The following is a 57,671-nucleotide window of genomic DNA, read 5'->3' on the forward strand; positions in this document are numbered from 1 at the left end:
TGCGGCCACGGCCTCGTCCGCCTGAACGGCCACCGCGATCATCATCGTCGTCGTCATCACGGCTGCGACCACGACCTCGTCCGCCTGAGCGACCACCGCGACCGTCATCATCATCGTCATCACGGCTGCGACCTCGGCCTCGTCCGCCTGAACGACCACCGCGATCGTCATCATCATCGTCGTCATCACGGCTGCGACCACGACCTCGTCCGCCTGAGCGGCCACCGCGATCGTCATCATCGTCGTCATCACGGCTGCGACCACGACCTCGACCACCTGAACGGCCACCGCGATCGTCATCATCATCGTCATCATCATCGTCGTCATCACGGCTGCGGCCACGGCCTCGTCCGCCTGAGCGGCCACCGCGATCGTCATCATCATCGTCATCACGGCTGCGACCACGACCTCGTCCGCCTGAACGGCCACCGCGATCGTCATCATCATCGTCGTCATCACGGCTGCGGCCACGGCCTCGTCCGCCTGAGCGGCCACCGCGATCATCATCGTCATCGTCGTCATCACGGCTACGACCTCGGCCTCGGCCACCTGAACGGCCACCGCGATCGTCATCATCGTCATCATCATAACGGCTGCGACCACGGCCACTTGAACGGCTACCGCGATCGTCATCATCATCGTCATCATCACGACTGCGGCCACGACCATTACGGTCATTTTTATGACTTAAAGCACCCGCTTCACGTGCTTCTTCAGACGTAAATTCATGAGCGTTACCACTTGCATGGGCTGCTCGGCCAGCTTCACGAGCTTCTTCAGAAGTAAACTCATGTGCATTACCACTCGCGTGAGCTGCTCGCCCACCTTTGCTGGCTATTTCTCGTACTCTTTCAGGATCCATACTTGCAAATCCACGATTTGAAGTACCTGTTCTATTGTTATCATCATCTTCATATCTAGTATTAGCCATAGTTATATCTTCCTATATTTAATTATAGTCATACCGCTTTTGGTTAACGGATTTAATTAAGATAGAAGATCTGTAATATTTTCCCACCTAGGCTCTGTATCAATCGATTTAAATGTATATAAAATTAAAATTTTAATTTTTTACAACCATATTATTTAAATAAGAATTTATATATTCCAACTTTTATTCAACTTTACCTTTTATATAATTATTCACTCATTATTACTCAAGCGTACATTAAAATATATTCTTACAATCGGTTTTAAAACTATCATGTAAATAACAAAACAGTTTAAATAAAAACAAAAAGTAAAACTATGAAACATCCCCACCTAAAAAAACACAAATGGAAAACAAATAATTTTATTAAAAAACAGAAACATATATCATTACATTTCTTTAAAATCTTTACTTGAGTAATAAAAAATACTATTTAAAAATTAATTTAAGATATTTTGAGTGAGTTAGCCATGAAAGTAGATCAACAATCATCACTTCCACAATATATTCATATTTCTATTCCAGAAATTCTATTAGGTCATATTAAGTCTAAGAATTCATGGCAAAATTATGATCAAGAATGGAGTTATAGATTAGATCCCCCACATGCAAGCCATCCCTTCCAAAGAGACTTATACATTATTAAATCAAAAGATATGAAACAAGAAGATATAAAATTATTACACGATAATATAGTACATCAAGATAATAAAGCTCCACACAATATAGAGGGAGCAAAAAAAGTTATTCAGGAAATATTAGACTTATCTAACAATATACCGATAGAAAATTGGTTAGAAGACACAGGAAACCGTTCTATTATTGAGAGCATGATTGATAAAAATAAAATTAAATTAATGGATATTATGTAATTCTCAAATCTAAAATATTTTTTTACATCCTTATATATAAAATAACAAAGACAACTTATTAAAAAATTCATTTTACTTATATTTACGCAACAACAGTTCACCCTATGAAAATTAGATATTCATACAGAGGTATTTAAAACATGGAAAATTCAACAAATCAGTATCCGACGTCTGCTCCAGCACAAGTTCAATCTCATCAACCAGGCGATCAGGAAAAAATGCATCCTGAACCAGAGATTATAAAAAGCTCCCATAAAGGTAGCGAGAAGTTAAAAGGTAAAGTTGCCGTTATTAGTGGTGGTGATAGTGGTATAGGCCGTTCTGTCGCTGTATTGTTTGCCCGTGAAGGAGCCGATATTGCCATCCTTTATCTTGAAGAAGATCAAGATGCCGAAATAACTAAACAGCTCGTGGAAAGAGAAGGACAACATTGTCTTTTATTAAAAGGTGATATTTCTGATCCAGATGTTGCAAAACTAGATATTGATAAAGTTCTACAACAGTACGGCAAAATTAATATTTTAGTGAATAATGCTGGTGTGCAATATCAACAAAAGGAAATTGAGAGTATTAGTAATGAGCAGTTAGAAAAGACATTTAAAACCAATATTTTTCCAATGTTTTATCTTACTAAAGAAGCTATTCCTTATATGGAAGAAGGCGACAGTATTATTAATACGACCAGTATTACCAGCTATCAAGGTCATGATGAGCTAATCGATTACGCAAGTACTAAAGGTGCTATTACTACTTTTACGCGCAGCTTATCGAACAATTTAATGAAACAGAAAAAAGGTATACGAGTAAATGGGGTGGCACCCGGCCCTATCTGGACTCCCCTCATTCCAAGTAGTTTCGATGCAGAAACCGTTGCAGAATTTGGTAAAGATACGCCAATGGGAAGAATGGGACAACCAAGTGAAGTTGCTCCTGCTTATCTTTTCCTTGCCTCAGATGATGCAAGTTATATTACAGGTCAGGTTATTCATGTAAACGGTGGTCAAATCGTTAATGGCTAATCATTAAGATATAAAAAAGCCCTGAAAGTTAAAGCTTTCAGGGCTTTTTTTATTTGTTAAGCCGGTACGTGAGCAGCTATTTGTTCTCGTGACCAAACACGATGAGCCATAATCAAGTTTTTGAATTTTTCAGCAATTTGCTGGAATTCATCTTCAACTAGCGTACCTTCATCGGCAACTAAACCTAGCGGTTCAAGTAAATCAGATTTATTTCCTAAAAATGCAATTGGTTTTAAATGTTTATAAGCTTCGAGTACATAGTGGCGCGCTACGCCATCTTGCATAACAGCATTTAAATTATCGCCATCAGGAATAATCACCGCATCATAAGCAATTGAAGGTTCAGCCATTTGCATACCATCAGCCACAATAATGTTGCTTGATGATCTTTTACTGGAGCCAAGCTCGGCGCTAGTAAATGAACAACCGCACCTTCTTTAATCGCCCAATTTTTAATAGCTTCAAGTGTATCTGATTTCACAAGGTTATGAATAAGCACAGCAACTTTTCGGCCTTGAATATCTTCTGGTGGGAAAGCCAAGAAAGATAATTTAGCCGATTTTTCAACTGCGGTTTTCTTATAATCTAGTGTTAAATCAGGAACTTCGATTCCTAAATTAGCACCTACTTGTCGAGCTAAGTCGAGATCAATATTTGCCAAAATTTGTTGAACTTGGCGCTCACGGATGTGTTTTCTTTGCACTTTACTTAATTCAAAAGTATAGGCATCGACCACATGCTTTTGCTCATGAGGCGCAAGGCTCTTGTAGTAAAGGCGCGGTTGTGAAAAATGATCGGAAAAGGTTTCACTTCTTTGACGAAGTTTATGTCCACTAATATTTTCAGGATAGCTTTCGAAACCACCATTTGAAGCCGCAGGTGGTGTTTCTGCTGGCCAATCATTATCAATTGAGTTTGGTTGGTATGCAGCCTGCCCTTTGGGAATGGTATGTTGGTGAAGACCATCACGTTGATTATTATGGAATGGACATACAGGTTTATTGATCGGAATTTGATGGAAGTTTGGTCCGCCCAAACGACTTAACTGCGTATCGGTGTAAGAGAATAGACGTGCTTGTAAAAGTGGGTCATTTGTAAAATCAATTCCTGGCACGATGTGGCCTGGACAGAAAGCCACCTGCTCTGTTTCTGCAAAGAAGTTATCTACATTGCGGTTCAAAACAAATCGGCCAATTGGTGTTACTGGAACCAACTCTTCAGGAATAATTTTTGTTGGATCTAACAAATCGAAGTCAAAGTTCATTTCATCATCTTCTTCGACAATTTGTACACCCAATTCCCATTCTGGATAAACACCATTCTCAATCGCTTCATAGAGATCTCGACGGTGGAAATCCGGATCTTTACCTGCAAGCTTTTGAGCTTCATCCCATACTAAAGCACTTAAACCTTGTTTAGGCGTCCAGTGGAATTTCACGAAATGAGATTTGCCTTGAGCATTAATAAGACGGAATGTATGTACCCCAAAGCCTTGTATTGAGCGTAGGTTACGTGGAATAGCACGGTCCGACATCGCCCAAATGACTGCATGTGCTGACTCAGGCACTAAAGATACAAAATCCCAGAAAGTATCATGAGCAGTTGCGCCTGTTGGCATTTCTGTATCTGGTTCAGGTTTTACGGCATGTACGAAGTCTGGAAATTTAATACCATCTTGTACAAAAAATACGGGTGCATTATTACCCACTAAATCGAAATTGCCTTCTTGGGTATAAAACTTAATTGCGAAGCCGCGAATATCACGCACAGTATCGGCAGAACCACGTGGTCCTTGCACAGTTGAGAAGCGTACAAAAATTGGCGTTTGAATACTTGGATCGGTTAAAAATCCCGCCTTTGTAAAACGTTCATTTCCTTCATAGGCCTGAAAGTAACCATGTGCACCTACGCCACGCGCATGCACGATACGTTCAGGAATACGTTCATGGTCAAAATGAGTGATCTTCTCTCTTAAAATAAAATCTTCTAGTAGTGTCGAACCACGGATGCCCGCTCTTAAACTATTTTGGTTATCCGCTATTTTAACCCCTTGGTTTGTGGTTAATGCCTCATTGGTTGCATCATCTCTGACTGAGTCTAATTGTTCAGTTTTTTGGGTAGTATTGGCTTTATTTGCAGCGTCCGCACCAGCCATTTCACTTGTTTTATTTGTTGATTTAACATTATCAGTCATGTTCATTACCTATGTTTTAAAGTTAAACGTGGGGTGAATTAAAAAACTCCAAGAGTTAGTTTTTGTTAAAGGAACTTAAATATGGAAAAAGGAGCTCAACATATTTACGTGTGCTCCATAGACCAATGCTTTTATGATGTGAATCTGGGGCCAAAAACGGGATCAGCTTACATATCTTTATGGCAAGATCAGGTGTTTGACGTATACGTTCCGAAGTGCATCGAGTTCGCCATCAGAAATATAGCTAAAGAGATAATCTTGAATACGTTGACTATTTTTTAGTTCTCTGCTGTAAGCCAAAAAGTTAGAAGAATGGTCATTACCAGCAATCCAGTCATGAATAATTTGTCGTTCTACAGGGTTAAATACCCCAAACATTTTTCCATTTTCTTCATTAATCATTCGCCAGAACACGCTCTGTTCGGGGTCAGTATTAAATTTAATCCATTTATGATCAATGAGATGTGTAACCAGGCCTTTAACGTCTTCAGGTTTTGATAACCATTGGTTAATGGTTTTACATCCAAACTGTCTTTTTTCGTTATGAATGAGCTGACCCACAAGCGCTTTTCTTTTTAAAATTTTAAGAACTAAATCTTCAAGATTTAAATTTTTAATAATTTTAGAAGATGATACGCCATGGCTATTAAGAGCAAAACCGCGCTTCAATTTATTAAAGAAGTGTTCTTTGTCTCTATATTTATCGTAAATATTTTCTATAACTTTAATTGCTTTATCTGCATGGCCGTTATCAATGTTATCGATAGTGATATGCAAATTAAAATATTTAGAATCAATACCAAGTTCCGCAAGCTCATAATTACTGATGAGCAGATGAAGTGGCAGTTGCTCATAGCCTAAATTAAAGCCAACAATTTCAGGAATAAACTCAGATGGAGCATAACCAAGCGCCAGCTGAATCACAGCATTATGATAATATTCATCTTCTAAGAGTAGATCAAAACTATCGAGCCCAAGACTACGTAACAAGTCATCATAGATACACACATGATTTGCTTTCGGCTCACCTAGCCCCAGCTCTTCCAAATAGGTAATAATAAGGTCATGAAAAACCGGATCATTCCAGTAATGAACTGAACTATATAACCATGCACCGTCTACTTTTTTAGTGGGTGAAACTTTAATTAAAAACTCAAATGCCTGACCGACATTTTTAAAGTACTCTCTCTCACCTCCACTTTGTCTACGATTCAAATAGGTCTGAAATAGCTCACAATTTTCTTTATTGTCTTTTTCACACCATTCTTTAACCATATTTATAGAGGAAGGAAAATCAATTTCATTTTGATCTATTTTATCTATTTCCTTAATAAGAAATTCTCTTGCTGTCTTTTCTTTTTCAAAACTAGAAATATCAGGATCAAGGAAAAAAACAAATAATTCGTAATAGTTCTGTTGATTATCTTGTAATAAGTCTAATAATCTTTTTTTCACTACAACAGGCATTTCTATTCTCCTTTAGTGAGATATAAATTACCATACTTCAGCTAAACCATAATCCCAGCGTAACTTTGTTAGGTTACGTTATCAAGAAACAACTTATAAATTTAAAAATATTAAAATTCAATAAGATAAAAAATAACACAAACTTACATTCTCACTTTTAGAATAATTTAACTGTCTGTTTTTATAAAAAATAAATAAATTATAAATTTTATTTACATTTAACCTACCTTTAAAATTATAAAGACCTAAAAATTAACAAAAAGAAATTAAAAATAATCTTATAACTAAATTAAAAACAGTTGTAAGGAGAAAATAAATGTTTAACTCATGTTGCAAATTACTCGCACAAGAAAAATTAAAATCGCATTTTTTGAAAGTGCTTCGGCTGGTTATCTGGCTTACCGCTTCTCTTTAAGCCCTTATTCAGGTGACATTCTTATTGGGAGTTTAGTCAGCTATGACTTACGTGTTAAAGAAAATACTCTTCATATTTCACCTGAACTTATTGAAAAATATACGCCTGAGTCTATGCAAGTCACTGTAGAGATGATCAAAAAAGGCAAAGAACTCTTGCGTGCCGACCTGTATGTTGCCTGTACCGGATTGCTAAAAAAGGGGGGCTCAGAAACTGCTGAAAAACCTGTAGGCACTTTCTTTTATTCTATTTATTATCAGAATAATTTTTATAACTTTAGAAGAGTATTTAAAGGTTTACCCTGCCTTAAACTTAGACAACTTCTTTATTACATTACCCAAGATATTGAATATATAATATTAGATAATAAAAAATAGCTTTTCTTTATAAAAGATAACAAATACATATTTGGAAATGATCATAGTGTTTGCTTAATTCCAATGTACCTAAATGTAATTTTATCCATCTTCATATTAATTATGTTTATTGATTAAAATTACATCTTATAGAAATCAAGGTTTTATTTAATAATCATAGTTACAGTTAAATATAGGGTAACACCCCAAGGCTACACAATAAAAATTTTCATGTTTTAATGAACCTATCTGAAGCTCTCAGATAAAACACACATCATAAATGATATGAGGTAATTAAAGATGAGCACTACTAATAATCAAAGCAATCAACGCGATAATCAACAGCAACAACAACAGCAAAATGACAACCGTAACAACCAGCAGCAACAAGGCAACCAACAGCAAAACGATCAACAGCAACAAAACAACCAGCAACAACAGCAAAATGACAACCGCCGCCAACAACAAGGCTCTAATCAAAAAGATTCAGGCCAACAAAACTCAAATAACAATAATCAGCAACGTTAATTCGTTGCTGACTTAAATGTCATTTGATGCGGTCATTCATTTTATTTAGGAAGGTGCCCTCACCTTCCTAAATTTACCATAAGCATAAAATTAAATAATAGATGAGGAAAAAACTGATGACAGATCAAAATAGCGATCACGCACGACTGCCAGCGGGCGACCATAATTATTGGCGCGAAAGTTACGTTACTCGTCCTTATTATCAAGAAGCTCAGCTCACTACCCCAGATCTCGATTATGACCGAGACTTTTCGACTGCCTATGAATTAGGTCAACGTGCACGTGCTGAATCAGAACAAGGCACTCAATTTGAAGATGTCGAAGGCGGTTTAGAACAAAAATGGGAAGAATTAAAAGCTGAATCTCGTTTAAAATGGGAACATGCTAAACAAGCCATTAAAGATGCATGGAATGGAAGATAACTTCTTCTAATCACATTCTCTATTGGTCCAAAGCCATGAGCTTATTTCCTATTGGCCCTCGGAAATAAGCTCTTTTTATTGCTAAAATTTTTTAAAAACTTCAGTTTAGAACCACTCTTTAGAAGAAAGGTGGCATATTAAAATTATTATTTAAATATTGATTGGCTAATTGAGCATTATCAAAAACTTCTTTCTTGAACTGTACACTCGATGCCGATAATGTATGAGTCGGTTTAATGGTTACTTCAACTACATACTTATTTTGCTCATATTTGGCTTTTACCCCATAGATTTCAGACTCATTAATACACGTCCCATCCGTAAAGTATACAAACATGCTTAACCACCTTAAGTATTCATTTGAGCGTCATCGTAATAAAGTTCTAATATTATTTAAGCCTGATTTAGTGTTCACATCAGGCTTGTCTGAAAATTGATTTAATTTTCTTTTTTCTTAAAGTATTCAATAATTTCTTCCCCGTTATTTACGGGGCTTCCCGTAGAGGGATAGGTTTCCTCAAAGCATAGGCAGGCAAAGCAACTTTTGCGCGGATGGGAGGTAATTTTTCTTGACCGCCCGTCGTAATTCGTTCGATAAAACTTGCAAGCCACAGCACAAATTCCTGTGTATTCTTACTTTTAGGAATAATACTTAAATCTAATTTAATTTTAGATTCCTGAAGAGGTTTAATCAGTAATTCAGCGAAATCAATATAATTGTATAAAAGTTTAAGCTTTGTCCCCTTAATCTCGTGTCTGAGCTCAATCATCAAATTGTTAAGGTCTTCCATAGGATCATCTGTAAATCCTTTTTTTTCTTTAACATTTTGATAGATTTTCTCAGCTATCCTTAAGTACTGGGGCATATCCTTACCTTTAAAAAATTGTTTTCACTAAAATAAATTTTGGATGAATATAAGTAATTTATTGTGTTTATTTTATTAATTTTTTGAAACTATAATTTATGTTAGACACAATTCAATAACAACAAATTTATATAAACATAATAACTCACTAATTTATTGATTAATTTTATATTTTCATATAATTGCTTTTTTTATTATGTTACATATTTTATAGAAATAAACGATAAGAAAACCCACTTAACCGTGAGTTTTCTTAAGCAAAATCATTATGAGTTTTTATCCATTTGTTGGGGAGTAGTTGGGTCATTAGCGCCATGGGTCCCATTATCTCGCGGATCCCGATCTTGACACGCACTCATACCAACTGCAATTGTCACTACCATACTCACTGCACAAAATATTCTTAACATTGAGGTCACCCATTTAAATCTTGAGATGTAGGTTTATGAATAACATTTTCTTATGTTTACCTACCGCTATCGTTCTCTTAAGTTTTGTAGGTTATGCAAGCTTTTGTAAAAAGCTAAATAAAATAAATCTAAAAAAATTTACTATTCTTGCAATTGATATTTTAATTATTTTTTGGCAACAGCTAATTATTTAATTACATCATATTTATAAAATTAAAAATTCTTACCCTTTTTAAACTTATGCCTTATTAAGTTAATAGCCCTCTACACTATACAAATACACAATTAATAAATATTTGATATATAAACATTAAAACTTATTTCTTAAATTTGATTGAATGTTTATTCAATACTTCAAATTCTAAATAACTCCTTATTTTATTAATAAAAATTTAAAAATATTAATATTTGTTTATATAAACCAATCTTTTATTTTTGCAATTGACCCGCTTTAAGGCTCAGCTTATGATGCTCCCGCTGACCTATTTTGTCAGTCGGTTTTAGCAGATCGTCTACCTAAGTGCACTAAAAACAAGTTTTTTGGTGTGGAGCCCCTCGTGCCTTTGACGGAGGAACGGGAGTGGGACACCTTCGGGTGTGCTGGTTTCTTAGGTATCAGTCTGCTAACCCTCTTTCGTTTCACCACCATAATTAATAGCAGTGATTGGGCGTAACTTCTTTTATCAAGGAGTCTCTAATGACTATTATTTTATATTATTTTATTTTTCTTACTCTTCACTACCCTTTTATTTGGCTTAAAACAGTTTTAAAAAACTTTTTGTATTTCTTCGCCCATACACACACTCTTCTCTCTCGACAAAAGATTTCAATATTTAACGCATGTTAAAGATTAAGACATCTTCAAACCCAACTGAACGATAACAACAACCAACAAAGAGCAATAATGATGTTTTTTTATATCGTATTGTTTTAACGTGCGCCCTATTAATAAGTTCTATAAGTTTAATAGGTTGCAGATCTATTAGTAAAAAGAATTTAATACACATTGTGTTTGGGCAGGTCGTGCACTTTCACAATGCAACTGTATTTATAACTCTTTAGAAAAACATTATTCGCCACAGTTTGTAGAAAACTTACCAAAAGTAAGCTTACAAAATATTGATGCGGATATGCACTTTGTGGAAACAATGAATGAAACCATGGATCAATGTCAGTTAAGTGCCAGAAAAAAACCAATTAACTAATGTTTGCATGCTCGACCAAGAAATCTAAAAAAGCCCTGACACGTTTAGGAACATATTTATCATGTCCAATCCAGACGGCATGAAATTCTTCAGAAGCATTGGTATTCCAGTCTTCAAGAATTTTGACCAATAGTTTTTGCTCTACAGCTTTTTGGATTTGGAATTCATTAAGCTGTGCAACGCCCACATCTGCAAGTGCTAACTGTAAGATCGCTTCTCCATGATTTACTCTTAACACTTTAGTGGGGACAAGCGTGATTTCTTGATCGTCTTTTTTAAAGAACCATGTTTTATTCTGGCGTTGATAACTTACATCTAAAAGCTGATGTCCATATAAGTCTTCTGGGTGCTGCGGACAGCCATACTTTTCAATATAGGCTGGTGAACATACATAATGTTTCTGCGTGCTCCCGAGTGTACGAGCAATCAAGTTTGAGCTTTTTAAAGGCCCTGTACGAATTGCAACATCTATTCTTTGCTCAACCAAATTAATCACTTCATCGCTTAAATGAGCTTCTAATTCTATTTGTGGGTAGCGTTGATTAAATAGAGAAATACAAGGCAATAAAAAATGCGTCCAATATGAAAGACTGGTATGAATTCTAATTCGCCCTTGCGGTATATGGTTTGCAGTAACAGATTGTTCAAGTTCGTCTAGATCGTTCAGGATTTGAATGCCTTGCTCATAAAACTGGCATCCTTCACTGGTGAGTTGGAACTGACGTGTTGAACGGTTCAGTAGTCTGACGCCAAGTCTTTTTTCCAACCGAGAAATTAACTTACTGACCGCAGACGGCGTCATGCCACACGCTCTTGCAACAGCAGAGAAACTTCCAAGCTCGACCACTCGAATAAAAATTGCCAACTCACCAGACCGATTAATATCAAAATAGGACATAACAAAAGCTATTTGTGAATTTTATTCACAAATCTTATTCCGCTTATGTCGCTATAACAAGCCAGCAATTTGTTTCAAGATAACTTTAATTTATTTTAAAGAGTTCACGAGATGAAACTTTATCAATCCGCCCTATTTTCTCTTGTTTTATCATCTACTGTAGCGCAAGCAGAAGTACAAAATAGCCAATGGATTACCACTTGGGCAGCTAGTCCACAAAAAGTTTGGAATAAAGATTTCGTTTTTCCGACCCTAATTCCAGATCAAATATCTAATCAGACCATCAAGCAAATTAGTCAAATTAGTTTAGGTGGTGAAGCTGTCAGGCTTGTTTTCACAAATCAATATGGGGATCAACCGCTTTATATTGATAAAACTACTGTAGGACTAATCAAAGGACAAAGTCTAAAAGCTAAGAGTGCTTATCCAGTTTATTTTTCTGGAAAGTTTAAAGCACAAATTTTACCTGGCAAACAGCTGATAAGTGATCCAATCCAGCTACCTGTTCCCGATCATGGGCAGTTAATGGTTAATACCTTTATTCAAAAGCCAACTACATTTAAAACTTTTCACTGGGATGCTAAACAAACCAGTTGGATTATTGCTGGTAACCAGACCGCGGACTTAAAAGCACCTAGCAGTGCCAAAACCACCACTGCGCGATTATTATTGTCGGCTGTGGAAGTAAAACCAAAGCGTAAAGCATATGTTGTTGCAGTCATTGGAGATTCAATTACCGATGGTGCAACTGCAACTTTAGATGCAAATACCAGATGGACCGACTTTTTAGCTAAGCGCTTATCACCACATCAAGTAGCGGTCATTAATAGTGGAATTTCAGGAAATCGGTTACTTAACGACGGTATGGGCGACAGTGCTTTAGAACGCTTAAAAAAAGAAGTATTTCAATATTCTGGAGTGAAAACATTAATTGTTCTGGTGGGTATTAATGATATTTCATGGCCGGGTACCGCATTTGCACCTAAACAACCAATACCGACTTTTGAAGCATTAACCCAAGGCTATAAACGTGTGGTAGATGAAGCACATCACCAAGGTATTCAAGTGATTGGGGCAACGTTACTTCCATTTTCAGGTGCCTTACCCAACACTCCTTTAGATAATTACTATCAACCGAATAAAGATGAATTACGTCAGCGCATTAATCACTGGATGAGAACCAGCCATACATTTGACGGCGTACTTGATCTTGATCAAGGCTTAAAAGACCCTAAACATCCTGATCGATTAAATCCAATTTATGATTCGGGAGATCATTTACATCCTAATGACCGTGGTAATCAACAAATGGCAAATCTGGTCGATGTAAACCAGTTACTTCATAAATAAAACGTCCAGATACAGGTAGGAATTTGCTCCCTACCTGTATCAATATTGATTAATTACCTTCTAACTCGACGTTAAGTTTTGGTGTAATGGACTGTTTTTCAGCTACATGTCTTCGGAGTACCATGACAGCAAAAAGTCCTAAAATTGCAGGGATTGCGATCATCACAAAATTCATCTTATGTGGTAGTTCAAAACCTAATAACAGACCCGTTAAGATAGGACCAACAATTGCCCCAATACGACCAACACCAGAAGCACAGCCAATTCCAGTAGAACGCACACTTAATGGATAATATTGCGCCACATAGCTATAAAGCAAAATTGAGGTACCAATCGTTGCCGCTCCTGCCACAGTCACCAAACCATATAAAACATAAGCTGGTGAGTTAAAACCTAAACCAACCAGTGCCAGAACACCCGCTAGCAGCATTCCCATAATTACAGGTTTTAAGTGGAATTTATCAGACAAAATCCCACCACCGATTGAACCGATCATCGCGCCAACATTTAGAGCAAGCAAGAATAAAATACTCTTTCCGAGTGAATACCCTGCTGCCAACATGAGTTTTGGTAACCAGCTACTTAAGGCATATACCATGAGTAAGCACATAAAGAATACGAGCCAGAACATGAGTGTATTAAATGCACGGCCCTGTTGAAATAATCCTTTTACAGAGCTACCTGTTGGCACATTATCTTCATTAAGCATTAAGTGCGTGTTGATGGTTAAGGTTTGTTCAGGTGAAATTTTTTGAATAATTTTATGTGCCTGTTCAGTTTTACCTGTTTTAACTAAAAAGGTTAAAGACTCAGGTAAAAACTTCCAAATGACAGGTAATAAAAGTAATGGAATACCAGCAATTAAAAACATAATTTGCCACCCCTGACTTTCAACCAAATAACTACCAATTAAGGCTGAAAGAATTCCCCCAATCGCATAACCACTAAACATGGTCCCCACCAGCGTACTGCGTATACGTTTAGGTGCGTACTCCGAGGTAAGTGCCACTAAATTTGGCATGACCCCACCAATGCCTAGTCCCGCCAAGAACCGAAGTACCCCAAACTCAAGTGGGCTTGATGCAAAAGCACCTAAGAAGGTAAAACCACTAAAAAGAGTGACACAAATTAAAATTACATTTTTACGGCCTATTTTGTCTGCCAAAGTTCCAAAGAACATTGCTCCAAACATCATTCCGCACAGTGCAGTACTTGCTAACATCCCCGCTTGTACAGCTGTTAACGACCACTCTTGCATCAGCAAAGGCAGTACAACGCCATAAATCACCAGATCATAACCGTCAAAAATAATAATTAATAAACACCAAAGCAAAATACTCCAGTGAAAAGGGGTAAATTTGGCCTGATCAATAACTTCATTTACATTTAATTTAGATGTTGTCATTTACTCACCTCCTCTGTGAGATAAATTCATATTCAATTTTTTAAAACGACATATTGCACCCTAAAGAAAAAACAGATTATTCAAGGTTTTGCTGAATAAATTAAAAGTCATAACTCGCCATCATATTGAATCGGCTATCAATCCCGTTACGACCATCAAAAGTTTCTCGTTCGCCATAAACATATTCGACGCCCAAGGTAATTGGTTTATATGGGTTATAAAGTGCATTCACCCAGCCCTGCCAAAGCTCTTTATTTTGAGTGGTGCTATTACGTTGTAATTCAGCAAAACGGTTATCATCTTTGGCTTTCATATAGCCATAACCCAAGGTTGAACGAATTTGTGGCGTAAATTGATGAGTGATACCCAAAGAAACGGTATCAAATTCATTGCTGTGTATATTGTTTTGATCATCTATTGCATAGCCGCTATTACTCCATAGTAGGAAACGCCCATCTCCTTTGACATGGTAATAATCGGCTTTAAGTAATGTATCGGGCGTAATCTGATATTTACCGCCGAAGCCAACACCCCAAGACATTTCCTCATCATTATTGGTTCTCTTTTCGGCAACAAAGCTACGCCCCGATAGCATCGAACCATTGGCAAATTTATGATTTAAACGTCCAACCAAAGCTGGTAAACGCATTTTGTTATCGGGGTCTGATGCAGCAGTATATTTCGGGTCTTCAACCGATACAGCAAAACTTGTATTGGCAGTTAAGTTATCGCTATAACGAACCAGTGGCGATCTTAATAATGCACTTCCTACAAATGTGCCTGCATCAATCGTTTCCGGATAATATTCGGGAGCAATAAAGGTTGACCACGTTTGACCGACGAGCCATTTGTTAAAGGTTAAATAAGCATGGCGTATCCGAAACTGATCACGAGTGGCTGCCCCAAAGAAGTCCATTTCCAGTTTCCCGCCTACCTCACCCGCAGCAGTTGGGGTTTTAAAATTCAGCCCAAACCGTGTCACATTAACGGTGCTATGCAACTGGTCTTTTTGTGCAGACTCTTCTGGCGTGTTCTCAAGTGGAACACCGCTAATATTGTTATACATCGTAGATGCCCCCTTCATTTGATAAGAAGCATCTGCTCGTATATAACCGTATAAGTTAAATTCTGCACCAGACTTGGTTAAACCTTGCTGTATTGGCAATACGGCTTGAGGAGTTACTGAATTTGCTAATTCCACTCGCCCTTGCGATAAAGATTTTTGCGCTTCCATGTTAGCTTGTAACATAGCCCGTAACTCTTTCACTTCTAGGCGAAGTTGTGCTATTTCAGGATCTGTTTGACCTGCAAAAGCAGAAGACACACACAGGGTGACTGAAACAGCCAACAGGCTTTTTTGAACCGTTGTATTTAAAACTTTCATCATGAAATTTTCCTTTTGATCTTTAATTAGACTTAAAGATCTCGACATCCCTTTTGTTAGGTACCTATCTAAAATAGGTGTTTAAAATTTTGTATTTCTTTTACAAGAAAGACCTTCGATCATATTTTTTAGACAAAACCTCCCTAAAGCGGCCTAAAAACCACTTTTTAATTTGTTTTAAGTAAAGCTAAATCTTTTAATTTTTTTCAGTTTTTATATTCTCTTCCTCATTGAGAATATGTAGGTTTTACATCTGTATTAACACTTTCCCAAACCTATTATTTTTTTGCAATAAATCCCTGATACGTCAAAATTTGCGTATAAGATTGCACCCTTTCAAAACCAGCTTTTTCTAAAAGTTTTATATATCCTTCAGTAGTTAGGCTAAAAAAGTCTTGGTCCATACGCTCTAACATTTTTTGACATTGCTCTTCCGTTAAACCTTGAGCCAAGCATAAATAACGTAGTGCTTGAAGCTGCTGTGGGTTTACACAAGTCATTAAATCGTAGGTCAGCAATACTGCTTTTTCTTTTAAACGATCATAAATATTCTTAAAAAAAACAGGTTTTATCTCATCTGAAATAAAATGAGCCACCAGTATAGAAAGTGCAGCATCAAAGCAATTCTCAAGAGGTAAAGCTGACGTTTCACCATGAACAAAGGTGACTTGAGAAGATTTACCTAAAAGTTCAACCTGTTTTTGGGCTTTTTGCAGCATAGTCAAAGATGGATCAACTGCTGTAAATTTCCAGTCGGGATGTCGTTTAAGTAAATATTCGAGTTCATAACCCGTACCACAGCCCACAATTAAAATATGAGCATTTGGCGGCAACATCGACTGCAAAATGGCATCCACCTGTAGATGGATCACTTCATAGCCCGGAATCAATTTACGAATATGTTGGTCATACCCTTCGACTACCTTTAGGCTATTAAAGTCTTTTGCCATTTTGTTTTCCCTCTATTTAAATTGCTTTTACATTTATAGTTTGCTGCACTTTGACTAGACTCTTGAATTCTTTAGTCAAAGACATTGCCCGTTAAATTAAGTTCAGCTCGCATAATTTCCTGCAATTTAAACTTTTGTGCTTTGCCTGAAGCAGTCATTGGAAACTCATTAAAGAATCGGACATAGCGCGGCACTTTATTATGAGAGATATGCTCTTTACAGAATTGGCGAATACTGTCTTCATCAATTTGATGATGTTCGTGCAAAATAATACAAGCACAGAGTTCTTCACCATATTTCGCATCTGGCAGCCCAATGACCTGTACATCACTCACATCTGGATGAGTATATAAAAAGTCTTCAATTTCTTTTGGAAAGAGATTTTCCCCACCACGAATCACGACATCTTTAATACGGCCTTTAATTTTAATAAAACCGTCTTGATCCATTTCGGCAATATCACCCGTGTGCATCCAACCAGCTGAATCAATCACTTCTCGAGTCTTTTCTTCTTCGCCCCAATAACCCGCCATTACTGAATAACCACGAACACATAACTCACCCAAAGTGCCTTGCGAAACAATTTGCCCTTCTAAATCGACAATTTTAATTTCAACATGCGGATGAACATGTCCAACTGTGCTTACTCGTTTATCAATCGAATCATTTACAGAACTTTGTACACTCACTGGTGAAGTTTCAGTCATGCCATAACAAATCGTGATTTCAGACATGTGCATGCGATCTATGACACGTTGCATAATTTCACGTGGACAAGGACTACCTGCCATGATTCCTGTTCTTAAACTCGATAGATCAAATTCATTAAACTGTTCATGTTCTAAGGTGGCAATAAACATGGTTGGCACGCCATAAGCTGCCGTACAGCGTTCTTGATGAATCGCTTTTAAAGTTTCTAAAGGATTAAATACCGCCGATGGATAGACCATAGTTGCGCCATGCGTAACACATGCCAAATTCCCCATGACCATGCCGAAACAATGAAACAACGGCACAGAAATACAGACTTTATCTTGAGGGGTTAAACGAATGCCTTCCCCCACAAAATAGCCATTATTTAAAATATTATGATGGGTCAACATGGTCCCTTTAGGGTTACCTGTTGTACCTGAAGTAAATTGAATATTAATGGTTTCATCAAACTGATGTTGCTTCGCTAATTGTTTTAATTGTTCTAGCTGTTCAGAAGTTGGTGTAGCAACTAAATCACTAAAGCGATAAATACCCGTATGTTGTTGGTCATCAATTTTAATCACAAATTTCAAATGTGGCAGTCGCGCTGAACTGAGCACTTTATCTGGACTATTAGATAATTCAGGGGCAATTTTTGTGAGTAATTCTTGGTAATCAGTCGTTTTGAATTGAGAAGCAATAATCAATCCTTTGCATGAGACTTTATTCAATACATATTCAAGTTCATGGCTTTTATAAGCTGTATTTAGATTGACTAAAATAATCCCTGCTTTAAAAGCTGCAAATTGGGTTACCGTCCATTCCACACAGTTAGGTGACCAGATCGCTAAGCGATCTCCTTTTTTTAATCCCAATTTTAAAAGGCTACAAGCAAAAGCGTTTACTTCATCCTGTAAAGCTTTATAGGTTAATCGTCTGTTTTGATGGAAACTGACGATTGCTTCCTTTTCTGCATATTGCCGACAGGCCTGATCGAATTGTTCACCAATGGTCATACCCAATAAGGGCTGTGTGCTTGGTCCCGAGGCGTAGCTTAACCGTTCTTGTTGCATTGAATCATTCTCCTTGATTCTTCTAATTCTCTTCTTACCTGATCTAATTGTTGTTACTGCAACTACTTTTCCAAACTACTTATTTTGTGTTGTTTTAACCTTTATATGCCCTATTTCTTCTGCACAGCGTCTACACAAAAGTCAGCAATCTGTTTTGAAAAATAGTCTTTGTGCGCATGATCAAACTTTGTATTTTGAGCTGGGTCTAGGGGTTCAACCACCACATAGGTCATGGCACCGACAACACAAAGTGCGGCTGTGTTTAAATCATCCAAGACAAACTCACCACTTGCATTTCCATCCGCAAGTATTTTTTTAATACTTTGTTTAATCAATTGCTTCACACGAAAACGCTCATGTTCAACCGTTGAATCGACGGGTTCAAACATGAGTGAATATGCAAGCTGAGGACTATTCAGTGCCCGTTTTACAAAGGTTGCCACCGCCTTGTGTAATTTCTGCTTTGCCGATAACTCACTTTCGGTAATCGAATCAATCACCAATAGTTCTGTATTAATAGCCTCTGACAAAACTTCAATTAGCACTTGGCTTTTATTATCAAAGTAGCGATAAACCAGTCCACTAGATACACCCGCTTGCTCTGCAATAGTTTGTATTTGCGCGTCTTTAAATCCTCCCTCTGAAATTATTTTTCTGGCTGAATTCAAAATCGATTTACGATTTTGCTCCATCCGCTCTTGCATTAAAGATGATCGTTTATAGCTCATAATTTATTCTCTAACAAATAAAATGAATTGTAAATCATTTTATGAATCTGTATTCACTTTTTCAAAAAATCATTGTATGTTACTTATCAAATACCCACAAAATATTTTATGGACAACAAATATAACCAATAGGATGAAAATATCATGAACCTACGCAGCTTGAATTTCGGTCTAGATGAAACTTTAATTGCGCTTCAAGATTCGGTAGCCGCTTTTTGTGCAAAGGAAATTGCACCAATTGCCCAACAAGTTGATCAAGACAACAAATTCCCTGCACATCTCTGGAAAAAATTCGGAGATATGGGCCTTTTAGGCATGACGGTTTCTGAAGAATATGGCGGTGCCAATATGGGTTATTTAGCTCATATTATTGCTATGCAAGAAATTTCTCGTGCTTCGGCAGCCATTGGTTTGTCTTACGGTGCTCATTCTAATTTATGTGTAAACCAAATTAACCGTAACGGTAACGAGCAGCAAAAACAGAAATATTTACCAAAATTGATTTCCGGTGAATATGTTGGTGCCCTTGCAATGTCTGAACCAAATGCAGGTTCTGATGTCGTCAGCATGAAATTACGTGCTGAACAAAAAGGTGATCACTTCGTTTTAAATGGTTCAAAAATGTGGATCACTAACGGCGGTGATGCAGATGTACTCGTGGTTTACGCTAAAACTGATCCGCAAGCTGGCGCAAAAGGCATGACTGCTTTTTTAGTTGAAAAAAGCATGAAAGGCTTTAGTCACGGCAACCATTTAGACAAACTCGGTATGCGTGGCTCTAACACTTACCCGCTGTTCTTTGACAATGTAGAAGTACCTGCTGAAAACGTACTCGGCGGTGTTGGTAACGGCACAAAAGTACTGATGAGTGGTTTGGACTATGAACGTGCAGTTTTAAGTGCCGGACCTTTAGGCATTATGGATGCCTGCCTAGATGTGGTAATCCCATACTTGCACCAACGTGAACAGTTTGGCCAAGCTTTAGGTGAATTCCAGCTTATGCAAGGCAAACTTGCCGATATGTATTCAACTTGGTTGGCATGTAAAGCACTCGTCTATGCTGTTGGTGCTGCATGTGACAAAGCTGACCATGACCGCAGCCTACGTAAAGATGCTGCAAGTGCCATTTTATATTCTGCCGAAAAAGCGACATGGATGGCTGGTGAAGCAATTCAAACTTTAGGCGGCAACGGTTATATCAATGAATTCCCTGCTGGACGTTTATGGCGCGATGCAAAACTTTATGAAATTGGTGCAGGGACTTCAGAAATTCGCCGTATGTTGATTGGCCGCGAACTCTTCAATGAAACCAAATAATAATTATAAATAAGGACGCATCTTATGAACCAATTACAAAGCAAGATTAATGTTCGAAGCGAAGACTTCAAAACAAACCAGCAAGCCATGCAAACATTGGTCACAGATCTCAAACAAGTTGCCCAGCGTATTGCTTTAGGCGGTGGTGAAAATGCCCGCCAAAAACATCTGGCTCGAGGTAAACTTTTACCCCGTGAACGTATTGATCAACTGGTTGATGTCGGTACGGCATTTTTAGAAATTGGTCAATTGGCAGCGTACAACGTTTATGAAGATGATGTTCCTGCTGCGGGCGTAATCGCAGGTATTGGTCAGGTCAACGGCATCACTTGCATGATCGTTGCCAACGATGCAACGGTTAAAGGCGGAACGTATTATCCCCTTACAGTTAAAAAGCATTTACGGGCACAAGAAATTGCTGAACAAAATCACTTGCCTTGTATTTATTTGGTGGATTCAGGCGGTGCGTATTTGCCAATGCAAGATGAGGTTTTCCCAGACCGCGATCATTTCGGGCGTATTTTCTATAACCAAGCACGCATGTCGAGCCTAGGTATTGCCCAAATTGCTGTGGTAATGGGTAGCTGTACCGCAGGTGGTGCTTATGTACCTGCCATGTCTGATGAAACCATTATTGTCCGTAACCAAGGTACGATTTTCTTAGGTGGCCCTCCTCTAGTAAAAGCCGCAACAGGCGAAGTGGTGAGTAGTGAAGACTTAGGCGGTGGTGATGTACACACACGTCTTTCGGGTGTAGCTGACCATTTAGCTGAAAATGATGAACATGCAATTGCGATTGCACGCAACATTGTTGCGAACTTAAATAAAAAGCCAAACGACTTAAATAAACAAGTTGATGAACCGTTATTTGATGCATCAGAACTCTATGGTGTAGTGCCAAGCGATGCGCGTAAACCTTTTGATGTTCGTGAAGTGATTGCACGTATTGTAGACGGCTCTCGTTTTGATGAGTTCAAAGCACGTTTTGGTTCAACATTAATTACGGGTTTTGCTTCACTTTACGGTATGCCAGTCGGCATTATTGCCAATAACGGAATTTTATTTTCTGAGTCTGCACAAAAAGGTGCGCACTTTATTGAGCTATGCACTCAGCGCAATATTCCATTGTTATTCCTACAAAACATTACGGGCTTTATGGTTGGTCGCCAGTATGAAAATGAAGGGATCGCAAAAAATGGTGCCAAACTGGTTATGGCAGTTGCAACCGCAAATGTACCAAAACTCACCCTGATTATTGGTGGTTCGTTTGGTGCAGGTAACTACGGTATGTGTGGCCGTGCTTATTCACCACGCTTTTTATGGACATGGCCGAACTCTCGTATTTCAGTGATGGGTGGCGAACAAGCAGCAAGCGTACTCTCGACTTTAAAACGTGATCAGATTGAGCAAAAAGGTGCCGAGTGGTCAGCTCAACAAGAAGATGAATTTAAACAACCAATTCGTGAACAATACGAGCGTCAGGGCCATCCATACTATGCTTCTGCTCGTCTTTGGGATGACGGTGTAATCGACCCAGCTCAAACTCGTCAGGTACTTGGTTTAAGTCTTGCTGCTGCTATGAATGCCCCAACCCAGCCAACCAAATTTGGCGTGTTCCGCATGTAAGAGGTGTATATGAGCTATCAATTTTTACAACTCGAACAACAAGGTCAGTTTGCCTATGTTTGGCTGAATCGCCCTGAATTGCACAATGCATTCAACACCACCGTCATTGAAGAGTTACATGCTTGCTTTAAGCAAATCAATACACGTGATGACATTCGTGTTGTAGTTTTAGCGGGTCGCGGCAAAAGCTTTTCGGCAGGTGCCGACCTGAACTGGATGAAACAGGCAGGTCAGGCATCTTCAGCAGAAAATGAAGCAGATGCATTAAAACTTGCACAAATGCTTGATGCACTTGCAACACTTAAGCAACCGACCATTGCCCGAGTACATGGCATTGCCTTTGGTGGCGGCATGGGCTTGGCGTCGGCATGCGATATTTGCATTGCCAGCACAGATGCTAAGTTTGCAACCTCTGAAGTTCGTTTAGGCCTTGCTCCTTCAACCATTAGCCCCTATGTAATTCGTGCAATTGGCGCAAGACAAGCCTCTCGTTACTTCTTAACTGCCGAGCGAATTTCAGCACGTGAAGCCAAACATATCGGTTTGGCCCACGAAGTTGCAGATGCCGAAGACTTAGATAAAAAAGTTCAAGAAATTATTGATGCTCTATTACTCGGTGGTCCGCATGCTCAAGCGGCATCAAAACAACTCATTCAAATGGTGAGCAACCAGACCATGAGCAATGACTTGCTGCAACAGACAGCACATCATATTGCTCAAGTTCGTCAAGGCAGCGAGGCAAAAGAAGGTCTAAGTGCCTTTTTAAATAAACAGCAGCCTGCTTGGGTTTCTAACTCGAATAACAACAATTAAGGACGATCATCATGTTTGAAAAGATTTTAATTGCGAACCGTGGCGAAATTGCCTGCCGTGTAATTCGCACAGCTAAAAAGTTAGGTATTAGAACAGTTGCCGTCTACTCCGATGCAGATGCAAATGCACAACATGTCAAACTTGCCGATGAAGCGGTTTATATTGGTCAGTCCCCTGCAACACAAAGTTATTTACAAGCCGACCGCATTATTCAAGCAGCAATTGATACGGGTAGCCAAGCGGTTCATCCTGGCTACGGTTTCCTTTCTGAAAATGACCAGTTCGCACTCGCTTGCCAACAGCACAATATTTGCTTTATTGGCCCACCAGTGGATGCCATTTTAGCAATGGGCTTAAAAGCGACCTCGAAAGCTTTAATGGAAAAAGCAGGTGTTCCTTTAACACCGGGTTATCACGGAACCAACCAAGATGCCGACTTTTTAAAGCAACAGGCAGACCGAATTGGTTATCCTGTTTTAATTAAAGCCAGTGCTGGCGGTGGTGGTAAAGGCATGAGTCTGGTTGAACGCAGTGAAGATTTTCTGCATGCCTTAGCCTCTTGTAAACGTGAAGCCAAATCGAGCTTTGGTAATGATGATGTCTTGATTGAGCGTTATGTGATTCAACCGCGCCATATTGAAGTTCAAGTGTTTGGTGACACACATGGCAATTATGTACATTTGTTTGAACGCGACTGCTCTGTACAACGTCGTCACCAAAAAGTGCTAGAAGAAGCCCCTGCCCCACAAATGCCAAGCGAAAAACTCGATGCAATGCGTCAAGCGGCAATTGATGCGGCACGTGCGGTAAATTATGTCGGTGCTGGTACGGTTGAGTTTATTGTGGAACAAGACGGTACAGCGTATTTCATGGAAATGAATACTCGTCTACAAGTCGAACACCCAGTCACTGAAATGATTACAGGTGAAGACTTAGTTGAATGGCAACTTCGTGTAGCTTATGGTGAACCTTTACCTAAACTACAAAACGAATTAAAAATTCACGGACATGCGCTCGAAGCACGTATTTACGCTGAAGAACCTGAAAAAGGCTTTTTACCTGCAATTGGTAAAATTGACTATCTGCATTACCCAACTCAAAACCAATATGTGCGTGTAGACAGCGGTATTGTTGAAGGCGATGAAATCACGACCTATTACGACCCAATGATTGCCAAACTGATCGTATGGGGTAAAAACCGTGAAGCTGCGCTCATTCAAATGCAACATGCCCTAAGCCAATTCCATGTCGATGGTTTAGGCAACAATATTGCCTTTCTGGAAAAGATTGTTCGTAGCGAATCGTTTAAACAAGCCAAGCTTGATACCAACCTGATTCAACGTGAACAAAACTTCTTGTTTAGCCCTGAAGAGATCAAACCGGAACTGGTGGTAGCAGCGGCATTTATTGAGTTTTTAAGCCAACTTAATAACAACAGTTCAAGCCAAAAACAGCTTTGGCAGGCTCAACCACTTTGGCGTTTAAATATTGCTTATCAGCACAATATCAAACTGAACTATTTAAACCAAAATATTCAAATTAAATTTGCTTCAAATGAAGGTGAATTCACCGCAGAATATAACGGTCAAAGCTACCCGATTTCTGGCCAATTGCTTGATGCACATACTGCTTCTGTTCAAATTAATGGAACTCAGCAAAAGCTATCTTTTAACCAAAGTCAGCAAGGCATTACCTTGTTCCAAAATGGGCAAAGCTATAAGTTTGCTTATATTCGCCAAGACTTTAATCAAGCAGATAGCCAAGCCGATGAAGGCCATTTAAAAGCACCAATGCCGGGTGTGGTCACGCAAGTGTTAGTAAGCGCAAATCACAGCGTGAAGAAAGACGATATTTTAATGACGCTTGAAGCCATGAAAATGGAATATACCATCCGCGCCCCTAAAGACGGCGTGATTGTAGACTCCTACTTCCAAGTCGGCGATCAAGTTAAAGCTGGCGATGAGCTTGTGGAATTTCAGCCTGCGCAGGAGGAAGTTGCATGAGTGAATTTGTCAAAATAGTGGAGGTCGGTCCCAGAGACGGCCTCCAAAACGAAAAGCTGGCTTTAACTGTTGAACAACGCTTAAACTTCATTAATGACCTGATTAATGCAGGCCTGAAATCAATTGAAGTGGGTTCATGCGTTTCGGCAAAATGGGTACCGCAAATGGCTCAAAGTGACGAGCTATTTAAGCAATTACCGCAAACAACCGATGTGCAATTTAGCTTGCTTACCCCTAATGTCAAAGGTTTTGAAACTGCTCAAGCGGTAGGATGCAAAGAAGTTGCGGTGTTTACTGCAGCTTCTGAAAGCTTTACACGTAAAAATATTAACTGCTCAATCGACGAGAGCTTTGAGAAGTTTAGCGATGTCATGAGTGCGGCAAAAGCACATAGCATCCGTGTACGCGGTTATGTTTCTTGTATAGTCGATTGTCCTTATGAAGGCGCAATTGCCCCTGAGCAAGTCATAAAAGTGGTTAAACGACTCTATGACATAGGCTGCTATGAAGTGTCTTTAGGTGAAACGATTGGCACAGCTACTCCAGATCGCGTTCAAAAGGTTTGGCAAGCCTGCCTCGCCGAACTCGACAGCAAGGTTTTAGCAGGACATTTCCACAATACCTATGGCATGGCGATTGCCAATATTTATCAGTCTTTACAGCAAGGCATTCGTGTTTTTGACTCGTCTCTTGCAGGACTGGGCGGTTGCCCTTATGCCAAAGGAGCTTCCGGCAATGTATCGACCGAAGATCTGTTTTATTTGCTTTCACACATGGGATTTGAAACTGGCATTGACTTAGAGAAACTGATGCAAGCCAGCCAAAATATTAGCAATGTATTAAACCGAAAAAGCTTGTCGAACTATGCAAATGCTTATTGGCAAACCAAGTGTGCATAGTCATAAATTAAAATAACTCAGCATCTGGTATAAAGCTTAATATTAGGCGAAGTACCAGATCATTCCATCTCATCGTTATCTCATTTCGTTTAGGAATTGGGACTAAATCCCTCATGCAAGTTTTTTAAAATTTAACATTTATCTCTGTATCAAATGCCTCTGTCAAAAGAAGCATTTTCTACCCTATTTTTATTCTAATCTTTATTATTCTTCATCCTTTTCTATCTTAATCCTTAAAAAAAATTTATCTCATTATTTATAAAAATAAGAAGCATCCATTTCGATTCTTGGAGAAATGTATTCTTCAACCCAATCTAACCATGCACGTGTTTTGGCATCAATAAAATGGCGTGAAGGCAATAAGGTATAAACCCCAATATCGGGCGAACGCCACTCAGGCAAGATATGACATAATCTTCCATTTTGAACCGCATCTAAAGCCGAGAACATCGGCAATAACGCGACTCCCATATCCTGTTGCACCACATCTAATAACAACTCTGGATTATCTGCAATGAGTTGCCCGCCAGTATCTATTTGATAAGACTCACCCTTTGCATTTAACAAGTGCCAATCTGGCGTAATAGACGGGTTTACCAAGCGTAAACAAGCATGATTTTTTAAGTCTTCTGGAGAAGACGGTACACCATGTTTCTCGAGATACGCAGGTGAAGCACATAAAACAGAAAAGATAGTGCCAATTCTACGTGCAACAAAACGAGAGTCTGTTAATGATTCAGTGAGATAAAGACTGACATCCACCCCTTTTGCCAACAGGTCTGGGACGTATTGTGAAGTCGTATATTCCACCGTTAATTCGGGGTAATGCTTACAAAACTCGGCCATCACTGGAAAGACATAATGATGCCCAAAGCTTCCCATGCTTAATACACGTAAACGACCTTTGGGTTTAGATGCCGTTCCTGTTACTTCTGACTCCGCTTCATCCACCATTGAAATGACTTGGCGACAGCGCTCAGCGTAAGTCGCACCAATATCGGTCAGTGCCTGCTGGCGCGTTGAGCGTTGTATTAATTTTGTACCTAAGCGTGTTTCTAGCTCGCTGATAAGACGTGAAACCTGTGCTGTGGTCAGATCCATCTGCTCAGCTGCTGCTGTGAAACTCCCGCTATCAATCACTTTCAGGAATGCATGCATTGCATGCAATAGTCCACCATCGAGATTTTTGCGCATAACGTAAATATGTTTTCCTAAATTACGGATTGTTGCACCAGTTTAGTTCAACCACAATGACTAAATGTACATACATTGGCACTAATTCTTTTTTAAGAAGAGGAACCGATCTTTTTTTATTTCGTATGTCACTTGCTCCAAATATTCAACTGGATGTTGAAAAAAGAAAGTAGTCCGAGCTACTAAAAATTCTAAGGAGATATAAATGAATATAGCTACAAAAGTCACTCCAAATATTATTGCAACAAAGGATGTGTCACTTGAAGATAAATATGTAAGTGATAACGGTACAGCATATATGACCGGTATTCAGGCACTTGTTCGGTTGCCTCTTGCCCAAACTCGCCGTGACGCGTTGAATGGTTATCATACTGCTGGTTTTATTTCTGGTTATCGCGGTTCTCCTGTTGGTAACTATGATAGTTTCCTTTGGCAAGTTCAAGGATTACTTAAATCCCATAATGTTGTATTTCAACCTGGTGTAAACGAAGACTTGGCTGCTACCGCAATCTGGGGTACCCAACAAGTTAATCTTTCAGGCCAAGGCAAATATGATGGAGTGTCTTCATGGTGGTATGGTAAAGGCCCGGGTGTTGACCGTTCAGGCGATGTACTCCGCCATGCTAACTTAGCTGGTACCTCTGAACGTGGTGGTGTTGTTGCTTTATTTGGTGATGACCACTCATGTAAATCTTCTACAATTCCTCACCAGTCTGAACATGTCATGATTGGTTGCGGTATTCCAATTTTCTACCCAACATCCGTTCAACAAATTTTAGACTTTGGTGTTCATGCCATTGCTGTTTCACGTTTTTCTGGCCTTTGGTCTTCAATGAAGCTGGTTAGTGAAATTGTTGAAACTTCTGCTTCTGTTCATGTCGACCTAGACCGTATTACTCCGGTTATTCCAGAAGATGTTAATTTCCCAGAGGGCGGCGTTAATATTCGTTGGCCAGATCATGGCATTCAGCAAGAAGAACGTCTTTATAAATATCGCTTACCTGCTGTTTTGGCTTATGCCCGCGCGAATAAAATCAACACCGTTACATGGCCTTGTGAAAATGCCCGTATTGGTATTGCCGCAAGTGGTAAAGGTTATTTAGATACCATTGAAGCTTTACGCATTTTAGGTATTGAAGATGAAACTGCCCAACAGCTTGGGCTACGTGTTTATCAAGTTGGTCTGATTTGGCCTTTAGAACCACAAGGCGTTCGTGAATTTGCCGAAGGTTTACAAGAACTGATCGTTATTGAAGAAAAACGTCCAATTATTGAAACACAAATCAAAGATGAGCTGTACTCACTGCCTGATGGCAAACGTCCACATGTGATTGGTAAAGCAATTGACGGCAAAGGTGAATGGAGTACCTCTATTGAAGAAGCACCGCTCATTGGTCATTATGAGTACCAGCCTGAACCGATTGCAAAAATGCTGGCTGCTCGCTTCTTAAAACTCGATATTCCAGAAAGCTTAAAAACACAAATCCAAAGCAGAATCGATTTACTGCTAAAAGCAGAGCAAGAATCAAAACGTGTTATTGATCTTGCTGAACGTAAACCGTATTTCTGTAGTGGTTGCCCACATAACTCTTCAACCGTAGTTCCTGAAGGTAGTCGTGCATTAGGTGGTATTGGTTGTCACTATATTGCCGTTTCACTTGACCGTGGTACCGAAACATTCTCTCAAATGGGCGGTGAAGGTGTAAGTTGGGTGGGTGCATCACCATTTACCAATGAAAAACATATTTTTGCCAACCTTGGTGATGGAACCTACTTCCACTCAGGTTACTTAGCAATTCGCCAATCTATCGCTGCAAAAACGAATATTACCTACAAAATCCTCTACAACGATGCAGTCGCTATGACAGGTGGTCAGCATGTAGATGGGCATTTGAGTGTTGCACAATTAACTCGTCAGCTTGCTGCTGAAGGTATTAAAAAACAAGTCATTGTGACTGATGAAGTTAAATTATTAAACGAAGAAGACGGTATTGCACCAGGTGTCGAAATTCGCCACCGTAATGAACTTGATGCAGTTCAACGCGAATTACGTGAAGTTTCAGGTGTAACCGCTTTAATTTATGTACAAACTTGTGCCAGTGAAAAACGTCGTCGCCGTAAACGTGATGTCTACCCTGACCCAGCTGAACGTTTATACATTAACAGTGATATTTGTGAAGGTTGTGGCGACTGTTCGAAAAAATCAAACTGTTTATCTATTGAACCAGTAGAGACAGCTTTAGGTACTAAACGTCAAATTAACCAAAGTAGCTGTAATAAAGACTTCACTTGTGCTGAAGGTTTCTGCCCAAGTTTTGTGACTGTTCATACACGTGATATGAAACGTCCAGCTAAATTTGAAGGCATTGGCGCAGGCTGGCCAACATCACCAATTATTCCTCAGTTATATGACGTTCCAAGTCGTATTATGGTCGGCGGTATTGGTGGTACGGGTGTTGTGACGATTGGTGCACTGCTTGGTATGGCAGCTCACCTAGAAGGCAAAGCAACACGTGTTATGGACATGGCTGGACTTGCCCAAAAAGGCGGTACGGTTTATTCATACGTACAACTTGCAGCAAGTGATGAGCAAATTTCTTCTACTAAAATTCCAGCAGGTCAATGTGAATTATTGATTGGTGCCGATGCCGTAGTCGCTGGTGGTAGCGCTGCTCTCTCTCGCTTAAAAGATGATGCATTGGTTATTGTGAATGAGGACAGTACGCCTACTTCTGAGTTTATTAAATCTCGTGACTGGTATGCACCTATTAGCGATTTAATTGACCGCCTTCGTGGTCGTGTTCGTCAAGGTCAACTGGTTTCTCTGCCAGCAGCTCGTATTGCAACACTACTCTTAGGTGATTCAATTTATACCAACCAGTTATTACTCGGTATGGCATGGCAGTCTGGTCGCATTCCATTACTGCGCGAAAGTATTGAAAAAGCAATTCGCTTAAATGGTACGGCTGTTGAAAAGAACCTCGAGGCTTTCCGCGTGGGTTGTCATCTTGCAAGTGACCCAACTTTAGCTGCACGTTTACTTGCGGCAATGCCAAAAACCAAAACTCCGCAAACTTTAGCTGAACTTGTTGAAGACCGTTCTGCTCGTCTAACGGACTATTGGAATGAAGCTTACGCAACTAAATACCGTACACTTGTAGAACTGGCAGCTAAAAAGTTACCTGAAGAATTAACAGGTACGATTGCAACTCAGCTTTATAGAGTTATGGCATATAAAGATGAATATGAAGTTGCACGTCTATTAACAGGTAAAAGCTTCAAAGAATCGATCGAAACCCAATTCGGTAAAGGCTTACGTTTAACCTATCATCTTGCTCCGCCAGCGTTACTCGGTGGTCTGAAAAATGTCCGTAAACGTGCGTTTGGTTACTGGCTGCGTTTCCCAATGATGATGCTCGCTCGCTTACAATGGCTTCGTGAAACTTTCCTCGACCCATTTGCGCGTCAAGAAGAGCGTCAACACGAACAAGCTTGGCGTGACCGTTACATCGCATTTGTTGAAGCACTTGTTGAAGCACCAGACAATCATAACTTGGTAGTTGCTGAGCAAATTGCAAAATTACCAGCAGAAGTTCGTGGTTATGGTCATATTAAAATGAAAGCAATGGACGCTGCAAAACAGCGCTGGGATGAACTTACACCAACACTTCTTAAAGTGCGTAGCTAAGAAATTGCTTAAAAATTAAATCTCAAAATAAAAAAGTCATCCTTCGGGATGACTTTTTATTGGCTCAAAAATTTATTTAGCCATTTTACGTAACGTCAAAATCTGCTCGCTTCGACCAAATGGACCATACACGTCATGTAAAACTGCACTAGTTAAACCAATACCATCCGAACCATATTGCTGAACGGTTTCTAGACCTAACCATTTCCCTTGCGGATAACGATGCATATGAATTTGCAAATCAAGATTTGGAAAGCCCCACGTAAATTCGCCTTCTTGTCTTGGTACAATGCCGTTTGCAGTATCTACCATACCAATTAAATGCGCAAAATCTGTGGTCGATTGCCCTTCAACCACTTCTTTATCATTATTGAGCCAAACAATGCCTTTACCTGCGCGATGCTGATCATCAGTTTTAGTGACGAGTGTCTGGATAAAACCACCCGGCCATCTTTTCATGCCCGTCCATTCTGTAAAGGTATCGGGATGATGAATGGGCTGATCTTCAAGCCCCGCAATAGCGGAACTGTCTTGAGTACACATGCGCCACGCTCGAGCCACAATACAGGTTTTACCTTGCGCTTGCATTTCTGCTTCAATCAATTCGATGGTTTTACCGGCACGAATCACATGGGTCTTAATCGTAAATTCACCAAACGCAATCAATCCAAAAATATCAAAACTAATTCGACCAATTCGCATATCTTGTCGTGGTGAAAATTGCTCTAACTCTGCTGCAATTACGCCACTTGCAGGTGCCATATGCTGTTCATGAGGATTCCATGCCCCTTGTGCATGAACAGTTGAGCAATAATGAGTAATGACTTCACCTTGAGGACCAATTGTTCTATTCAATAATTGATAATAAGCATTCATGATTTTCTTTCCGTAGTCCTTATTCAACATCAATATTTGATGAAAATTCACGTTTTAATGCTTATGTTAACCCTCTATTTGTTTGGCTCAACTGGTTTTTCCTACCAAAAACTGATGAGTCTAAAATTACAAATTTAATCACTAGGTAAAATTCCGCACATAAATTTCACCTAGTGTTTCTAAAAATGACTATTCACTAAAATGCAAAAGCATCTTGATCGAGTTCCATCACAGCGTCAGCGCCAGATTCAATAGAAGCAGCATGGCTCTGTGTACGATGCAAAAGCTTTTGATAGAAAAACTTAGCTGTCGTTAATTTTGCTTTATAAAAAGCTTGCTCTTGTGTACCCGATTCTAATTTTTCATAGGCAACTTGTGCCATTCGCGCCCACAAATAAGCGAACACGACGTAACTGGAAAAATAAAGATAATCCACCGAAGCGGCCCCAATTTCTTCTGGGTTGTGCTTTGCTTTCTCTGCAATCGATTTGGTCAGTGACAGCCACTGTTGCTTAAGCTCAGCTAATTTTTCTAGATAAGGTCTCAAGACTTCATTGGATTGCGCTTGGCCAATAAATTGATCAATTAAATCTGTCATATTTTTTAGAAGTTTGCCTTCTGACTTGAGAACTTTACGTGCCAGCAGATCTAAAGACTGAATTTCGGTTGTTCCTTCATATAATGTGGAGATACGCGCATCACGTACAATTTGCTCCATTCCATGCTCAACAATAAAACCATGACCACCGAATACTTGAACGCCATGCTTGGCAGACTCATTACCTGACTCGGTTAAAAAAGCTTTGGCAATTGGTGTTAAAAAAGCCAGTAATTCATCGGAGTGTTTCTGCTGTTCTTGATCGTTTGAGCTTTCCACAATATCAACATGCTGAGCTAAAAAGTAAGCTAATGCACGGCCGCCTTCAGAAAACGCTTTTTGGGTCATTAACATCGTACGTACAGCGGGATGGACAATAATTGGGTCGGCATTTTTCTCAGGATATTTAGGACCAGATAACGAACGCATAGCGAGACGCTCTTTGGCATAACTTAATGCGCCTTGAAATGAAATTTCAGAAGCAGCGAGCCCTTGTACTGCCGTTCCAATACGTGCGGTATTCATAAAGGTAAACATACAATTAAGCCCGCGATTTTCAGGACCAATTAAGTAACCTTTTGCTCCATCAAAATTTAGTACGCAGGTGGCATTTCCATGAATGCCCATTTTATGTTCAATCGCGCTACAGACGACTTTATTACGGTCTTCTAAATTACCCTCACCATCTACATTAAATTTAGGCACAATAAATAAAGAAATACCTTTCGTACCCGAAGGTGCCTGAGGCAAACGAGCTAAAACAATATGAATAATATTTTCAGAAAGATCGTGTTCACCAGCCGAGATAAAAATCTTTTCGCCTGTAATTAAGTAGCTACCGTCCGGACTTGGTTCTGCTTTAGTTCTAATTAACCCAAGGTCCGAACCCGCATGTGATTCGGTTAAACACATGGTTCCGGTCCAGACTCCGCTAATGAGTTTAGTCAAATACTGCTGTTTTTGTTGCTCAGTACCATGGTGCTCAATGGTTCTCATCGCGCCATGAGACAAACCCGGATACATTGCCCACGCCCAATTAGAACCACATAACATTTCAGAAATAGCGATCCGCAACAATGTCGGTAAGCCTTGCCCACCGTATTCCGGATCGGCCGTTAACGAGGTAAAACCTAAATCAGCATATTTTTGGTAGGCTTCTTTAAAACCTTTCGGCGTTGTGACTACGCCTTGATTTAAATGACACCCTTCCTGATCACCATTTTGGTTAATCGGTGCCAACTCATTTTCACAAAAATCTGCTGCTGCTTCTAAATATTGATCAATTAATTCTCGATTTACGCTTTCCTGATATTTGCTTAAACCTTGATAATTCTGTTCTGTTTGAAGCATTTCATGCAGCACAAATTGCATATCACGTAATGGAGCTTTATATAAAGGCATAGTTTTTCCCTTTCACGTTACTGCCTTTGTTAGGGGGCAGATATCGTTTTTTCCTTAAATGGACTTTTATTGTTTCAATCTCACCAAAATATCAAAAAATTTCTTATAGCAAAATATATTTTCACTAATTTAATAAAATTATTACCCCTAAAATATAGGTATAAAATGTAAGATCATGTTTTAAAGTAAAAATATTAAGAATAAAATAATGAGTAGTGTTTATAAGAATAATTTTAAATTTTGTATAGCAAAATTTTATTCCGTAAAAATTCAATTTATAGTATGGTGATTAGATTGCTTAATCATCCAAGGACGATTTATGGAAAGCCCGAAATACACAGGTCTCGAATTTTTAACCGCTTTAAAAAATGGTGAAGTTTCTCCATCACCTATGGCTCACACCATACCGATGGAACTCGTTGAAGTATCCGAAGGTAAAGCAACTTATAAAGTTACCCCTCGCAAAGAACATAGAAATATACAAGGCGGTGTACACGGCGGTTTTTGCGCCACAGCTTTAGATACAGCAACAGGCAGCGCAGCTCATACATTACTTGAGCATGGCGTCGGCTATGGAACTATTGATTTAAATGTAAAAATGATCCGTCCCATGCAAGTTGATACGTCGTACTATGCGACAGCCGAGTTGATTAACGCAGGCCGTAATATTATTAGTACCGAAGGAAAAATCGTAGATGAAAATGGCAAAGTGTATGCCTTTGCTTCGGCAACCTTAATGATTATTCGAAAATAATAAAATATTGAAGCTCCTGTTTATGGAGCTTTTTCTTGCTTTGCAATCTTGTTCATTTCATAAAAATCTAAGCGATCAATCATAAAACTCACCATTGCCATCGCTAAACCTAAGACAGCACACGCTTCCCATCCCCAGTGTTTCCATGCATAAACCGCAATAAAAGAACCTAAAGCAGCTCCACCAAAATATAAGGTCATATAAATTGAATTAATACGAGAACGCGCCTCGGCCGAAATTCGGTAGACCAGATTTTGGTTAAGCACATGAAATGCCGACAAACCAAAGTACGCCATAATCACGCCAACAGCATAGGCCACCAAAGACTGCTGGGCAAAAAATAGTGGTATCCACGCACTTATTAATAGCCCCATGCAAATCACTGCAATTTTATTTTCAAGCCCTGCTGCAATTTTCTTACCTGCCCATGGGGTCGCAAATACACCAGCTAACCCAACAATTCCAAATAAACCAATCTGGAAATCGTTAAAGTGATAAGGCTCATTCGCCAAAATAAAAGTCATGGTGGTAAAAATCAGAGCCAAAATACCAAAGCCAATTCCCCCTGCCAAACCACGGCGTAGTAAATGAGGCTGATGAACAGCTAATGAAAATAGTGAACCATAGATCTGTAGAATATTAAGTTGATGAGACTTACGCGCAACTGGCAACTTCACCCACATTACCCAAGCAAACACCAAAATGACAATTCCGCTAATTAAATAAACCGCATGCCAAGACCAAACCGTAGAAAGCAAGCCTGCAATAGAACGCGCCAATAATATTCCCAAAAACAAACCACTCATGAGAGTGCCTACAACTTGAGGACTTTTTTTCGGACTAGCTAAACCTGCGGCAAAAGGGACTAAAACTTGAGTCGCAATAGAAAAGAACGTGGCTAAAAAGGTAAAGCCATATAAAGCTGGCAAGGTTTGACTTAAGGATAGCCCTACTTGTGCAAAGCCCGTACAACACATGAGCAAGCAAATATAACTACGCTTTTCAAAGAAGTCGCCTAAGGGAACCAATATAAAAAGGCCAACTGCATAGGACAGTTGGCTAATCACAATAGTTAAAGCGACTTGATCTGCATTAACTCTTAATGCTTCAGCAATTGAATAGATTAAGGGCTGGTTATAATAGTTTGAACCCGCACAAATTCCACATGTCATTGCCATGATAAAAATAAAGCTTTTTGACAGTATATTTTCTGCATTGGGCTCAACTATTTTTTCCATTTTTAATTACGCCCCATTTTAAAATTTATACATCGATACAAAGTTTACGCGTGATACATCAGCGGTTCTGCCATCAAATACTTCTCGTTTGCCTTGGTGATATTCCATACCAATATCCATTTGCTCAATCGGTGAATAAAAGACGTTCGCGGCATAGTCAGTTAAGCGTTTATTGGCATCTGGATTGAGTTTGGCATAAGCCGTGTCATCATCATAATCAAACATTGAAGCCGATAAGTTTGCACGCCATTGCTCATTAAATTTATATGAATAACCAATATTGATGCTATTCAACTTATTCATAACCAAATCTGTTTTGTCTTCGTTTAAAGAAAAATCACCCGCGGCATTTAAACTTGCTGAATTCGCCAAACCACTTTGGGTGGTGTAAGGCATAAATTTTTGATCACCAACAATATATTGATAATTTGCTTGTACCGACTGCTGAGGTGTTAATTGATATTTTAAGCCGCCACCAGCTCCCCAGCTTACTTTTTTAACCGTTGCAGTTGCGACATCCGTAGATTTTTCATTAATAAAGCCTTGAGCAAGCGCCGTTAAAGGACCTTGTTTAAAGCTATAGCGCCCCGTTAAAGTTGGAAATGCTGAGACTCTCGAACCTGTATATTCCAAGGCTACTTTTAAATCATTATTAGCATCGATTTTCCAGTCATAGCGAATTTGAGGAGTACGTGTATAAGAGGTTCCTACAAATTGAGTGTAATCGACAGCTTCGGTACGAGTTTCCATGTTAGACATGAGTGACCATGTTTGACCAAAAGTCCAGTCTTTATAGGTGAAAAAAGCATGACGGATACGGAATTTACCATCGCCAGTTCCCATGTTAGAGCTATCAAAGAAATCGGCTTCAATATTTCCCGTCACAGCTTTATTAGGGCTATTAAAATAAACGCCCAATCGGCTTGCATTAATCATGGCATCCGAACGTGCATGATTTGAACGTTTTTCACTTTCAAAAGGTGTTCGGTACAAACTGCTGGTCGTTCTACCACCCGAGTCTGGTGATGATTTAAAGTCGACCGCTGCATCAACACGGGCAATACCGTAAACCTTTACATTATCCGTCCAAGTCACCCATGAAGGAGCAACGGGCTTTTCTGTTACCGTTGCTTTAGTTTTTTCGATGTTCTCTTCAATCTTTACCTGTTTGACCTGTAAATTATTTTGAGTTTGTTTCTGAGCAGCAAGTTCTGCTTTTAATTTTTGCAGCTCGGTTTCTAGCAAATTAATTCTTTGTTCTGTGGTATCTGAAGAATTTGCAAAAATAGTCCCTGAAGCCGCAGCGCAAGCTGCAGCTAAAATTAATTTTTTCATCTCTTAATCCTTAAAGAAGCGTTTTTCCGTGTGTATTTAGGCTACACGTGCATCGATTAGTTCACAGTCAGTAACTGCCTGTAATTCATCAAAAGTTAAGCCGTCTACTATTTCTGTGACATAAGCTTTTTGATCTTTGAGTTCAATAATGCATAAATCGGTATAAATACGATTTACACACTGCTCACCTGTCATTGGATAGCTGAGTTCTTTTACAATTTTGGACTCACCTTTTTTGGTGACATGTTCCATATAGACATAAATCGTTTTAGCGCCGACTGCCAAATCCATAGCGCCGCCAACTGCGGGTACATCATCTGCTTTACCGGTATGCCAGTTTGCTAAATCTCCATTTACCGCAACTTGGAATGCACCAATCACGCAAATGTCCAAATGACCGCCACGCATAATGTCAAACGAGTCACCATGATGCATAAAGCATCCACCATCTAATAAAGTGACAAGTTCTTTTCCGGCATTCACTAAGTCTTCATCTTCCTCACCCGGTTGTGGTGGTGGACCAAAAGCCAAGACACCATTTTCCGAATGTAAAAAGATTTCTTTGTCTTTTGGCAAAAATTTAGCAACGTTGGTCGGTAAGCCAATGCCTAAATTGACATAAGAACCTTCCGGAATGTCATTAGCAATGAGTTTGGCAATATCTTCACGAGAACGCTTTTGAACTGACATTAGATATCTCCTACTTTTACAACGTGCTGAACAAAAATTCCCGGTGTAATAATGCACTCTGGGTCAAGCGTTCCTAGCTCTACGGTATCATTCACTTGAACAATTGTGGTCTTAGAGGCTTTTGCCATAATTGGCCCAAAATTGCGGGCTGCTTTGCGGTAAGTTAAATTGCCCCAACGGTCGGCTTTATCGGCATAAATCAGTGCAAAATCAGCTTCGAGTGGATATTCAAGTACATAATTTTTACCGTTAATGGTTCGTGTTTCTTTACCCTCGGCGACTTTGGTGCCATAGCCAGTCGGAGTAAAAATAGCACCTAAACCAGCCCCCGCTGCCTGAATCCGACATGCCAAATTACCTTGTGGAACCAGTTCTAACTCGATTTTTCCCGCACGATATAAGTCTTGAAAAACGGTTGACCCAGCAGATTTCGGAAATGAACAAATCATTTTTTTAACACAACCCGCAATAATGAGCTTAGTTAAACCACGATCACCAGAAGCTGCATTGTTATTTACAATAGTGAGTTCTTTTTTTCCTAAATCAATTAAGGCTTCAATTAATTCAGCAGGTTGCCCCGTCACACCGAACCCGCCTGTCATGATGGTTGCTCCATCAGGAATCGCTTTTAAAATTGGTTCAATGTCACTGGTGATTTTATTTATCATCTCACTTGTCCCTTTTCATCCTTAATTTAAGGTGACAGATTGATCTGTCACTCTGCCTTTTGCGGGTTAAATAGTCGGTCTTTAATAAATAACAATGGAATTACCCCGCAGATAAAATAAGCTGCAGCCATTACTAAAAGCCCTAAGCCAATAGAACCATGTTGTGATAGATAACCAATTGTTAATGGAGAGAAAATTGAAAGTACTTTGCCGATGTTATAAGCACCACCCACTGCCGAACCACGAATGGAAGTTGGGAAGCTTTCAGTCATATAAGTGGCATTAATTGCGTATGGAATACCGTAAAGGAAACCGAAGAACAGCATCATCCATAAAATGTTGGTTGGTGTATTTAAATAAACAATAACTGGAATAAATAAGGCAGTCCCAATGGTTCCGAAGGCGAATACAGCACGGCGTCCTAATTTATCGGCAATAATTCCTGCAATCACTTTGGCGAACATCATAATCAGGAAAGTACCGACCATATACATCGCCATTTCTTTAAACTTGATGCCAAGGTCAGACTCTAAATAAGCAGGTAACCAGTTACTTACCCCGTAATAACCAAACTGCAATGCCCCAGTACTAATAATCCAAAGAATAAACATGGTTCCATGTTTTTTATCTCTTAAAATCTCAAGATATGGATTTTGACGTTTTTTAGGTTGGTTACTTTGAGCGACTTCTAGCGCTTTTAGTTGACGGGCTTTTTTCCATGACTCAGGTTCAGGCACACAAAAGTGCATCAAAACTGACAAAACCACAGGTGTAATTGCAATCCAGTATAGGAAACGCCAGCCATGTTCAGGAATAATATGTCCAGCTAGTAATGTCGCTAATAAAGAACCTAGGGTATAACCTGTCATCAGCGTTGCTAAAACGGTAGAACGGTGTTTCGTGGGCACCATTTCAGACATAAGAATGTTACAGGCAATATATAATGCACCTAAGCCCATGGCGCCTATTGTTCTTAAAACTGCAAATTGCATATAAGAATGTGTAAAGCCGAGTGCGCAGGTTAATATCGAAGAAAAAGCAATAAAGAAAACAATAATGCGGACCCGGCCAAAACGGTCGCAAGCCCAACCACCAATAAGACCACCCACGGCCGAACCAAATAGTGTCAAGCTTCCTAATGTTCCGGCTTGCACACCCGTTAAATGAAACTCTGCTTTAAGACTAGTGAGGCTTAATGCCAAAAAACCTAAGTCGGCCCCGTCACATAAAAGTGTAAAAAAAGCGAATATAAAAGCTGTAATCCAAATCTTTTTTGGTGTTTGAATAGCTTCAGTGCTACTCATATTCTCTGTAACAGTCTTTGTTGTCATGTCCATATCCTCAGAAGGAACATGAGGCATCCCATGCCTCATGGCATTTGATTTTTTATTAGGCTGTAGCTTCCCTAATCATGTTTTTGGCAATAATAAGTTGTTGAACTTGCGTGGTTCCTTCATAGAGACGGAACAAACGGACATCGCGATAAAAACGTTCAATGGCATATTCACTGATATAGCCTGCTCCACCGTGAATCTGTACACAGCGGTCGGCAACACGTCCGCACATTTCGGTTGCAAACATTTTTGCGCAAGATGCTTCCGTACTAATGTTTTCGCCATTATCACGGCGACGGGCTGCATCTAAAACCATACATTTAGCGGCATAAATTTCGGCTTTTGAGTCAGCAAGCATGGCTTGAATCAACTGGAAGTTTGCAATAGGCTGACCAAACTGCTTACGTTCAATCGCATAGTGCAATGCGTCGTTTAGCATGCGTTCAGCAATACCCACACTATACGCACCAATGTGCAAGCGACCTTTATCAAGCACTTTCATGGCCGTTTTAAAACCGACACCCTCTACCCCACCAATCAATGCAGAAGCAGGTACACGGCAGTTATCAAAAATTACATCACAGGTGTGTGAGCCTTTTTGTCCCATTTTTTGGTCAATTTTTCCCAATGTAATACCTGGTGTATTGGCCTCAACTAAAAAAGCTGAAATACCGCCTGACCCTTTAATTTCAGGATTGGTGCGCGCCATTACGGTGAAAGTTGCAGCGTGAGGTGCATTGGTAATAAAACGTTTGGTACCGTTTAATACATAAAAATCGCCATCTTTTACAGCACTGGTTTTTAAAGAAGCAGCATCAGAACCAGATTCAGGCTCGGTTAAACAAAATGAACCAATAATTTCGCCACTTGCATAACGAGGTAAATATTTTTGCTTTTGCTCTTCTGTGCCATCAATCAAAATAGCACTTGAGCCAATCCCGTTATTAGTGCCAATTAAAGAACGGAAAGCCGGTGAAGTTTGTCCAAGTTCAAATGCAACTCTGACTTCCTCTTCCATGGTGATGCCTAGGCCACCATATTCTTCGGGAATTGTGAGGCCGAATAAACCAAGCTCACGCATTTGCTGCACAATGTCATCCGGAATTTTGTCTTTCTCTACCACTTCGTTTTCACGAGGGATCAATTCATTTTTTACAAAATCTCGAATTGTTGAAAGTAACTGCTCCAACATCCCTTCATCACGGATCATCTGTGATCTCCCTTTTTATGTATTTCCATCGTACCCATCAGCCATCTCCAGCTTGTCTGGATACCATGTTTTAAATCTTGTTTACTGCGGATGTGTTTCATAGTACGAGAACGAAAATACAAATTTCAAGCTTTTTTGAAAATTAATTTCGTTAAACGAAATTTTAAAACACACCATTACGGAATATCAAATACTTAGCTTATTTAATAAATCATAATTGCTCTAATGGACTAAATAAGACTTGAAATAAATTCCAAAATAAGCATCATAAAAGGAATATAGTTTTGATGTGCGAAACAAGGAATTCAAAAATGAGTGTATCAATAGGGAATAATTTCGTAGAAGTCGACTTTTCTATTCAAAAAATAGCGATTGTAAAAATAAACCGACCTGAAGCAAAAAATGCACTGAATACAGAGGTTCGCAAACAATTAGCACAAGCTTTTACCGAATTAAGTTTTAACGATGAGATCAATGCAGTTGTGCTCACAGGTGGTGAAGAAGTCTTTGCTGCAGGTGCAGATTTAAAAGAAATGGCAACCGCAACTTCAACTGAAATGTTGTTAAGACACACTGAACGTTATTGGAATGCGATTGCTCAGTGCCCTAAACCCGTGATTGCTGCTGTAAATGGTTATGCATTAGGGGGTGGCTGCGAACTTGCAATGCACGCTGATATTATTATTGCAGGTAAAGGCGCAACCTTTGGTCAACCGGAAATTAAAGTCGGTTTAATGCCAGGTGCTGGTGGGACACAACGTTTATTCCGTGCGGTTGGTAAATTTCATGCCATGCGCATGATTATGACGGGTGCTATGGTGAAAGCCGAAGAAGCTTATATCATCGGTCTTGTTTCACAAGTCACAGAAGACGACCAAACCATTCCAACTGCAATTCAAATGGCACAAAGCCTCGCAAAAATGCCTCCTATTGCCCTGCAACAAATTAAAGAAGTTGCGCTGATGAGCGAAGATGTTCCATTAAATGCAGGTTTAACTCTAGAACGAAAAGCATTCCAGTTATTGTTTTCTACCGAAGATAAAAATGAAGGCGTTCAAGCTTTTATTGAAAAACGTAAACCGTCTTATCAAGGTAAATAATTTAAAACGATAATAACAAAGGAATAAAAATGAGTAGAAAAGTATTAATTAGTGCAGGTGGTTCAGGGATTGGACGATACATTGCTGAAGTCTTTTTAAACAATCATGATGAAGTTTTTGTTTGTGATATTAGTGCTAAAAGCCTAGAACAATTTCAACAAGATTATCCTAAGCTGCATATACATACGTGTGATTTGGCTGATCATGAGCAAATTAAACTCATGTTTAATGAAGCAGTGCAGAAACTTGGCGGTATTGATATTTTAGTTAATAACACAGGCATCTCAGGCCCGACTGTTGCCGCAGATGAACTAAGTTTTGATGATTGGAACTCGGTAATTAATTTAAACCTGAATAGTACTTTTTTAATTACCCAGTTAGCCATTCCCTATTTAAAAAAAGCAAAAGCAGGCGTGATTATTAATATGTCCTCTATTGCCGGCCGCTTAGGCTATCCGTACCGATTGGCTTATTCCACTTCAAAATGGGGGCTGATTGGTTTTACCAAAACGCTTTCTATGGAACTCGGTGCAGACAATATTCGAGTTAACGCTATTCTTCCAGGTGCGGTAGATGGTGATCGAGTTCAACGTGTATTACAGGCCCGTGCCGATGTAGCCCATACCTCACTTGAAGCAGTGACCCAAAATGCACTGAAAAATCAGTCGCTCAAATATTTTGTAAATCCAAAGCATATTGCAGATTTATGCCTATTTATAGCCTCAGATAGCGGACGCTCTATTTCAGGTCAAATCTTACCGATTGATGGTGATAAACAATGCTTAAGCTAAATCACCAAACCCTATTTTTCCGTTTAATTTCAAATATAGATTAATCATCAGGATGATCGACATGACTTATGATATTAAAAGCATGGCTGTGATTGGTGTCGGTATTATGGGCAGTGGCATTGCTCAAATTGCTGCACAGTCAGGTCATACCACTTATTTATATGATGCCAAAGCAGGCGCAGCCGAACAGGCCAAAGAAAAACTGGCTGCCACATTTCAAAAGTTAGTCGACAAAAATAAGATTACACCTGAGCAAGCAGCTCTGGCAAATAGCCATTTAGTTGTTGCTCATCAAATTGAAGATTTAAAAAATTGCGACCTGATTGTAGAAGCAATTGTTGAGCGTCTAGATATCAAACAAAGCTTAATGCAGCAGCTTGAAGACGTTGTTTCAGAAAATGCCATTTTAGCCTCGAACACCTCTTCTCTGTCTATTACAGCCATTGCTGCAAACTGCAAAAAACCTGAACGTGTGGTGGGTTATCACTTTTTTAACCCAGTACCACTCATGAAAGTAGTCGAAGTCATTCGTGGTTTAAAAACTGACCCACTTATTATTGATGCTTTAAACGATCTGTCTCGTGCATTTGGCCATCGCCCTGTTGTGGCCAAAGACACCCCTGGATTTATTATTAATCATGCGGGTCGGGCTTATGGAACAGAAGCTCTCAAAATTTTAAACGAGAACGTCTGTGACATCAGTGAAATTGACCGAATTTTACGTGACGGCGTTGGTTTTAGAATGGGTCCTTTTGAACTTCTCGATTTAACTGGTCTTGATGTCTCGCATCCAGTGATGGAGTCGATTTATCACCAATACTATGAAGAAGCCCGCTACAAACCAAACCCGCTGACCAAACAAATGCTAGACGCTAAGCAACTTGGACGTAAAGTTAATCAAGGTTTTTATAACTATGAAACTGGTTCAAAAACAGGTGAACAACCTGCCAAGTTTGTAGAGCGTTTAACGCAATATCCAAAAGTTTGGGTGGCAGCAGATTTCTTAGACGATAAAAAACAGCTCGAAGATTATTTAACTCAGCAAAATATTGCTCTAGACATCAACCCCGAACCACAAACAGATAGTTTATGTTTACTCGCTTGCTACGGTGAAGACACAACCCAAGCGGCAATCCGCCTAGGGATTAACCCAGAACAAGCTGTTGCTATCGACATGCTTTATGGCATTGCAAAGCACCGCACCTTGATGCCTTCACTTGTTACCAAACCTGAATACCTAAAAGCCGCTCACTCTATTTTCAATCTAGATGGAAATCTGGTGAGTATGATTAATGAAAGTATTGGCTTTGTTGCTCAGCGCGTTTTAGCGATGGTGATTAATCTAGGCTGTGATATTGCCCAGCAAAATGTTGCCACGGTAGATGACATTAATGCCGCGGTGCGTCTTGGTTTAGGTTATCCGTTTGGACCAATTGAATGGGGCGATCAAGTCGGTAGCGAAAAAATCTTACTCATTCTGAACCGTATAACAGCACTTACGCATGACCCACGTTACCGCCCTAGCCCGTGGTTACAGCGTCGTGTCGCACTTCATTTACCTCTTACTTTTACTCACGAGTCTTGAAAAGGAATTTCTCAATGTTAAATGCATATATTTATGATGGTTTACGCAGTCCATTTGGCCGTCATGCAGGTGAACTTGCCTCTATTCGCCCTGATGATTTAGCCGCAACTATCATTCAAAAACTACTAGAAAAAACTGGTGTGCCGGGCGCGGATATTGAAGATGTGATTTTAGGCGACACCAACCAAGCGGGTGAAGATAGTCGTAATGTGGCGAGAAATGCCCTGTTACTTGCCGGCTTACCTGTCACTGTACCAGGCCAGACGGTAAACCGCCTATGTGCTAGTGGTTTAGGTGCCGTAATTGACTCGGCACGTGCAATTACTTGTGGTGAAGGCGAACTCTATATCGCAGGTGGTGTAGAAAGTATGTCACGTGCTCCATTTGTAATGGGTAAAGCAGAAAGTGCTTATAGCCGTGATGCAAAAATTTATGACACCACGATTGGCTCTCGTTTTCCAAATAAAAAAATTATTGCTCAGTACGGTGGTCATTCAATGCCTGAAACGGGTGATAACGTTGCAGCCGACTTTGGTATTAGCCGCGAGCAGGCTGATTTATTTGCAGCTCAATCACAAGCCAAATATCAAAAAGCCAAAGAAGAAGGTTTCTTTGCCGATGAAATTACCCCAATTGAGGTTTTCCAAGGCAAAAAATTGCCACCTAAACTCGTTTCAGAAGATGAACACCCTCGCCCAAGCTCAACTGTTGAAGCACTCACAAAGTTAAAACCGCTCTTTGATGGTGGCGTGGTTACTGCGGGTAATGCCTCAGGTATTAATGATGGTGCAGCAGCACTTTTGATTGGTTCAGAAGCAGCAGGTCAAAAATATGGCCTAAAACCAATGGCAAAAATCTTGTCCGCTGCGGCTGCTGGTATTGAACCACGCATTATGGGTGCAGGCCCTATTGAAGCCATTAAAAAAGCCGTTGCGCGTGCTGGTCTTACTTTAGATGACATGGATATTATTGAAATTAATGAAGCCTTTGCTTCACAGGTTTTATCTTGTTTAAAAGGCTTAAATGTTGATTTTAATGACCCACGTGTAAACCCAAACGGTGGCGCGATTGCTGTTGGTCATCCACTTGGTGCCTCTGGCGCACGTCTTAGCTTAACAGTAGCACGCGAGCTAATTCGTCGTAAAAAGAAATATGCCGTGGTGAGCCTATGTATTGGTGTAGGTCAAGGTCTTGCAATGGTGATTGAAAACGTTTCATAAACTGCACCAGATATCCATTCATCACAACAGCGCAGTGATGAATGGATTTATTTTGCAGAGCGAAATATAATGGCAAAACTATTGCTTTAATTATATTTGAGGATCGAATGTCTCAAAACACGGAAACTGAAAAACCAATAAATTTTGATGAGATACGTTTAGATCCTATTTCGCATATACATCGGGAAAATAACCCGCAATTTATTGCTTCTTTAGCACGCGGTTTAGAACTTTTAAGATGCTTTTCTGCAAATAATCAGGTGCTTGGTAATCAAGAATTAGCAAAAATGACAGGTTTACCGAAACCAACCATTGCACGTATTACCAATACCCTAGTGTCATTAGGTTATTTAAAACAATTGCCTAATTCGACCAAATACACACTAGATATTGGTGTCTTATCTTTAGGATACGCAGCATTATCTAACATCTCGATTCGCAATATTGCTCATCAATATATGGAAGAGATGAGTCAGTATGTTCAAGCACCTGTAGCGATGGCAACGCGTGATCGCTTAAATATGGTGTATATCGATGTTGTGCAAATTGAAACTGCATTAAATATGCGCCGTCCAATTGGTTCGACTTTGCCACTGCATAGTAGTTCAATGGGCCGAGCATGCTTAGCTGCGACCCCTGAACGTGAACGCAACTTTCTACTTGATGCGTTGAAACAAAAGAATCCCGAAAACTGGCCAGCCATAAAACGTTCTTTAGAACGAGCTTTCCGTGATTACCAAGATTATGGATATTGTTTGTCTTTAGGCGAGTGGCATAAAGAAGTGAACTCGGTGGCTGTACCTTTAGTCAGCTCCAAACATGGTCTTTATGTTTTTAACTGTGGTGCGCCAAGTTTTCATTTAAATCCGGAAAAACTTGAAGGTGAAATTGGACCACGCTTAATTCACATGGTGCACAATATTCAAGATGCCTTGAATGAAACGCACTAACAATCCTGCTTAAAACAGTCATGGTTGTGTTGATTAAAGTTCCACTTTCATTATGACTAAGGCATGATGAAAAACGCACTCTATACCCCAACCATTATTTTAATGGCGATTGCCGCAGGCATTTGTACAGGTGGAAACTATTTTAGTCAGCCACTTATTCACTCAATTAGTGTAAGCCTAAATTTAACCGAAACAACTACAGCGTGGGTGCCAACTCTAGCCCAAATCACCTACGCATGTGGCTTACTCTTTTTAATGCCATTGGGCGACATAATAGAAAAGCGCAAACTGCTATTTATCTTTATGTTATTGGCTTCAAGTGGATTAATTATTAGCGGTTTTTCGCACAATATTTATCTTTTACTGCTTGGTACCGTCATTACTGGTCTATTTTCCAGTTCAGCTCAATTGTTATTACCTCTTGCTGCAAGTCTAGTTCCGATTCAACAAAGTGGCCGTGTGGTTGGTTTTTTACTGAGCGGCCTCATGATGGGGGTTTTACTCGCCCGTTCCCTATCAGGATTGATGTCTACGCTTTTTGCTTGGAACATTATTTATCTGGTCAGTGGTTTTCTATTACTTATTATTGCCTTTATTTTGCACCGTAACATCGGGTTATTCCCACCGACTAAATCTGAAAACTATGCAAAAACCATCTGCTCGCTTCCGCAGATTTTTATTCAAAATCGACGTTTAAGAACTAGAACTTATATTGGTGGTTTTACATTTGCTTGTGTGAGTTTAACCTTTACCACCATGTCGTTGCTTTTGGCTCCAGCGCCCTATTTTTTTAGCGATTTTACCATCGGGCTTTTCAGTTTTGTTGGGGTATTAGGGACGTTCGTTGCCAATTTCTCAGGCAAATTTATTGACCAAGGCCATATCCATAAAATTTCAATTTATTGTGGCGTCGGGCTTATTTTAAGTTGGATTCTTTTTTCACTTTTAGCCTACCATTTCGCCTTTTATATTATTGCTTTACTCATTCTCTACGCTTCACTTTCTGCTGTTCATGTCACCAACCAAAGTATCGTATTTAAACTTAATCAAGAATTACGCTCACGGTTTAATGCTATTTATATGACAGGTTACTTTGCTGGCGGCGCATTAGGCACAACAGCAGGAAGCTATGCTTGGAAACACTTCGGATGGACAGGTGTCTGTATTTTAGGCTTAATTTTTGCCATTTTATGTCTTTATTATTGTGTGCGTGATGCAAAAAATCAGCACAATTAAAACTTGTGCTGATGTATATAAATTAGGCTAACAATGAGTTATAGAAGCTAGGATAATTCTATAAAAGTCCTAATAAGCGTCCGCGAATAATATCTTCTGCCTCTTTGACAATTCGGTTAACCAGTTCATCGCATGTCGGAATATCATGAATCAAGCTTGCGACCAAACCGCATGACCATGCACCTGCATTAACATTGCCATCAATCATGACTTTTGGATAAACACCTGCAACTTCTTCGATAATATCTTCGAATTTAATGTTATCGCCGAGTGCTTTTTCTTTTGCCACGATTTTCTCTACAGCAGCATTATTCATAACACGTTCAGTATTACGTAACGCACGCATAATTAAACGTGTATCTCGTTCGGTTGCATTTAAAATCGCCTGTTTTACATTTGCGTGTACGGGAGCTTCCTGAGTCGCAATAAAGCGCGTTCCCATATTAATTCCATCTGCTCCCATCGCTAAAGCAGCGGCGAGTGAACGTCCATCTGCCATTCCACCTGAGGCAACAAACGGGATTTCTAATGCATCGGCAGCTAAAGGCAATAAAATCATATTGGGCACATCATCTTCGCCTGGGTGACCACCGCACTCGAAACCATCTACAGAAACCGCATCGCACCCAATTTGCTGAGCTTTTAAGCTATGTCGAACCGAAGTACATTTGTGAATTACTTTAATGCCAGCAGCTTTTAAATACGGCATGACTTGTTCAGGATTCCGCCCTGCTGTTTCTACAATCTTTACACCACCTTTAATAATTGCATCTACAAAACCCGGATAATCAGGAGTATTCACCGTAGGCAAAAAGGTTAAATTTACCCCGAAAGGCTTATCGGTCATTTCTCGGCAACGTGCAATTTCTTTTGCCAAATTTTCAGGCGTACGCTGAGTCAGGCCAGTGATAATGCCTAAACCGCCCGCGTTTGAAACCGCAGCCGCCAGCTCTGCAAAACCAACATAATGCATACCGCCTTGAATAATAGGATGCTCGATTTCAAATAGTTCTGTAATTTTGGTCTTCATATTATTTCCACTCACTGTTCTATAGCTAGCTTCTCATTTCCTTCGCAGAGCTAGATGCTTATTTACGCACAAATCCCATCATCATTTAAAGTGATTTAAGGTAAAAATTTCACAATACAAAATTTTATACCACAATATAAAACAAAATAATTGATAACGGAATTATTTTTCGATAGCATCGTTTTAATAAGTTTAAATTTTAGACGGCAAGTTATTTGAATAAGTATGAGTTTCCGTAAAAAAGAAACAAATAATTTTCAAATAGTTAATTTAAAGGAATGAATGATGCAACAGGACAATAGAGCTCAAAACGTGCTTAAAACAGGCTCAATTCAACAGTTTTTTGATAAAAATATACTAACGCTCATCATGAGCAATCCCACCAAAAAAAATGCAATTAACTATGAAATGTATGCGGCTCTAAGTCTGGCATTAAATGAAGCTGCAACCAATCAAGACGTTCACGTGGTTATACTGACTGGTGAAGGAACTGCTTTTACCAGTGGCAATGATGTCAACGCATTCGAAACACGCGATACAACCAGTTCCGAACCGCCTTCTTCTATTGTTTTCTTAAAAAGCTTGGCAACCTTTCCAAAACCAATTATTGCCAAAGTAAATGGTGTGGCCATTGGCATCGGCAGCACCATGCTTCTACATTGCGACCTTGTGTATGCAAGCCAAAACTCTATTTTCCAATTCCCATTTGTAAACTTGGGACTAGTACCTGAAGCAGGTTCAAGTTATATCTTGCCAAGACTATTGGGCTTTGCTCGCGCTTCAGAAATTATTTTGCTCGGTGAAAAGTTTTCGGCAGATCAAGCAAAGAATTATGGCTTATTGAATGAAATATTTGAGGCAAATGAGCTGGATCAAGTCGTTGAAGATGTAGCAACTAAACTGGCTCACAAACCAAGCCAAGCCTTACAGCTGAGTAAAAAGTTGCTAAGAGATATGCCAATTGATGATCTACTCAATCGTATTGATCATGAGTCGACTATTTTCTCACATTGTTTGCAAGGTTCCGAGTTTAAAGAAGCATTAAATGCTTTCAAAGAAAAAAGAAAACCGAACTTTCACAAGCAAACAGCTTAAAGTTTGCCTACTAAAAAGCCAGCCTTGGAAAGCAAAGCTGGCTTTTATAAGTAAATCAGATTGGTTTAGCTAATCTCGGTGCGAATATTATTCACCATATGTAAAAGACGTGGTGCGATATCTTCTTCAAGCTTTTCACGGTTCATAATAAAACTTGGACCGCCACAGTTAAACACCAGTAAACCATGTTGCTCATGAATGAGTGGAACCGCAACCGAGTTCACGTCTTTATGCCATTCACCGATCGAAAAACAATATCCAAAATCTTGGTAGTCTTTAAAAGCTTTGTCTAGATCACGGTTAATTTTGATCCAGTCTTCTTTATGTTTGCTACGAATGGCATCTAACAGAAACTCTCTTTCATCTTCAGGCATTGCGGCTAAACATGCACGCCCCATCGAACTTAAATGAATCGGTAAATAGGTTCCAACTTGACGGCGCATGGTCATATTGCCTTTACCTTGTACCACATCAAGATAAATCATATTCAGTCGATCGCGTGTTGCCATTGCAACAGCAGCACCAGCATAGTCTGCCAAATTTTTCATATATGGATGAGCAATAGAGCGAATCGACACGTTAGATAGCATGGAATAACCAAATGCAAGAACACCCACTGAAAGCTGGAATTTGCTTGAGTTTGGTACTTGTTTGATATAACCCAAACGCGACAAGGTATGTGTAAGGCGAGTAATGGTTGGTTTTGGCAAACCTGTCATCTGAGCAAGCTCTTGGTTGCCCAAATGCTGATGCTTAGGCGTAAAACAACGTAATAGCTCTAAACCACGTGCTAATGCAGTAATAAATTGGCGATCATTTTCATCCTGCATATCTTCAATCGGATGTAATAATTCATGCCTTAACGGCGCTAATAATTTTTCTGTCGGTTCTGCATCTACTGCATCATTCATTGTCATACCAATCCACATTTTGTTTCGCACTGCGAAAATTATAATCTATTTTTTCTATAAATAGCAAAAGAGCAAACATCCTAGTCTGCGTCTAAAAGATAACTTCATTTAACTCATTAAAGCGAAAGGTTAAATATTTTATTTTCTGTTTTAAATATAATTTTAACCTTCCGCTTTAAGCAACTTATCCAATTACGCCCTTTTCTTTCAACTCAGCCAGTTTTTCTGAAGAAATCACTCGACCTAAAACCGCCTGAGTATGTTCTCCTAACAACGGAGGTGCTGTTTTGTACTCAACAGGTGTTCTAGAGAGTTTGATTGGTGACCCAATTACCTTCAATTTTTCACGTTGCGGGTGATTCATCTCGACCAACATTTCTCGAGCAATCACTTGCGGCTCTTGGAAAGCTTGTTCCAAATTATTAATCACACCAACCGGAACTTTAGCAGCGTAGATTGCATCTACCCATTCATCTGCCGTTTTAGTTAAAAAGTGTTTTGATAAAATCCCGATAATTTCCTCACGGTGTTTGATTCGATCTGCATTTCGGGCAAAACGTGCATCATTTGGTAAATCGGGTAATCCAATACTTCTACAAAGCTGAATAAACTGAGTGTCATTTCCACACGCGATAATAAAATCACGATCAGAAGCTTTAAATACCTGATAAGGCACAATATTGGCATGTGCATTGCCATAACGCTTCGGGATATTACCCGATGAAAGATAGTTCATTCCCTGATTTGCCATTGTGGCAATTTGAACATCAAGCAAAGCCATATCAATGTATTGGCCTAAACCCGTTACATGGCGGTTGAGTAAAGCAGCTTGTATGGCAATCGTAGAATAAAGACCTGTGGCTAAATCGGAAAATGCGACCCCTACTTTTTGTGGACCGCCACCCGGCAAATCATCACGTTCACCCGTAACTGACATGAGGCCGCCCATGCCTTGAATAATAAAGTCATAACCGGGTTCTTCTGCTCTTGGGCCCGTTTGACCAAAGCCTGTAATCGAGCAATACACCAGTTTAGGGTTAATCTCAGATAAAGACTCGTAATCCAAACCGTATTTTTTCAAAGAACCTGCTTTGTAGTTTTCAATCACGACATCGGTGTCTTGAATAAGGGCTTTAATTAGTTCTTGGCCATCAGAACTGGCAATATCGATGGCAACCGATAACTTATTGCGGTTAGTGGACTGGTAATAAGCGGCTTCTTGAGTGTCTTGGCCTGAGTCATTTTTCATCCAAGGCGGCCCCCAAGAACGAGTATCGTCACCGACTTTCGGTCTTTCAATCTTGATTACTTCTGCACCTAAATCGGCGAGAATCTGCCCACACCAAGGTCCAGCCAATACCCGACTTAAGTCAAGTACCCGAATTCCATTTAAAGCACCCATCTTCATCCCACTATATTTTGTGACTCATTTCCTATTGGAAAATTTATCCATTTAAAATTTCGCATAGCGATATATATTTTTAATATACACAGCTCATTTTAAAAATCAAACTTTAATTTTCCACTAAAAATAATGATTTTTTATAAGAAAATATAGCTTAAATAAATCAATAAATTAGACAAACATAAAACAACAACAAAGTATCGCATTGCGAAATTAATTTTCAAAATATATTGTTTTACGCTCTTCCTTTGATTACTATCGCTTCAAATATTGATGATTTTACAAACATCACATTGATGTTTTTTGCATGTAGTAAAAGGACGAGACTATGATTCGAGATCAGGAAACCTTAGATCAACTTGTTGATATGATTCGGCAATTTGTTGAAGGTGTATTAATTCCTCATGAGAATGAAGTCGCTGAAACGGATGAAATTCCTCAACATATCGTTGAACAAATGAAAGCGCTGGGATTATTTGGTTTAACCATTCCTGAAGAGTACGAAGGTCTTGGCCTAACAATGGAAGAAGAGGTCTATGTCGCTTTTGAATTAGGTCGTACCTCTCCTGCTTTTCGCTCTCTGATTGGAACCAATAATGGTATTGGTTCAAGTGGCCTGATTATTGACGGGACGGAAGCACAAAAATCATTTTTCTTGCCACGTTTAGCGCGTGGCGAAGTGATCAGTTCTTTTTGTTTAACCGAACCAGACGCAGGCTCGGACGCAGCCTCTTTAAAAACCAGTGCAGTAAAAGATGGCGATTTTTATGTGTTAAACGGTACTAAACGCTTTATTACCAATGCACCCCATGCTGGCGTATTTACAGTCATGGCACGTACAAATTCTGATATTAAAGGTGCTAGTGGTATTTCTGCGTTTATTGTCGACAGTCAAACCCTAGGCATTTCACTTGGTAAACGCGATAAAAAAATGGGTCAAAAAGGTGCCCATACCTGTGATGTGATTTTTGAAAATTGTCGTATTCCTGCCTCAGCACTCATTGGTGGCGTGGAAGGTGTTGGTTTTAAAACGGCCATGAAAGTGCTCGATAAAGGCCGTTTGCATATTGCTGCTTTAAGTGTTGGCGCAGCCACCAGAATGCTAGACGACTCTTTAAATTACGCCATCGAACGCAAGCAGTTTGGACAACCTATTGCCGAATTTCAACTCATTCAAGCCATGCTTGCCGACTCAAAAGCTGAAATTTATGCCGCTAAATGTATGGTCTTAGACGCTGCACGCCTACGCGATGCCGGACATAACGTTAGCACTGAAGCTTCATGCGCAAAAATGTTTGCGACCGAAATGTGTGGTCGTGTCGCCGATCGCTGTGTACAGATTCACGGCGGTGCAGGTTACATCAGTGAATATGCCATTGAACGTTTTTATCGAGATGTTCGTTTGTTCCGTCTCTATGAAGGGACCACTCAAATTCAACAAGTGATTATTGCCCGAAACATGATTCGCGCTGCGTCTTAATCAAATTTTAAGCACTTTAAAACGACTTGAAGTGCTTTTTATCAAATGTAGGTAATGGATTATGGCTACAAATTACAAAGAAGGTCTTTCTCGTATACAACCTCATACGTGGAAAATAGCATTCATTTTTGCCTTTCTGGCCCTATTGGTAGATGGTGCAGATTTGATGCTACTGTCTTATAGCTTAAATAGTATTAAGGCAGATTTTGGATTAAGTTCAGTACAAGCAGGTATGCTTGGCAGTTTTACATTAGCAGGTATGGCTGTTGGTGGCATTTTTGGGGGATGGGCATGCGATAAATTTGGTCGTGTGCGCATTGTGGTTATTTCTATTTTAATTTTCTCACTTCTCACCTGTGGCTTAGGTTTTACTCAAAGCTTTCTTCAGTTTGGTATTTTAAGATTTTTTGCGTCACTGGGTTTGGGTTCACTCTATATCGCCTGTAATACCCTCATGGCCGAATATGTACCAACACGTTACCGCACAACAGTCCTTGGAACCTTACAAGCTGGCTGGACTGTTGGATATATTGTTGCGACTTTACTTGCAGGTTGGATTATTCCTGATCATGGCTGGCGTATGTTGTTTTATGTTGCCATTATTCCCGTCGTTATTGCTGTTCTCATGCATATTCTGGTACCCGAACCAGAAGCATGGCAAAAGTCTCGACTACAACAACCGGTTTTGGCGCAAAACGCTCCAAAAACTTCAGCATTTAAGCTTATTTTCCAAGATAAACGAAACCGTAATATGTTTATCTTGTGGGCATTAACAGCAGGGTTTTTACAGTTTGGCTACTATGGTGTAAATAACTGGATGCCGTCATATCTAGAAAGTGAACTGGGTATGAAGTTCAAAGAAATGACAGCTTATATGGTAGGTACATATACCGCCATGATTTTAGGTAAAGTCCTTGCAGGCATGATGGCTGATAAATTAGGACGTCGCTTTACCTATGCATTCGGTGCAATCGGTACTGCTATTTTCTTACCACTAATTGTTTTTTATAACTCGCCAAGCAACATTCTCTATTTACTCATCACCTTTGGTTTCCTCTATGGCATCCCTTATGGCGTAAATGCAACCTATATGACCGAAAGTTTTGCGACAGCTATTCGCGGTACAGCCATTGGCGGCGCTTATAATGTTGGACGTTTAGGCGCGGCATTAGCTCCTGCAACTATCGGCTTCTTAGCATCCGGCGGCTCAATTGGTTTAGGTTTTGTCGTGATGGGTGCAGCTTACCTGATTTGTGGTGTGATCCCTGCTCTATTCATTAAAGAAAAAATATACGACCCACAAAAGTCGTAAAGAGATTCATTACATATATCTATATGTGGTGATGAAACTAACTATTGGAGCATATGTTTAGATAGTTAGAGGAAAATAGGAGTTTAATCCGTAAGGTTGCTCCTTATTTCCACGTATGTAGAGTTTATTACTCTTCATTTTAATTTTTTAGGTAAGCTTAGCTCCCAAGGGAGCTAAGCTTAAAAAGATATAGACCTAAACTTTGTTCAAGGTCGTTCACCCTGCCCCAAACGGCGTTCAATATCATCGAGTACATTTGGCAAGTCTGCGACACTATCAATCACATAGTGAGCACCCGAAGCATTCATTTTTCGATAGGCCTTATCTTTTAGCACAATCTGTTCATCAGTCGATAAAGCACTCCACTCTTCATAGCTTAAACCGACTTCATTACCGCTAATCGCCAGTCCTACAGTCCAGCATCCCGCATTTAAACCTTCATCAATACCCACCACGGTATCATCCACTTTTACAACAGTTTTGATGTCTGATACATCAAGTTGAATTAAGTTTTTCCATAACATTTCAGGATATGGACGACCAAATTTCACATCACTGGCAGTAACGATACAGTCCGGTCGATAGCCCTGATCGGCAGCATCTTTAACCAATCGCCCAATCATCATTGATGCATAACCTGTGTTACTGCCAATTTTTGCACCGCGGCCTTTAATATTTTCAAAAGTCGCCAATGCACCCGGAATTAAAGCAGAACATGTAGGAATCGATTTTAATTGGTAAGGAATAAAGTCTTTATATAAACGGTCAATATCTGCCTCTGTTGCAGGCTGCCCATATACCTCCTGCCATGCTGCTGCTACGCGCGGCATTTTTAAAACGGCAGCTATATGGTCGCGTTTTTCCAAACCCATTGGCGCACGAGCTTCTTCAATCGTAATTTCAACTTTATTGTCTTTAAATAAAGCCATAAAAGCCAAAATTGGTGCGCGTGAACCAAAATCTACTGTTGTGCCAGCCCAGTCAAAAACAACAGCCTGAATTTGTGTATTGTTCATCTTCATGATGTTTAACCTTTAATTTAAATGATTTAAAAACTATGCTGTTACAGCGTTCTGTAGATGGTTCTTGCAGTAGCTGGCAATTGCAGCAAGAAGTCCTTCAATGTCTTGAACATAAACTTCGCCAATATTGCCAATACGGAAACAGTTAAGATCGGTGACTTTGCCCGGATAAATCACGTAGCCTGATTTTTTCAAGGTTTCGTAAAAGGTCTGAAAGCTAAATGTTTCAACTGTCGGGTAAAGGAATGTTGTGATAATTGGTGATTGGGGTGCTTGATTGCCTAATACCAATTCAAAACCAAGCTGTTGCATACCTTGAGATAAGGTTTGCTGGTTTTGTAAATAACGTTGATAACGTGCAGCAACTCCGCCCTCTGCCTCAAGCTCAAGCAAGGCTTGGTAAAATGCACGTACTACATGGGTTGGCGAGGTAAAGCGCCATTTACCGTTATGCTGCTCCATAGTATTCCACTGGTCATATAAATCGAGGCTGACCGAACGTGCCAAACCTTTACACGCTTCTAGGCAATCACGTTTCGCCAAAATGAAACCAAAGCCCGGCACACCTTGAATACATTTATTCGCACTTGAAATCAGAAAATCTATTTCAAGCTCCGCGATATCCATAGGCACACCGCCAAATGAACTCATCGCATCTACAATCCAGATTTTTCCTGCCGATTTAACTAAACGACCAATGTCTTGAATTGGGTTTAAAATTCCCGTGGTGGTTTCACAGTGCACACAAGCAACATGGCTAATAGTTTGATCTTGTAAAACACGTTCAATCTCTTGTAAATCTGGTGTTTGGGTTTCTAAATAGTTCAGCTCTATCACTTCAATATTTAGGCAACGCGCCATTTGCACCATACGTGCACCATAAGCGCCATTATTAATAATCAAGATTTTGCCATCACGTGGAATAGCCGAACCCAGCACAGACTCCACCGCAAAACTGCCACTGCCTTGCATTAACACAGCCGTATATGTTTCAGGTTGACTGGTTGCCAAGTTGACCAGTCGAGAGCGGATATCTTGTACAAGCGAATTATATTCTTGATCCCAAGTACACCAGTCTTTTTGCATAGCACGGCGGACCGTCGCAGAAGTTGATAATGGACCTGGTGTCAAAAGCAGATATTTGTTTTCTAAATCCATATCGATTTGTGGTTGCATGTTCATAAGATTGCTCGTTTCGTTCACGTTAATTTCAATATACACCAATCTGGTTTAAACCAGATGACAAACTAGTAAATATTTTGTTCTAATATTTCTTTCATAAATCCAGCCCCTGTGGTCATGCCTTTGCCAGCAATTGCACTCACCAGAAAGATGTTCTTTTCAGCTTCAGTAACACAGGCCAGCTCATGTTCATGGGTGAGGTAATAACCATTCCAACGCTTTTGAATTGGAGGTAAAGTCAGCCCCAGTTTTTCGTGGCAGTAGGCTTGAATAAATTGATTAATGTCTTCGCGTTGCTCAAATTGAGGTGCTTCATCAAGCGGATGGTATTCGTGACTATCACCCACAATCAGTTCACCAAATTCGTTTTGTTTAATCAGAATATGAATCCCAAATTCTTTAACAAATCCTTGTTGTGACGCTTTAATCAGCTCATCATGACTTGGGCAAATCCCAAAGGCTGGATAGCGCGAAATCGATAAACCTGAATAAAGAGAAGCATTTAATTTTTGTTTAAATGGTTGAGTTAACGCCATTTGTAA

Annotated in this window: 45 protein-coding genes and 5 pseudogenes (1 of these 50 running past the window's edge); 23 read left to right on the plus strand and 27 right to left on the minus strand. The window is 39.7% G+C overall.

Features of this window, described 5'->3' with window-relative positions; all coding sequences use genetic code 11:
* Positions 1-931 (minus strand): KGG domain-containing protein (locus POD11_RS00005; protein WP_271736991.1); only part of this gene is annotated, 931 nt, incomplete at its 3' end.
* A 470-nt stretch (positions 932-1,401) separates the two neighbouring features.
* Here POD11_RS00005 and POD11_RS00010 point away from each other — a divergent pair.
* Positions 1,402-1,803 (plus strand): DUF6367 family protein, encoded by a 402-nt coding sequence (locus POD11_RS00010; RefSeq protein ID WP_262455869.1) that lies wholly within the window; start codon positions 1,402-1,404, stop codon positions 1,801-1,803.
* Positions 1,804-1,943: 140 nt separating this feature from the next.
* Positions 1,944-2,822: an SDR family oxidoreductase gene (locus POD11_RS00015; protein WP_016141360.1), complete on the plus strand. Its 879-nt coding sequence runs from the start codon at positions 1,944-1,946 to the stop codon at positions 2,820-2,822.
* Between the two features lie 56 nt (positions 2,823-2,878).
* Here POD11_RS00015 and katE read toward each other — a convergent pair.
* Both katE and POD11_RS00025 read right to left on the minus strand, forming a co-directional pair.
* Positions 2,879-5,022, minus strand: a pseudogene (gene katE, locus POD11_RS00020) (catalase HPII).
* 49 nt (positions 5,023-5,071) lie between these two features.
* Positions 5,072-6,483: pseudogene (locus POD11_RS00025) on the minus strand (iron-containing redox enzyme family protein).
* 316 nt (positions 6,484-6,799) lie between these two features.
* Between POD11_RS00025 and POD11_RS00030 the strand changes: the two are divergent.
* The 3 genes and pseudogenes from POD11_RS00030 to POD11_RS00040 all read left to right on the plus strand — a co-directional run bounded on the left by POD11_RS00030 (position 6,800) and on the right by POD11_RS00040 (position 8,204).
* Positions 6,800-7,275, plus strand: a pseudogene (locus POD11_RS00030) (CinA family protein).
* Positions 7,276-7,554: 279 nt separating this feature from the next.
* Positions 7,555-7,782 carry a hypothetical protein gene (locus POD11_RS00035; protein ID WP_016141364.1) on the plus strand — a complete coding sequence of 76 codons (228 nt, stop codon included), beginning with the start codon at positions 7,555-7,557 and terminating at the stop codon, positions 7,780-7,782.
* 116 nt (positions 7,783-7,898) lie between these two features.
* Positions 7,899-8,204, plus strand: coding sequence for a hypothetical protein (locus tag POD11_RS00040; protein ID WP_224991658.1), 306 nt, complete (start codon positions 7,899-7,901; stop codon positions 8,202-8,204).
* A 118-nt stretch (positions 8,205-8,322) separates the two neighbouring features.
* Here POD11_RS00040 and POD11_RS00045 read toward each other — a convergent pair whose 3' ends face one another.
* From POD11_RS00045 to POD11_RS00055, 3 genes and pseudogenes are all read right to left on the minus strand, one after another.
* A complete protein-coding gene (locus POD11_RS00045; RefSeq protein ID WP_016141366.1) occupies positions 8,323-8,541 on the minus strand; it encodes a hypothetical protein in 219 nt (72 codons plus the stop codon).
* Between the two features lie 101 nt (positions 8,542-8,642).
* Positions 8,643-9,070: pseudogene (locus tag POD11_RS00050) on the minus strand (hypothetical protein).
* Positions 9,071-9,336: 266 nt separating this feature from the next.
* The gene (locus POD11_RS00055; protein WP_016141368.1) at positions 9,337-9,480 is read right to left on the minus strand and encodes a hypothetical protein; all 144 of its coding nucleotides are present in this window, start codon (positions 9,478-9,480) and stop codon (positions 9,337-9,339) included.
* Positions 9,481-10,404: 924 nt separating this feature from the next.
* Here POD11_RS00055 and POD11_RS00060 point away from each other — a divergent pair.
* A pseudogene (locus tag POD11_RS00060) lies at positions 10,405-10,685 on the plus strand (hypothetical protein).
* On the opposite strand, the gene POD11_RS00065 reads toward POD11_RS00060, so the two are convergent.
* Positions 10,678-11,583, minus strand: coding sequence for a LysR family transcriptional regulator (locus POD11_RS00065; protein ID WP_262455873.1), 906 nt, complete (start codon positions 11,581-11,583; stop codon positions 10,678-10,680). The pseudogene POD11_RS00060 and the gene POD11_RS00065 overlap by 8 nt on opposite strands.
* Positions 11,584-11,694: 111 nt before the next feature.
* Between POD11_RS00065 and POD11_RS00070 the strand changes: the two genes are divergently transcribed.
* A complete protein-coding gene (locus POD11_RS00070; protein WP_262455874.1) occupies positions 11,695-12,933 on the plus strand; it encodes an SGNH/GDSL hydrolase family protein in 1,239 nt (412 codons plus the stop codon).
* A gap of 49 nt (positions 12,934-12,982) precedes the next feature.
* On the opposite strand, the gene POD11_RS00075 is transcribed toward POD11_RS00070, so the two are convergent.
* The 5 genes from POD11_RS00075 to POD11_RS00095 all read right to left on the minus strand — a co-directional run bounded on the left by POD11_RS00075 (position 12,983) and on the right by POD11_RS00095 (position 19,166).
* On the minus strand, positions 12,983-14,338 hold the full coding sequence (locus POD11_RS00075; RefSeq protein ID WP_239968567.1) for an MFS transporter: 1,356 nt from the start codon (positions 14,336-14,338) through the stop codon (positions 12,983-12,985).
* Between the two features lie 100 nt (positions 14,339-14,438).
* Entirely contained in the window at positions 14,439-15,722 is a 1,284-nt protein-coding gene (locus POD11_RS00080; RefSeq protein WP_262456274.1) for a DcaP family trimeric outer membrane transporter, read from the minus strand.
* 278 nt (positions 15,723-16,000) lie between these two features.
* Positions 16,001-16,672, minus strand: coding sequence for a class I SAM-dependent methyltransferase (locus POD11_RS00085; RefSeq protein WP_262455876.1), 672 nt, complete (start codon positions 16,670-16,672; stop codon positions 16,001-16,003).
* Between the two features lie 71 nt (positions 16,673-16,743).
* A complete protein-coding gene (locus POD11_RS00090; protein ID WP_262455877.1) occupies positions 16,744-18,438 on the minus strand; it encodes an AMP-binding protein in 1,695 nt (564 codons plus the stop codon).
* 110 nt (positions 18,439-18,548) lie between these two features.
* Positions 18,549-19,166 (minus strand): TetR/AcrR family transcriptional regulator, encoded by a 618-nt coding sequence (locus POD11_RS00095; RefSeq protein WP_004793061.1) that lies wholly within the window; start codon positions 19,164-19,166, stop codon positions 18,549-18,551.
* A 144-nt stretch (positions 19,167-19,310) separates the two neighbouring features.
* On the opposite strand from POD11_RS00095, the gene POD11_RS00100 reads away from it, so the two are divergent.
* The 5 genes from POD11_RS00100 to POD11_RS00120 are packed head-to-tail and all read left to right on the plus strand — an operon-like array spanning position 19,311 to position 25,824.
* Positions 19,311-20,483: an isovaleryl-CoA dehydrogenase gene (locus POD11_RS00100; protein ID WP_191899311.1), complete on the plus strand. Its 1,173-nt coding sequence runs from the start codon at positions 19,311-19,313 to the stop codon at positions 20,481-20,483.
* A 24-nt stretch (positions 20,484-20,507) separates the two neighbouring features.
* Positions 20,508-22,109 (plus strand): carboxyl transferase domain-containing protein, encoded by a 1,602-nt coding sequence (locus POD11_RS00105; protein ID WP_262455878.1) that lies wholly within the window; start codon positions 20,508-20,510, stop codon positions 22,107-22,109.
* Positions 22,110-22,118: 9 nt separating this feature from the next.
* The gene (locus POD11_RS00110) at positions 22,119-22,922 is read left to right on the plus strand and encodes an enoyl-CoA hydratase/isomerase family protein (protein ID WP_262455879.1); all 804 of its coding nucleotides are present in this window, start codon (positions 22,119-22,121) and stop codon (positions 22,920-22,922) included.
* 11 nt (positions 22,923-22,933) lie between these two features.
* Positions 22,934-24,925, plus strand: coding sequence for an acetyl/propionyl/methylcrotonyl-CoA carboxylase subunit alpha (locus POD11_RS00115; protein ID WP_262455880.1), 1,992 nt, complete (start codon positions 22,934-22,936; stop codon positions 24,923-24,925).
* Entirely contained in the window at positions 24,922-25,824 is a 903-nt protein-coding gene (locus tag POD11_RS00120; RefSeq protein ID WP_262455881.1) for a hydroxymethylglutaryl-CoA lyase, read from the plus strand. Before POD11_RS00115 ends, POD11_RS00120 begins: the two co-directional genes overlap by 4 nt.
* A gap of 252 nt (positions 25,825-26,076) precedes the next feature.
* Here the strand turns inward: POD11_RS00120 and POD11_RS00125 are convergent, their stop codons facing one another.
* A complete protein-coding gene (locus tag POD11_RS00125; RefSeq protein WP_016141382.1) occupies positions 26,077-27,018 on the minus strand; it encodes a LysR family transcriptional regulator in 942 nt (313 codons plus the stop codon).
* Between the two features lie 205 nt (positions 27,019-27,223).
* On the opposite strand from POD11_RS00125, the gene POD11_RS00130 reads away from it, so the two are divergent.
* Positions 27,224-30,706 carry an indolepyruvate ferredoxin oxidoreductase family protein gene (locus tag POD11_RS00130; RefSeq protein WP_262455884.1) on the plus strand — a complete coding sequence of 1,161 codons (3,483 nt, stop codon included), beginning with the start codon at positions 27,224-27,226 and terminating at the stop codon, positions 30,704-30,706.
* Positions 30,707-30,778: 72 nt separating this feature from the next.
* On the opposite strand, the gene POD11_RS00135 is transcribed toward POD11_RS00130, so the two are convergent.
* Together POD11_RS00135 and POD11_RS00140 are read right to left on the minus strand one after the other, a co-directional pair.
* Positions 30,779-31,582, minus strand: coding sequence for a thioesterase family protein (locus tag POD11_RS00135; RefSeq protein ID WP_262455885.1), 804 nt, complete (start codon positions 31,580-31,582; stop codon positions 30,779-30,781).
* Between the two features lie 196 nt (positions 31,583-31,778).
* Positions 31,779-33,581 (minus strand): acyl-CoA dehydrogenase C-terminal domain-containing protein, encoded by a 1,803-nt coding sequence (locus POD11_RS00140; protein ID WP_262455886.1) that lies wholly within the window; start codon positions 33,579-33,581, stop codon positions 31,779-31,781.
* Positions 33,582-33,885: 304 nt separating this feature from the next.
* Between POD11_RS00140 and POD11_RS00145 the strand changes: the two genes are divergently transcribed.
* Entirely contained in the window at positions 33,886-34,335 is a 450-nt protein-coding gene (locus POD11_RS00145) for a PaaI family thioesterase (protein WP_079284144.1), read from the plus strand.
* 20 nt (positions 34,336-34,355) lie between these two features.
* Here POD11_RS00145 and POD11_RS00150 read toward each other — a convergent pair whose 3' ends face one another.
* The 6 genes from POD11_RS00150 to POD11_RS00175 are packed head-to-tail and all read right to left on the minus strand — an operon-like array spanning position 34,356 to position 40,810.
* Entirely contained in the window at positions 34,356-35,573 is a 1,218-nt protein-coding gene (locus POD11_RS00150; protein ID WP_262455887.1) for an MFS transporter, read from the minus strand.
* Between the two features lie 18 nt (positions 35,574-35,591).
* Positions 35,592-36,908: an outer membrane trimeric porin-like protein DcaP gene (gene dcaP, locus POD11_RS00155; RefSeq protein ID WP_262455888.1), complete on the minus strand. Its 1,317-nt coding sequence runs from the start codon at positions 36,906-36,908 to the stop codon at positions 35,592-35,594.
* Between the two features lie 36 nt (positions 36,909-36,944).
* A complete protein-coding gene (locus tag POD11_RS00160) occupies positions 36,945-37,598 on the minus strand; it encodes a 3-oxoacid CoA-transferase subunit B (RefSeq protein WP_174740918.1) in 654 nt (217 codons plus the stop codon).
* Entirely contained in the window at positions 37,598-38,266 is a 669-nt protein-coding gene (locus tag POD11_RS00165; RefSeq protein ID WP_016141389.1) for a 3-oxoacid CoA-transferase subunit A, read from the minus strand. The genes POD11_RS00160 and POD11_RS00165 overlap by 1 nt, the downstream gene beginning before the upstream one ends.
* Positions 38,267-38,313: 47 nt before the next feature.
* Complete coding sequence (locus POD11_RS00170) at positions 38,314-39,597, minus strand: MFS transporter (RefSeq protein WP_262455889.1); 1,284 nt, start codon at positions 39,595-39,597, stop codon at positions 38,314-38,316.
* A 58-nt stretch (positions 39,598-39,655) separates the two neighbouring features.
* Entirely contained in the window at positions 39,656-40,810 is a 1,155-nt protein-coding gene (locus POD11_RS00175) for an acyl-CoA dehydrogenase family protein (protein ID WP_262455890.1), read from the minus strand.
* Between the two features lie 311 nt (positions 40,811-41,121).
* Here POD11_RS00175 and POD11_RS00180 point away from each other — a divergent pair, with 311 nt between their 5' ends.
* From POD11_RS00180 to POD11_RS00205, 6 genes are all read left to right on the plus strand, one after another.
* Positions 41,122-41,910 (plus strand): enoyl-CoA hydratase, encoded by a 789-nt coding sequence (locus POD11_RS00180; RefSeq protein ID WP_032062713.1) that lies wholly within the window; start codon positions 41,122-41,124, stop codon positions 41,908-41,910.
* 29 nt (positions 41,911-41,939) lie between these two features.
* Positions 41,940-42,701 carry an SDR family oxidoreductase gene (locus POD11_RS00185; protein WP_262455891.1) on the plus strand — a complete coding sequence of 254 codons (762 nt, stop codon included), beginning with the start codon at positions 41,940-41,942 and terminating at the stop codon, positions 42,699-42,701.
* Between the two features lie 61 nt (positions 42,702-42,762).
* On the plus strand, positions 42,763-44,286 hold the full coding sequence (locus POD11_RS00190) for a 3-hydroxyacyl-CoA dehydrogenase (RefSeq protein ID WP_262455892.1): 1,524 nt from the start codon (positions 42,763-42,765) through the stop codon (positions 44,284-44,286).
* Positions 44,287-44,300: 14 nt separating this feature from the next.
* Positions 44,301-45,506: a 3-oxoadipyl-CoA thiolase gene (locus tag POD11_RS00195; protein WP_262455893.1), complete on the plus strand. Its 1,206-nt coding sequence runs from the start codon at positions 44,301-44,303 to the stop codon at positions 45,504-45,506.
* Positions 45,507-45,613: 107 nt separating this feature from the next.
* Entirely contained in the window at positions 45,614-46,456 is an 843-nt protein-coding gene (locus POD11_RS00200) for an IclR family transcriptional regulator (RefSeq protein WP_000081482.1), read from the plus strand.
* A gap of 63 nt (positions 46,457-46,519) precedes the next feature.
* Entirely contained in the window at positions 46,520-47,692 is a 1,173-nt protein-coding gene (locus POD11_RS00205) for an MFS transporter (RefSeq protein WP_262455894.1), read from the plus strand.
* Positions 47,693-47,750: 58 nt separating this feature from the next.
* Here the strand turns inward: POD11_RS00205 and POD11_RS00210 are convergent, their stop codons facing one another.
* Entirely contained in the window at positions 47,751-48,722 is a 972-nt protein-coding gene (locus tag POD11_RS00210; protein ID WP_239976097.1) for an NAD(P)H-dependent flavin oxidoreductase, read from the minus strand.
* A 285-nt stretch (positions 48,723-49,007) separates the two neighbouring features.
* Here POD11_RS00210 and POD11_RS00215 point away from each other — a divergent pair, with 285 nt between their 5' ends.
* Positions 49,008-49,817: an enoyl-CoA hydratase gene (locus POD11_RS00215; RefSeq protein WP_262455895.1), complete on the plus strand. Its 810-nt coding sequence runs from the start codon at positions 49,008-49,010 to the stop codon at positions 49,815-49,817.
* 65 nt (positions 49,818-49,882) lie between these two features.
* On the opposite strand, the gene POD11_RS00220 is transcribed toward POD11_RS00215, so the two are convergent.
* Positions 49,883-50,728: an IclR family transcriptional regulator gene (locus POD11_RS00220; protein WP_013198245.1), complete on the minus strand. Its 846-nt coding sequence runs from the start codon at positions 50,726-50,728 to the stop codon at positions 49,883-49,885.
* A 184-nt stretch (positions 50,729-50,912) separates the two neighbouring features.
* Positions 50,913-52,130: a CaiB/BaiF CoA transferase family protein gene (locus POD11_RS00225; protein ID WP_262455896.1), complete on the minus strand. Its 1,218-nt coding sequence runs from the start codon at positions 52,128-52,130 to the stop codon at positions 50,913-50,915.
* A 331-nt stretch (positions 52,131-52,461) separates the two neighbouring features.
* Here POD11_RS00225 and POD11_RS00230 point away from each other — a divergent pair, with 331 nt between their 5' ends.
* Positions 52,462-53,613 (plus strand): acyl-CoA dehydrogenase family protein, encoded by a 1,152-nt coding sequence (locus POD11_RS00230; RefSeq protein ID WP_262455897.1) that lies wholly within the window; start codon positions 52,462-52,464, stop codon positions 53,611-53,613.
* 61 nt (positions 53,614-53,674) lie between these two features.
* Positions 53,675-54,925: an MFS transporter gene (locus tag POD11_RS00235; RefSeq protein ID WP_062849363.1), complete on the plus strand. Its 1,251-nt coding sequence runs from the start codon at positions 53,675-53,677 to the stop codon at positions 54,923-54,925.
* 206 nt (positions 54,926-55,131) lie between these two features.
* Here POD11_RS00235 and phnX read toward each other — a convergent pair whose 3' ends face one another.
* The 3 genes in view from phnX to POD11_RS00250 are tightly spaced (at most 33 nt apart) and all read right to left on the minus strand, a layout consistent with a single transcriptional unit that may run on beyond the window.
* Positions 55,132-55,947 carry a phosphonoacetaldehyde hydrolase gene (phnX, locus tag POD11_RS00240; protein ID WP_262455898.1) on the minus strand — a complete coding sequence of 272 codons (816 nt, stop codon included), beginning with the start codon at positions 55,945-55,947 and terminating at the stop codon, positions 55,132-55,134.
* Between the two features lie 33 nt (positions 55,948-55,980).
* Positions 55,981-57,168: a 2-aminoethylphosphonate--pyruvate transaminase gene (gene phnW, locus POD11_RS00245; protein WP_262456276.1), complete on the minus strand. Its 1,188-nt coding sequence runs from the start codon at positions 57,166-57,168 to the stop codon at positions 55,981-55,983.
* Between the two features lie 26 nt (positions 57,169-57,194).
* Positions 57,195-57,671: the final stretch of a TIGR03364 family FAD-dependent oxidoreductase gene (locus POD11_RS00250; RefSeq protein WP_262455899.1), read on the minus strand. It continues 678 nt past the right edge of the window; the window shows 477 of its 1,155 coding nt (coding positions 679-1,155); the start codon falls outside the window, past its right edge — the gene reads right to left on this strand; the stop codon is at positions 57,195-57,197.

Source organism: Acinetobacter sp. P1(2023) (assembly GCF_028367635.1).
Classification (GTDB): Bacteria; Pseudomonadota; Gammaproteobacteria; order Pseudomonadales; family Moraxellaceae; genus Acinetobacter; species Acinetobacter pittii_E.

What these genes read in the sequence shown, in the direction of transcription:
- POD11_RS00130 (WP_262455884.1), top strand. Translation starts at nt 27,224, where the DNA reads ATGAATATAGCTACAAAAGTCACTCCAAATATTATTGCAACAAAGGAT.
- POD11_RS00055 (WP_016141368.1), bottom strand. Translation starts at nt 9,480, where the DNA reads ATGTTAAGAATATTTTGTGCAGTGAGTATGGTAGTGACAATTGCAGTT.
- phnX (WP_262455898.1), bottom strand. Translation starts at nt 55,947, where the DNA reads ATGAAGATGAACAATACACAAATTCAGGCTGTTGTTTTTGACTGGGCT.
- POD11_RS00230 (WP_262455897.1), top strand. Translation starts at nt 52,462, where the DNA reads ATGATTCGAGATCAGGAAACCTTAGATCAACTTGTTGATATGATTCGG.
- POD11_RS00125 (WP_016141382.1), bottom strand. Translation starts at nt 27,018, where the DNA reads ATGCGCAAAAATCTCGATGGTGGACTATTGCATGCAATGCATGCATTC.
- POD11_RS00100 (WP_191899311.1), top strand. Translation starts at nt 19,311, where the DNA reads ATGAACCTACGCAGCTTGAATTTCGGTCTAGATGAAACTTTAATTGCG.
- POD11_RS00015 (WP_016141360.1), top strand. Translation starts at nt 1,944, where the DNA reads ATGGAAAATTCAACAAATCAGTATCCGACGTCTGCTCCAGCACAAGTT.
- POD11_RS00215 (WP_262455895.1), top strand. Translation starts at nt 49,008, where the DNA reads ATGCAACAGGACAATAGAGCTCAAAACGTGCTTAAAACAGGCTCAATT.
- POD11_RS00235 (WP_062849363.1), top strand. Translation starts at nt 53,675, where the DNA reads ATGGCTACAAATTACAAAGAAGGTCTTTCTCGTATACAACCTCATACG.
- POD11_RS00035 (WP_016141364.1), top strand. Translation starts at nt 7,555, where the DNA reads ATGAGCACTACTAATAATCAAAGCAATCAACGCGATAATCAACAGCAA.
- dcaP (WP_262455888.1), bottom strand. Translation starts at nt 36,908, where the DNA reads ATGAAAAAATTAATTTTAGCTGCAGCTTGCGCTGCGGCTTCAGGGACT.
- POD11_RS00010 (WP_262455869.1), top strand. Translation starts at nt 1,402, where the DNA reads ATGAAAGTAGATCAACAATCATCACTTCCACAATATATTCATATTTCT.
- POD11_RS00175 (WP_262455890.1), bottom strand. Translation starts at nt 40,810, where the DNA reads ATGATCCGTGATGAAGGGATGTTGGAGCAGTTACTTTCAACAATTCGA.
- POD11_RS00190 (WP_262455892.1), top strand. Translation starts at nt 42,763, where the DNA reads ATGACTTATGATATTAAAAGCATGGCTGTGATTGGTGTCGGTATTATG.
- POD11_RS00150 (WP_262455887.1), bottom strand. Translation starts at nt 35,573, where the DNA reads ATGGAAAAAATAGTTGAGCCCAATGCAGAAAATATACTGTCAAAAAGC.
- POD11_RS00095 (WP_004793061.1), bottom strand. Translation starts at nt 19,166, where the DNA reads ATGAGCTATAAACGATCATCTTTAATGCAAGAGCGGATGGAGCAAAAT.
- POD11_RS00115 (WP_262455880.1), top strand. Translation starts at nt 22,934, where the DNA reads ATGTTTGAAAAGATTTTAATTGCGAACCGTGGCGAAATTGCCTGCCGT.
- POD11_RS00165 (WP_016141389.1), bottom strand. Translation starts at nt 38,266, where the DNA reads ATGATAAATAAAATCACCAGTGACATTGAACCAATTTTAAAAGCGATT.
- POD11_RS00105 (WP_262455878.1), top strand. Translation starts at nt 20,508, where the DNA reads ATGAACCAATTACAAAGCAAGATTAATGTTCGAAGCGAAGACTTCAAA.
- POD11_RS00185 (WP_262455891.1), top strand. Translation starts at nt 41,940, where the DNA reads ATGAGTAGAAAAGTATTAATTAGTGCAGGTGGTTCAGGGATTGGACGA.
- POD11_RS00045 (WP_016141366.1), bottom strand. Translation starts at nt 8,541, where the DNA reads ATGTTTGTATACTTTACGGATGGGACGTGTATTAATGAGTCTGAAATC.
- POD11_RS00075 (WP_239968567.1), bottom strand. Translation starts at nt 14,338, where the DNA reads ATGACAACATCTAAATTAAATGTAAATGAAGTTATTGATCAGGCCAAA.
- POD11_RS00110 (WP_262455879.1), top strand. Translation starts at nt 22,119, where the DNA reads ATGAGCTATCAATTTTTACAACTCGAACAACAAGGTCAGTTTGCCTAT.
- POD11_RS00065 (WP_262455873.1), bottom strand. Translation starts at nt 11,583, where the DNA reads ATGTCCTATTTTGATATTAATCGGTCTGGTGAGTTGGCAATTTTTATT.
- POD11_RS00210 (WP_239976097.1), bottom strand. Translation starts at nt 48,722, where the DNA reads ATGAAGACCAAAATTACAGAACTATTTGAAATCGAGCATCCTATTATT.
- POD11_RS00205 (WP_262455894.1), top strand. Translation starts at nt 46,520, where the DNA reads ATGATGAAAAACGCACTCTATACCCCAACCATTATTTTAATGGCGATT.
- POD11_RS00170 (WP_262455889.1), bottom strand. Translation starts at nt 39,597, where the DNA reads ATGACAACAAAGACTGTTACAGAGAATATGAGTAGCACTGAAGCTATT.
- POD11_RS00195 (WP_262455893.1), top strand. Translation starts at nt 44,301, where the DNA reads ATGTTAAATGCATATATTTATGATGGTTTACGCAGTCCATTTGGCCGT.
- POD11_RS00085 (WP_262455876.1), bottom strand. Translation starts at nt 16,672, where the DNA reads ATGGCAAAAGACTTTAATAGCCTAAAGGTAGTCGAAGGGTATGACCAA.
- POD11_RS00135 (WP_262455885.1), bottom strand. Translation starts at nt 31,582, where the DNA reads ATGAATGCTTATTATCAATTATTGAATAGAACAATTGGTCCTCAAGGT.
- POD11_RS00140 (WP_262455886.1), bottom strand. Translation starts at nt 33,581, where the DNA reads ATGCCTTTATATAAAGCTCCATTACGTGATATGCAATTTGTGCTGCAT.
- POD11_RS00040 (WP_224991658.1), top strand. Translation starts at nt 7,899, where the DNA reads ATGACAGATCAAAATAGCGATCACGCACGACTGCCAGCGGGCGACCAT.
- POD11_RS00180 (WP_032062713.1), top strand. Translation starts at nt 41,122, where the DNA reads ATGAGTGTATCAATAGGGAATAATTTCGTAGAAGTCGACTTTTCTATT.
- POD11_RS00090 (WP_262455877.1), bottom strand. Translation starts at nt 18,438, where the DNA reads ATGCAACAAGAACGGTTAAGCTACGCCTCGGGACCAAGCACACAGCCC.
- POD11_RS00160 (WP_174740918.1), bottom strand. Translation starts at nt 37,598, where the DNA reads ATGTCAGTTCAAAAGCGTTCTCGTGAAGATATTGCCAAACTCATTGCT.
- POD11_RS00120 (WP_262455881.1), top strand. Translation starts at nt 24,922, where the DNA reads ATGAGTGAATTTGTCAAAATAGTGGAGGTCGGTCCCAGAGACGGCCTC.
- POD11_RS00225 (WP_262455896.1), bottom strand. Translation starts at nt 52,130, where the DNA reads ATGGGTGCTTTAAATGGAATTCGGGTACTTGACTTAAGTCGGGTATTG.
- POD11_RS00080 (WP_262456274.1), bottom strand. Translation starts at nt 15,722, where the DNA reads ATGAAAGTTTTAAATACAACGGTTCAAAAAAGCCTGTTGGCTGTTTCA.
- POD11_RS00220 (WP_013198245.1), bottom strand. Translation starts at nt 50,728, where the DNA reads ATGAATGATGCAGTAGATGCAGAACCGACAGAAAAATTATTAGCGCCG.
- POD11_RS00070 (WP_262455874.1), top strand. Translation starts at nt 11,695, where the DNA reads ATGAAACTTTATCAATCCGCCCTATTTTCTCTTGTTTTATCATCTACT.
- POD11_RS00200 (WP_000081482.1), top strand. Translation starts at nt 45,614, where the DNA reads ATGTCTCAAAACACGGAAACTGAAAAACCAATAAATTTTGATGAGATA.